The sequence below is a fragment of the Paenibacillus lautus genome, assembly GCF_050482385.1.
In the GTDB taxonomy this organism is placed as follows: domain Bacteria; phylum Bacillota; class Bacilli; order Paenibacillales; family Paenibacillaceae; genus Paenibacillus_AQ; species Paenibacillus_AQ lautus_B.
Genome location: NZ_JBCNHV010000011.1, coordinates 1 through 56,380 on the forward strand (window position 1 = coordinate 1; position 56,380 = coordinate 56,380).

Genomic DNA, 56,380 nt, shown 5'->3' on the forward strand with positions numbered 1-56,380 from the left:
AGTAGGACGTCGCCAAGCGAACAACCATAAAGACCGTTATCGAGTGATCGATAGCGGTCTTTTCCTATATGCAAAAACATGTATTTATGAAATCGGGACTATCTCGTACCAGGTTGGGTGATACTAAACGACAGCTCTTCATTGAACCTATAGGAAATGCCTTAAAGGATTGGCATATTGGCAGAAGAGGCTTAAACGTGGGTGATTCTCCATTTAATAGAAGAAACCCGGTCCGTTTGTCCATTCCTAAGGGACAGGATAACGCGCTGGATGGATACTTGTAAACTTCCGGCAAAGGGCGAATTTCAATCCTTGACAGCCTATGGGCCCTTTGCTAAGATGGCAATAATATATTTCTGAAAATACTTGAAAATGCCGTCCGGTCCAGCTCTGACAGTAGTTGTAGTCCGCAGGAAGACGACAAAAAGGAGGAATAACCCAGGTGTGGGAAGATAAGTTTAGCAAGGAAGGCTTCACTTTTGACGATGTATTGTTGGTTCCTAGAAAATCCGAGGTACTTCCAAAAGAAGTGGATGTTAGCACCAAATTGAGCGAGCATGTGAAATTAAACATCCCGCTCATCAGTGCTGGGATGGACACCGTAACGGAAGCTCCTTTGGCAATTGCCATTGCTAGAGAAGGCGGAATCGGCATTATTCATAAAAATATGACCGTTGAGCAACAGGCAGAAGAGGTAGATCGGGTTAAACGTTCGGAAAGTGGTGTTATTACGAATCCTTTCTCACTCCATGCTAATCATCTTGTATCCGATGCAGAGGAACTCATGGGTAAGTTCCGGATTTCCGGCGTACCGATCGTAGATGAGAACAATAAGCTGATCGGGATTTTGACGAATCGTGATCTTCGTTTTGTTCATGACTACAATACGGTAATCAGTGAAGTGATGACCAGCGAGAATCTGGTGACAGCTCCGGTCGGAACGACTCTTCAAGATGCAGAAATGATTCTACAGAAGCATAAGATTGAGAAGCTGCCTTTGGTAGACGATGATAATGTTCTTAAAGGACTTATCACCATTAAAGACATTGAGAAAGCAATTCAGTTCCCAAGAGCAGCGAAGGACGCTCAGGGTCGCCTGCTTGTAGGTGCAGCGATCGGAATCTCCAAGGATACCTTCGAAAGAGCAGAGGCGCTTGTGAAAGCTGGCGTAGACGTCATTACCGTTGACTCTGCCCACGGTCATCACATCAATATCATTGATTCCGTTCGCAAACTGCGCGAAGTATATCCGGACCTGACGATTATCGCTGGTAACGTGGCTACAGGCGAGGGCACAAGAGAGCTTATCGAAGCTGGGGCATCCGTCGTTAAAGTCGGAATTGGGCCAGGATCGATCTGTACGACCCGTGTCATTGCTGGGATTGGCGTACCGCAAATCACAGCAATTTATGACTGTGCAACGGTTGCTAAGGAGTACGGGGTTCCGATTATCGCAGATGGCGGTATCAAATACTCAGGTGAAATTACGAAGGCGATCGCAGCCGGTGCAAATGCCGTTATGCTGGGCAGCATGTTTGCTGGTACGGAGGAGAGCCCAGGCGAAGCTGAGATCTATCAAGGACGCCGTTTCAAGGCTTACCGCGGTATGGGTTCCCTTGCTGCTATGAAACAAGGTAGTAAAGATCGTTATTTCCAAGATGACGACAAGAAATTGGTTCCGGAAGGTATCGAGGGTCGTGTTGCTTACAAAGGGCCTTTGGCAGATACCATCCATCAGCTGATCGGTGGATTGCGCTCCGGCATGGGCTATTGTGGTACGCAAAACCTGGAGGAACTACGGACGGACACCCAGTTTATCCGTATCTCTGGCGCAGGACTTCGCGAGAGCCATCCCCATGATATCCAAATTACCAAAGAAGCACCTAACTATTCCTTGTAATTCATTCGAAAAAACAAGGATAAACAATATATGTTATTTATTTCCTGGACAGGCTGGATGAAATTCATCTAGCTTGTCTTTTTTTGATACCCCCCCTATGATAGAATAGAACAAGTTAATGACTTATTGAGAATTAGAGGGGAGTAGTTCCATTGATAGACATGTCTGTAAAGAAGAATAAGCGACAACGCATTCAAAGAACGTTGGCATCCTTGATGCTGTTTAATATACTTTGTTTCTCTGCTGCACCTGCGGTTTCACTTGCGGCACCTAATGTGCTGGCAACAGCGGATACAACGAAAGCCACAGAGGACAAAGCGACAACCGAGAAGGCGACAACAAATAATGCGAAGCCGGATAAAGTGCCATCGATTGATCAGCTTGGACTGGAAGTAAGCTCTGCCGTACTGATAGAGCCATCAACAGGACAGGTCCTACTATCCGTTAATGCTGATGAGGCATTACCACCGGCGAGCATGACGAAGATGATGACGGAATATATCGTGGCAGAGAAAGTAAAGCAAGGCGAATTAGCTTGGGATGACAAGGTCACTGTAAAAGAAAACGCAGCAAAAACGGTAGGCTCACGGATATTCTTGGCTGAGGGTGACCAACATACAGTGGAAGAGCTCTACATAGCCATGGCTGTTGGGTCAGCGAACGATGCTACGGTAGCATTGGCTGAACATGTGGCTGGTTCCGAAGAAGAGTTTGTTACCATGATGAACGATACGGCGAAAAAGATGGGCTTAAAAACGGCTTTTTTCATCAATTCTACAGGCCTCAGCCGTGCGGATATGCCTGAGAAATATCGTCCTGAAGAGGATAAGGAAACGGTTATGTCGGCAATGGATACAGCTTTGCTTGCCAAATTCATCGTCGAGGATCATCCGGATTTTTCGAGATTCACAGCCATTCAATCCCACAAGTTTCGGCCGCGCGACACGAATCCGATTATCAACTACAACTGGATGCTTGAAGCCAATAAAGATATTACCAACTTCAAGAAATATGCTTATGAAGGATTGGATGGTTTAAAAACAGGTCATACCAATGCGGCTAAGTATTGCTTCGCGGGCACCGCTGAGCGTGATGGCATGCGGCTGATTAGTGTGGTCATGGGTACGAAATCCGAAGGAGCCCGTTTTGTAGAGTCCAAAAAAGTCCTTGATTACGGCTTTGACAACTTCGAAGTGAAGGAAGTTCAAGCTGCCGGTGCGACTGTGCAAGGCTTTGAAAACGTCGAAGTAAAGAAGGGTAAAGGCAAGGAAGCTGCACTCGTAACCGATAAAGCAGTCACTTTTGTTGTACCCAAAGGCTCAACAGGCAAGAACATTACCTTTGAAGCCAAGCAGGACTCCTCCAGCTTGACTGCCCCTGTTGCTAAGGATACGAAGGTTGGTACGGTGACCTACACATATAAAATAGAAGGTATGAAGGACGCCCAGTCCGAAACGGTAAATCTAATCACCGCGGAGGAAGTTGAGAAGGCAGGCTGGTTCAGTTTGTTCCTGCGGGCGATTGGAGACTTTTTCGCTGATTTATTTGATTCCATCAAAAATCTTTTCTAACCGCCGATAAATTCCGAGTAAATGGGTTGTGTATTTGATTTTGATGCGGTAAAATATCAAGTTAGATTCATTGCAAGCATGCACCTATACAGGTACAGACTAGATCGCCAGGGAATGCTGTAAGGGCGATGAGATACAACATATAATCGGGAGGCTAGGGGACATGGAAACAGGAACATCAACTGTAAAAAGAGGTATGGCGGAAATGCAAAAAGGCGGCGTCATTATGGACGTCATGAATGCGGAACAAGCGAAGATCGCTGAAGCTGCCGGTGCAACGGCAGTTATGGCACTGGAGCGCGTACCTTCCGATATTCGCGCTGCTGGAGGAGTAGCACGGATGGCTGACCCAACCATCGTTGAGGAAGTCATGAAAGTTGTATCCATTCCAGTTATGGCCAAAGCTCGTATCGGTCATTATGTCGAAGCAAAAGTGCTTGAATCTCTTGGTGTGGATTACCTTGATGAGAGTGAAGTTCTGACACCGGCAGATGAAGTGTTCCATATCGATAAATGGGATTTCACGGTACCATTCGTATGCGGCGCGAAGGACCTTGGCGAAGCGCTTCGTCGTATTGGTGAAGGTGCATCCATGCTCCGTACGAAAGGCGAGCCGGGAACAGGTAATATCGTGGAAGCCGTTCGCCATATGCGCCTCATCAACAGTCAAATCCGTAAAGTTCGTAACATGTCGAAGGACGAGCTGTATGCGGAAGCGAAGAACCTCGGTGTTTCCTATGACCTCCTGAAGGGCATTCATGAGACAGGCAAGCTGCCTGTCGTTAACTTCGCAGCTGGCGGCGTGGCAACACCTGCAGATGCCGCATTGATGATGCATTTGGGCGCTGACGGCGTCTTTGTTGGATCCGGTATTTTCAAATCGGACAGCCCTGAGAAGTTCGCTCGTGCGATTGTTGAAGCGACTACGCATTATGATGATTATAAATTGATTGCTGAAGTATCCAAGAACCTGGGTACTCCGATGAAAGGCATCGAGATATCCAAGCTTAGTCCAGCTGAGCGCATGCAGGATCGCGGCTGGTAAGAGAGAAGGGGTAACATGAAGGTCGGAGTACTGGCACTTCAGGGTGCCGTTGCAGAGCATATACGGAGCATTACGCTTGCTGGTGCCGAGGGGGTGCCGATTAAGAAGGTCGAGCAGTTGGACGCCATTGACGGCTTGATCATTCCTGGCGGCGAGAGCACCACCATCGGCAAGCTGATGCGCAAGTATGATTTTATGAATCCGATTCGTCAGTTCTCAGCCCAGGGCAAACCGATATTCGGAACATGCGCCGGACTGATCGTGCTGGCTGAGCGAATTCAAGGCGATGAAGAGGCTCATCTGAAGCTGATGGACATCACGGTGGCGCGGAACGCATTTGGACGTCAGCGTGAAAGCTTCGAGACCGATTTGCCTGTAAAAGGGATCGAAGAACCGGTACGGGCTGTCTTCATCCGTGCGCCGCTCATTCTGGAGGTGGGTGCGGGCGTTGAGGTCCTATCCACTTATAAAGATGAGATCGTCACAGCCAGACAGGGGCATCTGCTTGCAGCTTCCTATCATCCGGAGCTGACGGACGATTACCGACTTCATCAATATTTTGTGGAGATGGTTCGATCGCAGTCTACGGCAGCACAGACGTAATAGTTACAGTAGAAGACATCTTGACTCTTTGGAATGTGGGAGTCAAGTTGTCTTTTTCGCTGAAATACAATAAGATGTATCGTATGTAATAACGTAAAATGCAGCCTTGTCCCAAGGCTTTTTATCAACATATAGGGCAGCTGCTTCGATATACTTGATGGATGTTTTACTTTAGGAGGGTTTCCCGTGTTAGACGTAAAAATATTGCGCAGCGAGTACAGTCGTGTAGAAGAAGCGCTGAAGAATCGAGGCAAATCGCTCGATCTGATTGCGGATTTTCCTAAGCTTGACGCCCGGCGCCGGGAATTGCTGCAGGAAAGCGAAAGTTTGAAGAATCGCCGCAACACCGTGTCGGCTGAAGTAGCCAAACTGAAGAAAAATCGTGAGAATGCAGATGATCTGATTCTGGAAATGCGACAAGTGTCAGACCAGATTAAAGCGATGGATGAGGAAGTTCGTGAGCTGGAAGCCAGCATATCCGAGCTTACTTTGGCGATTCCGAATATCCCTCATGAGAGTGTGCCGGTTGGCGCTTCGGAGGAGGAGAACGTGGAAATCCGTCGCTGGTCGGAGCCAAAAGCTTTCGATTTCGAGCCTAAGGCCCACTGGGAGCTTGCTCAGAATTTGAGTATTTTGGATTTTGAAGCAGGCGCGAAGGTAACGGGTTCACGGTTTACGTTCTACAAAGGTTTGGGTGCTCGTCTTGAGCGTGCCCTGATCAGTTTCATGATGGATCTGCACAGCGACAAACACGGCTATGAGGAAATGCTGCCTCCATATATCGTCAACCGGGACAGCTTGTACGGAACAGGACAGCTGCCTAAATTCGAAGAGGATTTATTCAAAATTAGCGATACCGACTATTATCTGATCCCAACCGCTGAGGTTCCTGTGACGAACTACCATCGCGAGGAAATCTTAAATAGTGAGGATCTGCCTAAATATTACGTGGCATACAGCTCCTGTTTCCGTTCGGAAGCCGGCGCGGCAGGGCGTGACACACGGGGGCTTATTCGTCAGCATCAGTTCAACAAGGTTGAGATGGTGAAGATTGTACATCCGGAAACATCTTTTGATGAGCTTGAGAAGATGACGGCGGATGCGGAGCGTGTGCTTCAGCTGCTGAATCTCCCTTATCGCGTCATGACTCTCTGTACCGGGGATATGGGCTTTGGATCCATGAAGACATACGATCTGGAAGTTTGGCTTCCAGAGAGCGGCGTATATCGTGAAATCTCCTCATGTTCGAATATTGGGGACTTCCAGGCTCGCCGTGCCAACATTCGATTCCGTCCGGAACCGAAGAGCAAGCCGGAATTTGTCCATACCTTGAATGGTTCCGGGCTCGCAGTAGGGCGTACGGTTGCGGCCATTCTGGAGAATTATCAACAGGCCGACGGATCCGTAGTTATTCCCGAAGTACTTCGCCCGTACATGGGGAACGTTAGTATCATCGAACAGAAAAAATAAGTTGATAAAATAGGTTGTCTTGTGGTATAATGATTTTTGCACGTGATTCATTTTGCATGAATCATTACCACGTGGAGAGGTACCGAAGCGGTCATAACGGGGCGGTCTTGAAAACCGTTAGGGTGCAAGCCCACATGGGTTCGAATCCCATCCTCTCCGCCATACATAATCAAACTCAAGCCGTTTCCTTTAAGGAATCGGTTTTTTTATTGCCTTTTTTACTAGAGGAATGCATGGAGTGTTCGGTTCTTCAGTAGGTTTCTGCTTTATGGAGGCGGCTGTATAAAACATCCCCTGTTATCGCAATTTATAGAGAAGGGGAGGTGTGAACATGAACTCAGAACTAAATGTAGATCAGTCGACGCTGGTCAATGCCTGGCAGGAAAGGCTGTCCACCATATTAAAGCCGGGAGATCGTGCAGAAGTGGCAGCAGACGAAGGGGATCCGAACGCCATCCGCATTCACATTGATGCAGCAGGTCGCCAGGATTATTCGTTTGATTTTCAATGCACGTATGTGGATTCGCGGGAAGTGAAGGTCGATCTGGTCGATGTAGAGCGTGAGGGTGCGACGACGGATGAGCGTAATGAGAACATTCAGGGCATGGTGGGCGATTATACGCGCCATATTCATGAGTGTGCCCAAACGCTGCAGCAAATCACGCATCACTAGTTCCATGAATGAGTGAGACAGTTTCCATACTGTCCTTCATGATATGGACATCAAAGGTAGGATAGGCGTAGGACATCGTTGTGATCATGAAATGGAGGGCTATCAGATGAGCAAACCCAAGGCGATTCCGGTACCGGAAGCACAGGAGCAGCCGAAGCAGCGCAAGGACCATGACCGTGGCGGCCAGGAGCCGCTGTCAGGCTCGCACAGAGCGAAGATCCGTAAACAGGATGGACATTTCAATCCGGAGGGCTAGAAGCCTGTATGAGCCAAATACGGAGAGGCTAGAAAGCAAGAATCGAGGGAACTTCCTGTATTTCGACAGGAAGTTCTTTTTTTCGATTTGAAACCTTTTGCGTCCAACTTCCGTATTAGTGTTCAAGTGTAATATTTTGGGGCCCCACCTTATTCGCATGTTAAGAAGTTTAAATTTAAGATGGATGGAAAAAGAAAGGAAATAAAATTTCAGTAAATATTCCAGAAAGTGTTTCTCATTTTGGTTAAATGGTTTATGATTAGAAGGTCTGTTATTTTTTTGACTGTTAGAGGGGAGAGAAATTTTAATGAACAAGAAGTTTGCAGCTATCATGCTGACACTGCTGCTCACAGTGACAGTTGTACTTTCCGGCTGCGCCAAAAAAGAAGAGCCTAAGGCAGCGATGACTAATGCTGCTACGAACGCGATGAAGATGACATCCTACGAAATGAAGAGTAAATTTGTCATTGAAGACCTTCAAGTTAACATACCTGCAGTTGAAGGCGATCCAAGCGTAACACAGGCGATGACGATGTTGAAGAATGCTGAGGTTACGCTGGACGGTATCTACCAAGCGGATCCAATGCAAACCGAGATGAACATGGGTATCAATTTGAAGGGTGACATGGCAATGTCCTTCAACATTGATATGGTGATGACGAAAGAGAAAATCTACGTTAAGATTCCAAGCATTCCAATGCTGCCATTCCCAGAGGACGTTGTTGGTAAGTTCCTCGTTATGGATATGAAAGAGCTTGCTGAGCAATCCGGTGAAACATTTAATCCGGAAAGCCTGGATACCGAGAAATCCCAAAAATTCGTAAACGAAATCCTTGAAGCTTTGCTGAGTGAATATGACCAAGCGAAATACTTCAAAGAGATCAATGTTAAAGATGCTGGCCTTCCAGAAGGCGTGGATGCCAAACAAGTGGTTCAATTCTTTGTAACCAATGATAACCTGAATGAAGCATTGGATATTATGGTAAACAAGGTTGCACCTAAGGTTGTTGACATTGCAGCTAAAGACGAGTACCGCGAAATGCTCGGTCTGACCCAAGAAGATATCGACGCTGCTAAAGCTGAAGTTTCCAACGTTAACCAAGACGAATTCAAAGCGGGCTTGGAAGAGATGCAGAAGTATCTGAAGATCAACACATTCAACATCAACACGGCTATCGATAAAAAGGATTTCCCTGCATATCAGGATATTGTGTTGAACGTTGATTTCAATGATCCAGAAACGAAAGAGAACGTGAAGTTGGCTGTGAAGGGTAGCACCCAATACAACAACATCAACGCTAAACAAGAGTTCAAAATCGGTATTCCAAAAGATGCTGATGTCATCACGATGGAGCAATTTGAGGAATCCATGAGCCAAATGGGCACTTATTAATATCATTCATCGAAGACAACATAACCCGGCCATCATGGCCGGGTTTTTACGTTTCTATACATATTACTCTACAAGGATTATATTTTCCCGCGCAAACGTCGGAAGAACTGAGTGAGTAGTGATGCGCATTCTTCCTGCAGCACGCCCTCAACCACGTTAGTCCGGTGATTAAAACGCGGTTCTTGAAGCAAATTCATCAGTGTGCCGGCACAGCCGGCTTTGGGATCGCGAGTGCCATAGATCATCTGTGGGACCCGGGATTGGACGATAGCACCCGCACACATGGGACAGGGCTCCAGCGTCACGTACAATCGGCAGTCGAGCAGCCGCCATGCTCCAAGATGTTTGCTTGCCTCACGGATAGCCACCATCTCGGCATGGGCGGTCCCATCATAAGTCGTTTCACGCAAATTGTATCCACGGCCAATAATCTCATCACCCCGCACGATGACAGCGCCGATAGGAACTTCGCCGAGTTCTTCGGCTTTCTGTGCTTCCGCGATGGCTTCTCTCATCCAGCGTTCATGATTATCGTTATCCACAGCCAGTGGGTCTATTGAATTTGATATCAAACTAAAGTCTCCTTTCACAGCCCGTTAAAACCCTGTATTTATACCCAATGTTCAACGAACATTTATTCGTTTGTTAACATGTTGTGGACAGAATTGTGGATAACTAAAATATTATACACAAAGTTATACACATTATCCCCAGATAAGTTGTGTATTTGTGCGCAATCTGTGGATACGTTGTTTGTTTTACCGGGAATGGCCTCTTTTATTGTAAGGATTCCCTATTTCAATAGCAATGCGATTGTAGAAAAAAACCATATAGTTGTAAAGCCGCTTGTCTTTTCAAACGTTCGTGATCAAGGTATCATGAGGGTATTAGATTCGCAAGTCGTCTATGTGACAGCAGAAAGGTGAAGATGCCACTTGTCGATTAAGACGAAATTATCGATGATCATGTCCGTATCGGTATTATTTATTCTTCTGCTCAACATTACGCTGAACTATTATACGACCCAGGAAAATTTGCAGCAGGATAGTGAAACCAAAATGGTGATGGCCGCTACTCAGATCGCCATCACGGTCCAGCAAACCGACTTTAGTTCTGCATATGTGGATAATATATTCGGTGATATGCTGAAGGTAGCCGCGATCAATGCGGCAAAGGCTTTGGATCCGGATATTAACAATATAACCAATCAGCAATTGGTGGAATTGAGTAAAGAGATCGGCGTCACCCACATTTCACTATTGGTCCGGACGAATGATGATGTCGTTGTTGCCCGATCCTCTACTCCAGATGAAATCGGCCTTTCAACAAAGAACTGGGGGTACTGGCATACGGCTTTTCTGGAATTGTTCCAGTATGGTAAAGTCGTCTCCGTTACCGAGGGTCAGCGCGCCGATCATTTTTGGTCGGGACCGTTTGAGTTTTCCACGTCCAATCCGGAATTTATTGATAAATGGGGATACTATTACGATAGCAAGCGCAACTATATCATTGATCCCTACATAAGGAATTCGAATATCAAGGACTTTGTGAAGATTACAAGTCCGGATACGGTTGTGAAGGAGACCTTGAAGTCGAATCCGCGAATATTGGAAGTAACAGGCATCAACCCTGAAACGTTTGGCAATGAATATATGAGAGAAGATGGAACGGATGATGTTCACCGCAAGCTTCGCAATCGACCGATTACATTCGGCACCTATGACTATGGGAGCCTGGACCAAGATGCGGAAGCTGTGAAGAGGGCCGTTTCTACCGGCGATAATGTGGTGTTTGTCAGTACTATCCATAACAAGAAGGTGCTAAAAAGCTTCATCCCCATCGTAACCGAAAATAAACCGACCAGTGTCATCAGTGTCGTCATGGATTATGAAGCCATCTCTTCCGTGATGAGGGAGCAGATGATCAGTCTTGTGGCCATCTCATTGGTTTTATTGGAAATCGTGATATTCGGCAGTTATATTGTTGCAGGGTATTTTACCAAGCCGATTCAGGCCATCCTGGGGACGGTAAACGATGTGTCGGATGGTTATTTCGATCGAAGGCTGGAGGTAAGCAGCCGGGACGAGTTGGGGCAGCTTGCGGGTCGAATCAATGCGATGACACGTAATCTGGGCAACTATACGAGCCAATTGAAGCAGATGGTCGATGAGAATCAGTCCGTTAAGGAATATCTGGAGTCGGTCATTAATCAGACAGCCGATGCCATTCATACAACCGATACCTATGAACGGGTTATTAGTGTGAATAAAGCGTTCGAGCAATTGTATGGTTGGAAAGCGCACGAAGTGGTTGGACGGAAACCTGCACTTGTGCCTCCGGCCAAAGAAGAAGAAGAAAAGGAACGCATCCGTCGTCTGCGGGCCGGAGAACGGCTTCCTCCGGTAGAGACGATCCGTCTTCACAAAGATGGAAGCACGATCGAGGTCAGTATCAGCACCTCGCTGGTGCGCGACGAGAACGGTGAGGTTACCTCCATGATCAGTGTGTCTCGGGATGTGACGGAACGCAATCGGATCGAGGAGCTGCTCCGTCGTTCGGAGAAACTCAATACCGTTGGCCAACTGGCTGCTGGCGTTGCTCATGAGATCCGGAATCCGCTTACGACCCTCCGTGGATTTCTGCAGCTTCAGCAGCAGACTCACAAGGTTAATCCGGACCATATTGATCTGATGCTGTCGGAACTGGATCGAATTAACCTCATTGTCAGTGAATTTCTGATATTAGCGAAGCCGCAGGCGATCCATTTCCAAGAGAGGGATGTACGACTCATCATGGGAGATGTCATTTCATTCCTCGACAGCCAAGCCCATTTGTACGGCATCGAGTTCAAATTGAAATTTACTGATGAACTTACCTTCGTACACTGTGAGGAGAATCAGCTCAAGCAGGTGTTTATCAATCTGCTCAAGAATGCGATTGAAGCGATGCCCGATGGCGGCAGTATCTGGATTGAGCTTTCAAGGCCGAAGGGCGAATGGGTACAAATCGATATTCGGGATGAAGGGCAGGGCATTCCGGAAGATCTGATGCCGCATCTTGGCGAACCGTTTATTACGAATAAGGAGACGGGGACAGGGCTAGGATTGATGGTAAGCCAGCGTATTATTCAGGGTCACCGGGGTATGATGGAAATCGAGAGTGAAGTGGGTGTGGGCACGAAGGTGAGTATAGTTCTGCCTGTGGTTCAGCCGAATGCAATTGAGAATTAAGCAAGAAGTAGTTACAGATAAGGGGATGGCATCTTGAGAATCAATAAATTTATCAGTGAAACGGGATATTGTTCCCGGCGTGAAGCGGATAAGCTGGTGGATAGCGGGAAGGTCACCATTAATGGGGTGGTTGCTGTCCTGGGAAGCCAGGCAGAGGAAGGCGACGATGTCCGGATCCAGGGAAAGCCGCTTCAGGATAAGAAAAAGCATGTCTATATTGCTCTTAATAAGCCGGTCGGGATTACAAGCACCACCGAGCCGCATATTAAGGGCAATATTGTAGACTTTGTAGGCCACAACGAGCGTATTTTTCCTATCGGACGATTGGATAAGGACTCTGAGGGTCTGATTTTGCTGACGAATGATGGAGATATCGTCAATAAGATCCTTCGCTCTGAGGGAAAACATGAGAAAGAATACATTGTGACGGTGGATCGCCCGGTAACGGAATCCTTCCTTAGAGGGATGTCCAGCGGCGTAAAGATTTTGGGTGAGATGACGCTACCTTGTGAGGTCACTCGAATGTCCGAGCGCGTATTCCGAATCATTCTGACCGAGGGGAAAAATCGTCAAATCCGCAGAATGTGCAGCGCTTTTGGTTATGAGGTCCGAAAGCTGCAGCGAATCCGGATTATGAATATCCGTCTTGGCAGTCAACGCATCGGTTCATGGCGTGATCTTAACGAGAAGGAGAAGGAAGATCTTGGTCAGCTGCTGAACTATAGGCTCGAGTAGCAGGCAGAAATACTTCTATAATCTTAAACAAAAACAACCGATGGGATCTGTAAGACCAGATGCATCGGTTGTTTATTGTGTGTTATAGTCTGTAGGGACCCGTTCCCTTTTGGGTTATTCATTCACGCTTGTAAAGGTGGCGCTATCCTGGTATTTACGTATAATGGATACCTCGACTCTGCGGTTCTTCGCTCGCCCAGCAGCGGTGTTGTTATCAGCAATCGGATGGTATTCGCCATAACCGATCGGCATGAACCGTTTAGGATCCAGCTCCGAGTTGGCAAGCAGAATCTTCATGAACTGCAAGGCTCGATCCGAGCTTAAATCCCAGTTCGACGGATATCGGCTGTTAGAGATTGGCACATTATCCGTATGGCCGGATACAATGATTTCATAGTCCGGGAACTTGTGAAGCATTTGCGAGATGGCCTTGGCCAGTTTACGGGCTTCCGGCTTCACAACGGCTTCGCCGGAAGGGAACAAGGCGTTATCCCGTATCGTAATGACAAGCTGGGAGTGGTTCAACTTGGTGCTGAGCTCCGAGGTTAAACCGTTATTTTTAATATAATTATCGAGCTGCTTCTTCAGCTTCTCCAGATCCTGTTGTTCCTGACGCATCAGCTCTGCACGCCGTTGGTCAGGTGTTGTTGCGGGAACGGAAGGGGATGTCGCTTTATGATCCTTAATATTGGGTGGATCATCGCTGGATTCCGTTTTGCTGTAATCCAGCACACCGGTTCCGCCGGAGAGAGCAACACTGAAGGCTTCGCTCATTTCTTGAAATTTGCGTGCATCCGTCGCACTCATGGCGTACAGCACCAGGAACAAGGCCAGAAGCAAGGTCAGTAGGTCTGCGTAAGGAAGAAGCCAGGATTCGTCGGCATGCTCCTCATGCGGCTCGTGCCTAGTCTTTTTGCTCACTAGCACCAGCCTCCCTCTCGCTGAGCTCAGCCCGTTCGGACGGTGTCAGGAACACGGAGAGCTTCTGATTGATTGCAATGGTGGATACACCGGATTGAATGGACAGCAGGCCTTCTACCATCATCAGGCGGATTTCAACCTCACGTTTGGATAGACGCTTGAGTTTATTCGCAATCGGGTGACAGAGGACATAACCGGTGAAAATACCGAGCAGGGTTGCAATAAACGCAGCCCCGATGGCATGGGCGAGTTCGCCCATATCTTCCATATGGGATAATGCAGCGATCAAACCGATAACGGCTCCAAGTACCCCGAGGGAAGGTGCATACATACCGGCTTGGGAGAAGATCAATGCGCCGGAACGATGGCGTTCTTCGGTGGCATTAATATCTTCCATTAATACATCACGTACGAATTCCTGATCGTTGCCGTCGATGATCATGCGCATCCCATTACGCAGGAAGGTGTCATCGATCTCATCGACTTTGGTTTCCAGAGCCAGCAGACCTTCACGGCGTGTGATCGAAGCCCATTCCATAAACAGCTTGATCATATCCGTTTTGTCCATCAGATTCTGTTTCACAAAGGTCATCTTGACCAGCTTCGGAATCTTTTTCAGCTCGACTAGCGGAAACCCGATGAATAAAGTTGCTGCCGTACCGCCAAGAATGATTAGATAGGCTGCCGGATTATACAAAGCGAGAAGGGAGGCACCTTTCAGAACCATGCCCACCAGTACCGCGACGATACCGATTATTAAGCCTATAATTGTTGAAATTTCCATACCACACCTCATCCGTGAGAAATAAAATAACGAATCCATTCGTCAGAACGGTTCTCATGGAGAACCGGGCCCCTTTTGTGGGGCGTTATCCTATTTATCGTCAGGTCGGGCTTTTTTTTTTAGTTGTAATTTCCGGTATAATGGAAGGAAGGGAAACGAAGCTAAGTACGGCAAGGAAAGGAGTGATGGAGATGGGCGTTAAACACGGAAGAGATTACGGCGAAATTCTGGCAGAATTGACCGAGGCGGTCGGACGAATTTCCGATAGCTATGTCTTCTTTGAAATGGAAGCTGAGGATTGGGGCAATCTGGGTGAAGCCGAGAGAAATGAGGTTCATGAAGCGCTGGCTGAGGATTTGTTCTATGCGCTAGGCACAGAGCCGGTGATTAACGTTGGCAGCGGCGTGGTCATGCATGATCAAACGAACCATCGAATACATATTTTGATCGGTGAAGAAGAGTTGGCCTTTGTGGCTCTTGTGTAATCACTCCAGTTATCAACAGATACAGGGCAGAATAGAATAGATGACAGAAAGACCATATTATGTGTAAGTCGGCTTTTAGATAGGTTTTTTTCGGGGAGGAAGATATAAGATGCTTTATACGCAGCAAGAAGTAGAGGCTCATCTGGAAAAGCTTGAGGGTTGGGAATTTGAACAAGGGAGATGGATTGTACGGAAGTATACCTTCTCCTCCTTCATGAAGGGAATCGCTTTTGTTGATGAAGTGGCAGCTATTTCAGAAGCTTTCGGACATCACCCCTACATCACCATAGATTATAAAGTCGTTACACTTCGTCTCACCTCTTGGGACGACGGTGGCATTACGGCTGTGGATATTAAGGAAGCGCAGCAGTTTAACGAAGCCTATGAGAAGAGTCGTTCGAAGGATGGCAAGGCGGCACAGTAGAAGGGGGGATGGTTGTGTTCCCCCGGAGGTCCCGAATATGTAAAAACACGCTTGCACCAGGAAGAACTCCAGGTGCAAGCGTGTTTTGCGTATAAGCTGATTTATTTTTTCTCAGCAAGGTATAGCGCGATGTTTGCGATTTCTTCAGGCTTAAGTTGATCTTTAAAGGAAGGCATTCCCTTACGTCCTTTGGTTACAACGTTGAAGATTGCGTCCGCATCCATGTGTCCGCCTACTTGATTCAAAGCCGGCCCAGCGCCGCCTTGAAGTTGGTCGCCGTGACAGCTAATACAGCTTGCTTTCATTGTGGCTTCCGCTGCGGCAGCATCGAGAGTCACTTCCGGCATGGTCGGCTTCTCTTCCTGAGCCACCTGTTCCTTACCTGGGAGCGTAAACATCAGCGCGATAGCCAACGCACATGCGACGAAGAACAATCCGCTCATGATCCATTTTTGCATCGTCATATCGTCCCTTCTATGTATACTGCACTTTTGCACTTGTCTCCATTATAAACCAACATCCATAGACAGCATAGCCAGTTGTGACAAAAAAAGCAACTATACGGCGTGGCTTCATAAAAAGTACACAAAATTGTGCTTTTTCATATAGACAAAGATTACTATTCCTCATTTGCCGGGGGCTCATACACCATACAGTGGAAAAGGGCATTTCCCGTGGGTGTAAGTCGCTCATACGTATCGGTGATATGAAAGCCTGCCTTTTGATACGTGCGGATCGCGCGCTCATTCCAGGTCAACACTTCAAGGTCGATTTCGTCGGCAGGCCGTCTCCGCCTGGCTTCCCGAACAATCGCCCCCATAAACCGTTTACCCATTCCGCGCCCGCACCAATCAGGCCGCATGCCAAGTCCGATTCGTGTTACCTCGTGCATCGGAAACAGCTGGGCAAATCCCCACAGGGCCTCCTGTTCATCCAGAATTGAGATGTACTGCCTCTGGCGAATGTCCGGATCGCCAAACTCGACCTCAAGCCCTTTTATCTGCTCCCAGGGAAGAAAGCCATAGATATTATAGGGAGGAGGATAGGTCCAGGCGCATATTTCCTTTGCGTGCTCTTCACGCATGACTACGGTGTGAAATGAAATCGGGGTTGCATCCATTGGTGAAGTCCTCCTATCGTATGCATTAATGATAACCCTATTACGAACATCCAAGTCGCATCAAAAAGCCCGTCAAAGAGAGGTAAAGGCTCCTTTAACGGGCAAGCAGTATGTATAGGGATGATTGCCTCTAAAGCTTAGGATGATTCACCAGCCGCTTCTTCATACGTATCATCGCTCATGATACGCTTTGCACCCACGTATCGCTGATCATAGTACTCCTCTGCAAGGCGGTTGATAACCACCCCGCGGTTGGACGAGGCATGGGCGAATTTGTCATCGCCGACATAAATGCCGACGTGGGAGATGCCCTGGCCCGATGTATTGAAGAACACCAAATCGCCAGCGCGCAGATCCTTACGGGACACGCTTGTCCCCATGTCGAATTGAGAGCCGGATTGATGCGGGAGCTTCAATCCGAGTTTGGCATATACATACATGGTGAAGCCGGAACAGTCAAATCCGCTCGTGGTCGTACCGCCGTAGCTGTATCTTGTACCTAGCACCTTATCGATTTCCTGATCCAGCGCACGATCAGCAAACACGCTGCCAACGCCCAAAGTGAACAACAGTGTGATACTTAGGGCTGCTGTTGATAATGTTTTCTTCAGCATGGAAAGCTCCTTTTCGCTGCCGCGAGGCATAGCAATCTATGTATTAAAGCACTTACATTAATGACAAAGTTGTTACTGCGTCCATTCTATCAGACAGCAAGCGGGATTGGCAATTATTTCTTGATGGATTTTGCTATTTTTCAATTGCATTAGCTGTCGAAGCGTCAAATAAAACCAATATTTTTCCAAAACGGTGTTTAATGAAGGGAGAGAAGGGTATATAAAGAATAAGAGGGGATCCGGATGGAATAACCAAACGAAGTCATTTCACTATCTTCATTTCATTTTTTTTTTGAAAAGTGGAAACTTTTTCGTTGTCTTGAACGTTATAAAGGTATACACACAATCAACAAAAGAAAAAAGCCGCTGGATGAGATCGGCACAATCTCATAAACCCAGGGCTTCTTATAAGAGTAAATCAATAAAGTTCCAACATTAATTGTAGTTCACAGCTACAGATTTGTACGTATTCTGACTCATAATTCTTTTAGCGCCTACATATCGGTTGGCGTAGTAGCTCTGGCTTAGCGGACTGATCATGACACCACGTGAAGATGAGGAATGAGCAAATTTGCCGCTCCCAACATAAATACCCACATGAGATATACCTCTGCCCGATGTGTTGAAGAACACGAGATCGCCAGCTTTCAGGTTGCTCTTGGATACTGCCGTTCCTACTTTGTATTGAGCTGCAGACGTACGCGGCAGGCTAAGGCCAAGCTTCTTGTAAACATAGCTGGTGAATCCGGAGCAGTCAAAACCATTCGTTGTGGTTCCACCCGTTTTATAAGAGACACCAATGGCTGGTTTGATTGCTGTATTTAATTTGGAATCGGCGAAAGCGCTTCCGGTCCCTAATGTGAGTGCGAGTGCGAGGCCGAGAGAAACAGCCGTTAACTTCTTTTTCAAAACAAAAAGCTCCTTCCATTGCCTGCGAGGTTAGCTTAAGGGTTCGGTTGAAAGGTCCCCTATGATCCCTCTCTTGCGAGATCAATTCACCCAAAACGGATCCCCCGCTTCCCATATCGTTATGGGAATTCGGCTCCTTAAAATGTTGATGAACCCATTCTTTGACGTCTGACGTTCCAACATAGTTAACGAATTTACATCGTTCCAACAAAAAAGTTACAGCAAAGATGACAAAGTTGTTACTAACATATTCGTTATTTTAGCAGAGTATTAACAATTTGGCAAACGAGGAAAGACCATTTTTAAACAAAAAAACCTGTCCCCATCTTGGGGAAACAGGTTTTTTTGTAATTTCGCGCTCAGAAATTTGTAAAATAGAGGATAAGTGAACGCTTATTCTTTGTAAAATCAAGCTCGGGATAGAAACGTGTCACTTCGGATTACAGCTTATTCGCGAGCGTGATTCACCATTTCAGGGTAACGAATTGTAATGATTAGGGATGCTGTGGGGAGGAATCTCTCCACAAATGATATTGGGCAGAAATTACCCAAATTTGGAATAGTCCATTCAGGAAATAAGAGGCCTGCTGAATAATTAAGCCGATCAATCCGGCCCAGAAGAGCGAAGCCGAGCTCAGGAGCAACAGAATGACACAGGCTGATCCGCCGATGGTGATGGACAACAGCACTGCCGTGCCCAAGCGGCGGAAGAGTGCCAGAATAGAGCGGATCATACCGAACCCCCCGGTGCGTCCGAATTGCATATAGAGCAATAACAGGCGGATCAGATAGGCGTACAAGAACCACCCAACTGCATAGGGCAGTGCATGAAGCAGCAGAACAGGCTCTTGAATCCCATTCAGCAGAATCGGAAGGATTTTGGGCAGAATCCAGTAACCGGGCGCAAAGGTGAGAATGAGCTCAATCAGATAGAATAGCGTTACAGGTTTCCACAGTTTCCGCATGCCAATGAAGAAGAATAAACCGCGCTCGCCCTTAGCTTCCTGATGAAGGTTGTAGAAGATGCCGGCCCGAATGAGCGGGGTGAGGATCATCCGGATCAACAGCAAACCGGCCAGAAGCCATCCGTAGGTGTGGACCGTGCTGCTAAGGGATAGGCTCATCTCGCCCTCGTAGAAGAATAAAAGACGGCTGAGCTCATTAGGGGCAGAATCCGGATATCGCATCAGAAGGGGAACGACTGCCGATTTTACGAGTCGGTACAGGCAATATCCCCACAGCAAACGGTATAAGAAGAGCAGAATCGAGACGTATAGCTGGTCTTTAACACTGATCCACCCTTGGCCTGCGTAACTTTTCATGTGCTCCCCCCTCACCATGACAGGCTGCCGAACAGCGTCTCCACAAGCTTGGTAATACTGAGATTCCAGCGTGTAACCACCTTCGGATCCATTCCTGCCTTCATATAGTTATTGATGTGTTTATTCTCCAGGACGATGGAGTATTTCGGATCAACCATGGCCCAGGCGAGCGGAGTACTGTACTCCAGGGTGTAAGTAACCTTACCGTCCTTGCCGCTCCAGGTTCGCTCCACCGTTTTGCCGTCCTCAAAGGCGAACACGATTGGCACATCGGTTATATCCCCGTCCTTGCTCGTTATTTTGACCGTAGATTCATACCGAGGATGGTCTGCCGTGCCTTTATTTTTGGTTTTGATCACGTCGATGGCAACGTCCGCCATCTGGCTTCCATATACATATTGGTCAAAATACGGCTGCCAGGACGTTTTGCTTACTTGCTCTACAACTTTTTGGAAGTCGGACGTGGTCGGGTGCTTGAAGCGGTATTTCTGGGCGTACGTATGAAGAATCTTCCCCATCATCTGCGGACCGACCTGCCGCTCGATGCCTTGCAGCACCAGCTTGCCCCTCGTGTAAACATTCAGTGCGTAGTTTTCGTGCGAGCTGTATTTCCAGGATTCCATCTTCAGCGGTGCAGGGGAAGTAATGGATGCTCCCTGAGCCGCCGTATTGGAGGTAATACCGTATTCTTTTTCCATCACTCGTTCTTCTGCATAGGTTGCAAAGGCCTCGTCCAGCCACGCCTCCTCAAATTCGTTACTTGCGATCATTCCGTAAAAATATTGATGGGCAATTTCATGAATGACGGTCCGCTCCAGCTCATATCCCGGCGAATCGTTTTTGGCCCCGAAGGCCGTGACCAGCGTCGGGTATTCCATGCCGCCTGCACCGTTGCCCGATTCCGGCGGAACGACGATGGACAACGTGGAATACGGATAGGTTCCGTACCATTTTCCAAACGAAGCGAGGGCCGACTGAGCGGCATCGAAGTAACGCTCCTTTAAGTCTTTATGGGCTGGATCGAGATACAGCTTGATGCGGACGCCCGGTACGCCTGGTGCGGAGAATGCTTCTTCTGCCGTGACAAAGTTCGGCGATGCCGACCAGGCAAAATCATGCACATCATCCGCATAGAACTGATAAATTTTTTCCCCGTTAATTTTTTGGGCAGGCTTGGTAGGGAATCCGGTCGCGGCAACAATGTAATTTTCGGGCACTCGGATGCGAACGCTGTAAATGCCGAAGTTAGAATAGAATTCGGAATTGCCATGGTATTGATGAAGATTCCAGCCTTCCTCTGTTCTTCCGCGAAGACCAACCGGTTCATAGACCGAAATTTTAGGAAACCATTGCCCAGCCATAATAAAATTCTCGGTGGTTCCCATGCGAGCAAATATTTTGGGAAGCTCGACCTCGAACTCCAAGTAAATGGTCACACTCTCCCCGCTCTTGATGGGTTTAGGCAATCGGAGCTTGACAAGGCTGTGATCCTTGATGTTACCGTCATCGGGTTGAACAAATTGAAGGCGATGGGTCAGGGCCAGGCCTTCGGTTGTTTTCACGCTGGTAATCGTCATGGAGCCGTATCCGTCGTCTGGCATGGGATCGGAACGAAGCCGGCCACCCGATTCCTTCATAAAAGTCGTATCATTGGAAGCAAATGCATTGGGATACAGATGAAAGTACAGCTCGTTTACGCTTTTTTTGCCTGGATGAGTCCAAGTGAGTGTCTGTTTGCCCTTAAGCTTGTTCTCCTCAGGCTCGTACCGAACATCCATATGATATTCCACTAGTCGGTCGCTTAAGGCTGGAGCGGGAATATTAGGCTGCACCTTAGGCGGTGAGAGAGGGGCCTTCTCCACAGCAGAGACGGAGGGCTTGCCCGCATTTGGGACAAGAGCAGACGCTGAGGACCCTGGATTCAGAAATATCGGCATCGTTCCTGCAAGCAAACCTATGGCAAGCAGGGATGATAGAAAGACTTTGGCACGTGGTGGGACCATATCGAACAACCTCCCGTTGACAAGCATCTAGTGCATGTATATGTTTGCTTTTAGGGGATTATTAGTTAAAATAAAATTATTGGGACAAAGGTTATCAATTTAGCAGCTGATACGTAAGAATCGGCTCTGATATAGGAGGTCGGCAGCAGTGGAAAATGAAGAGCAGAAGCAGGGTGCGAAGAAACCGATTGCTTTGAATATTATTAATAGTAAGAGTAAGCATAAAGGGTTTGGGTCAGGATCCATTGATCTGAACAGTCTGTCGCCCGTCATTATCGACGATGGCGAGGCCCGAGTGGATATTGGAGCCATGCATGCGAAGAGTAAGGTGGAGAAGGGTATCCGTTTCAGCATGAACCGGGATGAAGTGCCAAATGGCCGCCAGGTATGGATCGTGTGGGTGGCTGTAGATCGTACCGTGGAAGGACAGCATTATGCAGGCATGACCGCCTGTGAAATGTGGATCGACCAGGAGGCCCGCCGCGGCTGGAAGATCCTCGCCGATCATGTGAATAAAATGGATGCGGCGATGAAGCGCAAGATCATTCTGGATGGCCTTGGCGACGTCGAGAAGAAAGCACTGCGTGAGCTGCTGATTTCACGTAACGAGGAATGGTGGGATGCATCACCAGAGGAATTCAAGGAAGCCCTTCGAACCGAGGCATGATACAATAAATTAGATGCGAAAGTGGAAAGACCGGTTGGGATTCATGAACGAATCCCGCCGGTCTTTTTGTCATTGCGTATGGTTAGAATGGAAGGGTGTAGGTCCGTTTTTCTTTTTGACCGAGAAACGGATTATTGTATTGGAACGTCAGCTTGCCGCCGGCATATCCGATATACGTTAAACCGTCACCAATGAAGCCCACCTCGTTCGGCGGCATTTCCTCAATGACCTTGATGGTTTCCTCGTCTAGAAGTTCAGGATAGATAAGCTTCGCTGTCTTGCTTGTCGGATGAACGATATATAGGGTCGCCTTCGTGTAGGGTCGGACGAGCAGGAAGTCCTGTTCGATCGCTTCTACGATAAAATTATCCTCTACTCCCGTGAGTGCGGCCAGGTCATAAGATTTGACCGTTTTGCCTGTCGGATGAACCAGCGCAAGCGTACTGCCGTTCATCATGGCAATATTGCCTTTGTAACTGAGTTGGTCCGGTTTGTAGTTTATTCCGGCAAAATTGGAATGATTGGTTTTGGATAGCTTCAGGATTTTGTTGTCCTGAATGAGCACCCGATATCTTCCCTCATGAATATGAGGTTCGCCGTAATAATTGGACAAGTCGACGACATAGGTATTGCTGTTGATACGATGTGCGCTTAAGCTGACTTGATCGATCTCCTCAACGGGAATCATGCCAACTTGGGCTGGCATGGATCCAGCTTTACCCATGGACAGCATCCCATTCTCGCGATTTACCCAGAACAGCATATTGGCCTGGGAAGCATAGGCGTATTTTGACCAAGCATCGAAGGTCGTTCTAAGTCCGGATTTGCTGTCATACTTCAGAGGAATGCCGAAGGCTTTGGTAATCAGACTGGCTGGAACATACGTCACGCCTTTCTTCACAACCGGAGCGGCCTCGAGCTTTAGAGTGGTCCCCTTGGCATTGACTGCGCGCGACTGCCCGATGGTAATGCGAACAGACTGTATCGGGCTGTTAATGTACAGCTCGTTTTTTCCCGGGGTCGTCAAATGCAGCTGCAGCTGTTCAGAAACTTCCTTCAGTGGAACGAACACGACGCCTTTATTCGTATAAGGTTTATGTTTCACATCCAGCGTACTCCATGTTACCTTGCTCTGTGATGTGGAGGCCGCTGCCGCGTGGGCAGGAATTGTTGTGAGCGATGAGGACGTAAGCAATAAAGACATGGCTATGGATGCGGTACCTGCTAATTTGATGATTTGCACGGATTTCATATCATTTCCTCCTTCTGGTTTTCACTCCCGCCTATATAAACGGCTAAATAATGGAAAATGTTTCACCCCATCGCAAAATTATGTAAAAGATGATATACGCGATGGCGAAGGATTAGAGCTGGCGCGCCAAAGGTCCAACTAAAAAACCGGAGCTGCCCTGAAGGGGCGAAGCTCCGGTGATATCAATATCCTGATTTCAGTTCCTGATCCTTGCCAAGCAGAATGGTGAGACCCAACAAGGTAACGATAATGGTTGCGCCCATGTCCGAAATGATGGCGATCCACAGGGTCAGCCATCCCGGTATCGTAAGCAGCAAAGCAATGGCCTTCAGCGACAAGGAGAGTCCGATATTCCACTTAATAATCTGATTGACCCTTCTTGCGGTTTGGATGGCCCCCGGCAGCTTGCCAAGGTGATCCTGCATTAATACGACGTCGGCCGTTTCGATGGCACTGTCAGTCCCTTTCCCCATCGCGATGCCCAGATCGGCAGCGGCCAATGCAGGGGCATCGTTAATACCATCACCAACCATGCCGGTTTTTTTGCGGGAAGAGAGCTCCTTAATCTTGGCAACCTTCTGTTCCGGCAGGAGGCTTGCGAATACCCGAGATACACCGGATTGCTTCGCAATCGCCTGTGCGGACTGCTCGTGGTCGCCTGTCAGCATGACCGTATCGGTGATACCGGCCTCATGGAGCTTGCGGACAACGGCTTCGGTCTCCGGTCTGATCTCGTCGGCAAGGCCGAACTGACCTAATACGCGATCCTCGCTCACAGCGGCAACGATCGTATAGCCTTGGGCCTTCATACGCCGAATATCTTCCTCTACGGCGCTGATATGATCTTGCGGGCCGTTCACATGCTTCAACACTTCCTCGCTTCCGACCCAGAACAGTTTCCCACCAATTTCAGCCCGAATGCCTTCACCTGGCAATACCGTTATCTGTTGAGGTTCATTAAACATGCACTGCGGATTCTTGATCTCCAGATGCTTCATGACGGCTTTAGCCAACGGATGAAGAGATGATTGCTCCAGTGCGCCTACAACGGCATAAAATTTTGTTTCATCGTATACCGTCTCCGCATAGACGGCAGGCTCACCTTTGGTCAAGGTTCCCGTCTTGTCAAAAGCGATGGCTTCCAGCCGGCCAAGCTGCTCCAGATGGACCCCGCCTTTGATTAGAATCCCGTTGCGTGCCGCGCGGGTCATCCCGCTGACCAGTGCAATCGGAGAAGAAAGCACGAGCGAGCAAGGGCACCCGACAATGAGGATGGACAGCCCCTGATAGATCCAGGTCATCCAGGGCTGGTTCAGCAGCAGCGGAGGAATTAGCGTAACCGCCAGCGCGATGATCATAATCGCCGGAGTATAGTATTTAGCAAACTTATCGATGAAGAGCTCTGTCGGCGTCTTGCTGTCCTGTGCCTCTTGTACAAGATGCATGATCTTGGCCAGGGAGGAATCCTCATAGGTCTTCGATATGGCGATATAGAGAACACCATCGGTACTTACACTGCCGCCAAATACAGCATCGCCCTCCCGTTTCGTAACAGGTACCGATTCCCCGGTAATGGCGGCTTCGTTCACCGCCCCGGTTCCTTGGGTTATGGCCCCATCTGAAGGAATCTTCTCCCCGGGTCTTACGCGAACAACGTCTCCGGGAGTGAGGCTTTCAATCGGTACGCGCTGGGTTTGACCATCTTTCCATAGATCGGCTTCCTTCGGTGCTGCAGCCAGCAGCGCTTCCATCGATTGTCGGGCCCGATTCATGCCGTAGCCTTCCAGCAGCTCGTTAAGACCAAACAGAATGGCAACCAGCGTGGCTTCCCGCCACTCCCCAATGATGACGGCGCCCACGAGCGCAACGGTCATCAGAGTATCCATATTGAATTTGAAGCGGGTCAAATTGCGCAGTCCACGCAAAAATGTCGTATATCCGCTCAAAATCATAGCCCCTGCATATAATGCGATCACAACCGGTTCGGGGATTTTTCCTTCTAATAAAAAGGTTAAGAGATAGAAAACAGCGGAGATCGACAGCAGCCACTTCATGTTCCCTTCGCCGCCATGAGTGTGTTCATGCGCATGACCATGGCTATGTTCGTGATCATGTCCTTGTGCCGATTCGTGAGCATGCGACGAATGGGCATGCTGCGCTTCAGCGCCGGCGGCCGATAAGGCTGTCTGCGGAGCATGAACGATACGCGCACCGTCACTTTTCAGAATGGTTTCTACCCGGCTTAGATTCACTTGGGGAGAGAGGGTCAGTTTCCCACTGTTGTAACTCAGTCGGGCATTGTTTCCATGATCCAGCTTCTGGATCTCTTCCTGCATTTCGCGTGTACAGTTAGGGCAGGAGAGGCCCTGTACCCGGTATTCAATAAGTTCTCCGCTTGCCTCCGGAGATGATTTGGAACGTTGATGGTTGTCTGTGCTCATCTACATCTTCTCCTTCTGGTGCTCCAGCGTCATGTGAAGCAGTGTCCGGATATGGTCATCTTTGAGCGAGTAGTATACATTCTTTCCGGCTTTCCGCGATTTGGCGATATCTTTGTTCTTCAGCGTACGCAGATGATGGGAGGCTGTTGCCGTTGAACTTCCGAGTACTTCGGCTACATCGCAGACACATAGCTCGCCGCCACGGTCCAGCATGTAGGCTACCTTAACCCGCGTCGGATCGGCCAAAGCCTTGAAGATTTCCGCCATGCCGATCATATCATCATCGGAGATCGTTTCTTTTAACAAAGCAACCCTTTCGGTTGAAGGGCATTCCGTTTCACACAGCTCAAGGGAGACTTCTTCGTTCATCGTCCGGGCATTCATAGGAACAACCTCCTTGGATTAGGAGCAATAAGTGCTCTTTATTCTATATATTCAAACGTTGATTTGATTGTTAGTCATAATATACCCGATTTACACACAATATTCAAACGGATATTTGATTGTTCACAAGCATTTCACAGTCCAAGAATAAATCGACAAGTCCTATAGTATTAACCAATTCCAACGGTTAGGTGCAGCGTCGCTCCTCAGAAAATCCTTCCATTTCATATCACGTCAACTTATACTATTAGCAAAAAGATGTAAATTCGCATAGGAAGCATACCTGGATCCAGGACACCTCATGCGCTGCATAACATCTTTGCACGGGCCAAACGTTTCGATTCGAATGTGTACATTATCTAATACCTATCCTTCGATTAGCGGATGTGTATGAACAGGGGAGGCCAGAGTATGACTTGTCCAATATGTCGATATGAAACGGGAGATGGGAAGTATTGTAAGAAATGCGGGGCAAGGCTGATTGTCGAGGATTCACCCGTATTTGCCGCCATGAAAGAGCAAGCAGCAACGTCGGAGCTGTATAGTGTCACTAGACGAAGTGCCAGCAGTAAAGGGGAGATACCTCATGCACGCCAGATCGAATCGGCTCTGCCGGTGTATACCCCGCCGGATATTCCGTTCCGAGCGGCAGGCCGGCAGCAAGCCGAAGAAGAAGAGGAACCTAATCCTTATTGGACCAGCTTAAAATTGTACGGGCAGCTCTACGGGGATTATTTTCTGAAGGGGTTAAGACATCCCTTTGGCGCAGCAGCCGGAACGGAGAGCGGTCAGTTCTTCAATGCGATCGTGTCCATAGTGCTCTATGTTGTTCTTTTTCCACTCGCGCTGTATGCAGCGCTTCATCATGAACTGCAAGGGCTGCCCGAGGGGGCATTTGCAGATCTTGTCTTTAAGCCTATCATTTGGACTGCGATTTTCTTATTCTTGCTGAACGTCTTTACCTTCGCTGGGATTAAGCTGTCCTTCAACCCGGCTGCCAAGCTAAAAGAAGTGATGGCCAGATTCGGCGCTTTGCTGCCCATATTCCTCGTATTGTATGTGGTCAGTTTTCTGTTCCTGTTCCTGAATGGCGATATATCCAAGGTTATCATCCTTCTCTCGTTCATCAGCACTGTGATGACCGTACCGCTATTCGTCATGACCAGCTACAAGAGAAGGATGGGTGGTGGCCTGGATCCGCTGTATGCGATTCTACTGGTCTATGTTGCACTGATGCTCGTGATCGTGATTCTGGGTAGTTCCATGATCGAATATATAACCGTTTTATAATGAAGCCATCTACATAACCTATCGTGGAAAAGAGAAAAACAGCTAGCCTTCTTGCGGGAAAGTCCCGTAATAGGAGCTTGCTGTTTTTTTGATGTGACGGTTCGATCCTCCGAGCTACTCAACCCACCATCGTTTGAAATCCTTCCACCAGGAACGTTCTCCCTGTTTCTCGGCCGCATCTGCAGGGTCCGCCTTCTTCGCGGGCTCTCCGTTTCCGTGTTCGTCACAGTATTCGGTAGGCTCCGTACCCTTAACGAAGACCTCCAGAATTTTGCCAGGACAGTCGGCACCTGCAAGCTTCCCGGTCTTGGGATCCACATAAGCACTGATGACTTCATCCGGGATCGGAAAAATCTTGGGCGGTACATTCTCCAGCGCTTTCTCCGTATATTGCGCGAAAATCGGCGCTGCCCGCCGCCCGTCGACTTTACTGATTTCCCGCCCTTTATCATATCCAACCCAAACCGCTGTCGACAGCTCCGGTGTATAGCCCACGAGCCAAGCGTCGGAGTCGGTGGTGCCTGTCTTCCCGGCAACCGGTCGTTTCATTAGGGTAGAGACACGGTTGCCCGTGCCACCTGTCTCGAATACCCCCTCCATCATGCGAGTCATCACGTAAGCTGCAGCAGGTTCAACCACTTGTTCACCCGACGCTTCCGGCGCTGTATACAAGCTGCGGCCGGCGGCATCGGTGATGTTCAGCACGGCGACAGGTGAGACCCGTTTGCCGTTGTTAGCCATAACAGCGTAAGCGGAGGCCATCTCCAGCGGGCTGACGGGTGAGGTTCCCAGGGCCAGCGAGGGGACAGGCGCAAGCGGACTTGTGATGCCCATCTTTTTCGCCATGTCAGCTACTTTTTCCGGCCCAATCTTCATGATGGTATTCACAGCATAGATATTATCCGAAGCGGCGATGGCTTCCCGCATGGGAATTTCCCCTAAATATTTATCGCCGAAGTTGCTGGGCTGATACGTTTTGCGGTTGTTATCGTAATGAAACAGGGTGGGCTGGCTGTTGAACACGCTGGTGCTCGTCATTTCCTTGGAAGCTATGGCTGTTAAGTACATAATCGGCTTAAATGACGACCCGGGCTGCCTTGTTTTGGCCAACGCGTGGTTGTACTGATTCTCCCGGTAGTTCTTACCGCCGACCATGGCTTTGATGTGCCCGTTACGCGGGTCGACGGACACGAGCGCCGTTTCCAGCTCGCTCTTGTTGTCCATACCCTCGGATACAGCCTCTTCGGCTGCCTTTTGGGCCCGCGGGTCCAGGGTCGTATAGATGTTGAGGCCGCCCTGTTCGAGCTGCTGCTCCGTAATGTTCAGTTGGTTGGTGACGAGGCTCCGGACATAGTCCCGGAAATAGGAGGCAATCACTTTATTCTCCTGACGGTCCTGAGGGAGCAGGGCGAGCTTGGCCGAGGCAGCTTTGTCGGCCTCGGTCTTGGAAATGAATCCAGTATCCGCCATGGCATTCAGGACAATCTGCTGTCTTTTGAGCGCGTTGTCCATATAATTGTAGGGCGAGTAATACGTCGGACCCTTTGGAATGCCGGCCAGCATCGCGCTTTCGGCCAAAGTCAGTTTTTTTGCCGGTTTGCCGAAGTAGAGCAGGGACGCCGATTCGATACCGTAAGCTCCGTGGCCGTAATAAATTTCGTTGAGGTACATTTCAAGTATTTGATCTTTCGTATATTTCATCTCAAGCTGGGCGGTGAATTTGGCCTCCTTGAGTTTACGTGTCCATGTTTTTTCATGAGATAGGTATAAGTTTCGTGCAAGCTGCTGGGTTAATGTGCTGGCGCCCTGTTTGCGATCCATATGCTGCAGGTTGACCAATACGGCTCGGGCCATCCCCTTCATATCAAACCCCGGATGATCATAGAATTTCCGGTCCTCCACCGCCAAGGTAGCCTGGATCAGATGAGGAGATATATCGGCCAATCTCACTTGCTCGGATGTATGCCCCGTGGTCGAGAAGGTGGCGATTAAACCTCCTTGGCTGTCAAGCAGACGGGAGTAGCGGGATGTTTCCGCGACGGGCAGTGGCGTTATAAATAAATAGGCGAGCAGAATGCCGCCGGCGATGATAGAAATGCCAAGGAGTACGAACAGAAATGTAGCAAGCCGGACGAAACGACGTTTGCGCTTGGGTGATTTTTTTTGTCCCGGCATCAATGGTTCTCCTTCCAGTCCTTTTTGTAGAGTCGAGGCTTTTGCGCTGCCAAAAACGGAGATATGCTCAAATTCCCCTTGGTTGCCTTCTTTTTCTATATAGTATGGGGCTGCTGAGGGCAGGATATTCATCAAAAGCGATGATGTTTTTGCTTCCATTCGTCTGTGCCGGAAGTTTTGGTTGCAATTTGGGCTTGATTTAATATAATCTAATTTGTTTGGTACAATAGGAAAAGTGTGAAACTGTAAGCTAAAGGCATCTGCCCCGAATAAAGTTTTGCGGCTTGGATCTGGACGGCTGAACATTATTCTAGCGGAAAGAAGGTAGTGACGACGATGGAATTATGGTATACAGAGAAGCAAACCCCGACTTTTGGCATCACGGCTAAAATCCGGGAGACTTTTGTACATGAGAAGACGGAGTTTCAACAACTGGATATGATCGATACTGAGGAATTCGGGCGCATGCTCGTTCTGGACGGTATGGTTATGACTACAATTAAGGATGAATTCGTCTATCATGAGATGGTCGCTCACCCCGCGCTGAACACGCATCCAAATCCGAAGAAGGTTCTTGTTGTCGGCGGAGGAGACGGTGGCGTCATTCGCGAAGTAATCAAGCATCCGGGCGTAGAGAAAGCAGTACTCGTTGAAATTGATGGAAAAGTTATTGAATATTCGAAGCAGTATCTGCCTGAGATCGCTGGCAAGCTGGATGATTCGAAGGTCGAGGTACTGGTTAACGATGGATATATGCACATCATTGAGAATAAGAACGAATACGACGTCATTATGGTAGACTCCACCGAGCCTGTGGGCCCGGCCGCTCCATTGTTTGAGCGCGGATTCTATCAAGGGATCTACGAAGCGCTGAAGGAAGACGGTATTTTCGTGGCGCAAACGGACAACCCGTGGTTTAAAGCGGACTTGATTCAGCAGGTTAACAAAGACGTGAAGGAGATCTTCCCGATCGTCCGTGTGTATGGAGCGAACATTCCAACCTACCCAAGCGGTCTGTGGACCTTCACCATGGGCAGCAAAACGTATGATCCGCTTGAAGTGGACGAATCCACGATTGACGAGATGGATACGAAATACTATTCGCCTCGCCTGCACAAAGCCGCATTCGTGCTGCCTAAATTTGTTGAAGACCTGGTGAAATAAGGAGGAGCGATAAACTGATGAAACTGGATCAAGGTTACTCCGGCAACGTGTTTATTTTGAGTTCCGAGGATTATGAGGGGTCCAAGGCTGTCATTTACGGTATGCCGATGGATTTCACGGTTAGCTACCGTCCCGGCTCCCGTTTTGGCCCAGCTCGTATTCGCCAGGCTTCCGTAGGCTTGGAGGAGTACAGCCCGTACTTAGATAAAAGCATTGAAGACATGACGTATTTCGATGCAGGCGACCTGATGCTGCCTTTCGGCAATGCGGGCCGCAGTCTCGAAGTGATTGGCGATTATGTAGGCAAACTGCTGGATGACGGGAAATTCCCGATCGGACTTGGCGGCGAGCACCTCGTATCCTGGCCGATCATTCAGAAGGTGTATGAGAAGTACCCGGATCTTATTCTGATCCATATCGATGCCCATGCTGACCTGCGCGAGCATTATGAGGGAGAGCCGTTGTCCCACTCCACACCGGTCCGCAAGGCGGCGGGTATTATGGGCGGCAAGAATATTTATCAATTCGGTATTCGTTCCGGCTCCCGCGAGGAGTTCCAATATGGACGGGAGAACATTAACTTTTATCCGTTCGAAGTGGCGGCCCCTCTTAAGGAAGCCTTGCCTTCCATGGGCAACCGTCCGGTCTACGTGACCATCGACATCGATGTGCTTGACCCATCTGCCGCACCGGGCACCGGTACTGCAGAAGCAGGCGGCATCACATCGAAGGAACTGCTGGAAGCCGTGCATCTCATTGCGGGCTCCGACGTGAACGTGGTCGGCTGCGATCTCGTGGAAGTGGCACCGATCTATGATCCGACCGAGCAGACCCAGATCGTGGCTGCGAAGCTGATTCGTGAGATGTTGTTGGGATTCGTGAAGTAGTCCACCCACCCAAACCCTCCCTGCCAGGGAGGGCCCCAAGGGCGCTGCCCTCTGGACACCCGGAACTTTGGTGCTCGGAGTTGGTATGAGGATCTGAGCGGGGCTGGTGCTTGTGCCCGGCCACCGCTCGGTCCTCCCCTGCTGGGATGTCCTCGTGGCCTTTATAGCGTCCATATTTCAGCCGAGGCTTCGCTCCTCGGCTGAAGAAAAAGCAAGCCTCCCCAACCTAAGCCTGCGGCTATCGGGGTTGGCTTGCTTTTTCGCGTGGGCGCGGCCCCCTCGAATGGCTCCCCTCCGGGTGCTCGAGGGCCTGCACTGCGTGCATGAGTGCCGAGGCTTCGCCCCTCGGCTGAAGAAAAAGCAACCTCCCCTGTCTAAGCCTGCGGCTACCGGGGTTGGCTTGCTTTTTCGCGTGGGAGTGGCCCCCTCGAATGGCTCCCCTCCGGGGTGCTCGAGGGCCTGCACTGCGTGCATGAGCAGCCGAGGCTCCGCTCCTCGGCTGAAGAAAAAGCAAGCCTCCCCTGTCTAAGCCTGCGGCTATCGGGGTTGGCTTGCTTTTTCGCTTGGGCGCGGCCCCCTCGAATAGCTCCCCTCCGGGGTGCTCGAGGGCCTGCACTGCGTGCATGAGTAGCCGAGGCTTCGCTCCTCGGCTGAAGAAAAAGCAAGCCTCCCCAACCTAAGCCTTCGGCTATCGGGGTTGGCTTGCTTTTCCAGCATTGAGCAATTGAGAAGAAATTATGTGTGGTCATATGTTATAAACTTAAGGGAGTTTAAATCCGGATTTTGATGACGCCAATAAGGAGGTTAACATCAATGACAGATTCGTCCAGTAAGAAGAGAATTGACTCTGCTTCGAGAATGATTAAGGCATCGCCCCAAACCATTTATCAGGCATTCACTGACCCCAAGGCTTGGGTATCGTGGCTTCCGCCAGAGGGGATGTCAGGTCAGATCGACACCTTTGATGCCCGTGAAGGCGGGACTTATCGAATGGTACTCACCTATAATGGAACGGGCCAAGTCAACCTCGGTAAATCATCGGAAGGTACGGATATCGTCCAAGGTAAATTCCTGGCGTTGGTGCCAAACAAGAAAATCGTGCAGTGCTTTGAATTCGAGTCGGAAGACCCCGCTTACGGGGGCCTGATGACCATGACATGGACGTTGACAGCACTTGCGGAAGGCACGGATGTGACGATTGTTTGCGAGGACGTTCCTGAGGGCATACGGCAGGAAGATCACGAAGAGGGCTTGAATTCTACGCTTGAGAATCTCGCGGTCTTTACTGAATGATAGCGGACAGGCTGCGCGCCTCACAACGTCCCTTTAACAGTAAAAAAGCAAGCAACCCTGCTTAAGCCTAGCGGCTAATAGGGTTGCTTGCTTTCGTGTTATTTCAGGGTGATATCGAATGCCGAGCTTGGGGCACCGGCAAATACGACAGCTCCATTAGCTGGGAGCTTCACTTCATTACTGCCGCTGACGATGCTGTAGTTCACAACGGCACCTTTTTCGTCATACACGGCGAATGCGCCTTGAGCCGGGAGGGTTACTGTCATGGTTTTGCCTGCAACTTGTTTAGGGACGGTGTACCATTTGGCATAGCCATCCGCTTGCAGGGTGACGGTTGATTTTTTACCTTTATAAAGCGGCTTAACGTCCTTACCACTCACAAACAGGGCACCTGCCCCTTCGAGATACTCTACGCCTTTTTCCTTATAGAAGCGGAATTCGGACGTATCCCGGCCGCCCATAGCCGGAATCTGATGCTGGCTTACTGCGGTATCCGGGTCGATGATCTTCTTTTCGATCATATAGCCTTCCAGACCGCTCTTGCTGTTAATCTCTATTGTTGGTTTCGTGATGAAGTACATCAGCGATGTGTATTTCTCGTTCAACGGATAGAACGTCTCGCCTTCCCGCTTCGCCCATGCGGCAGCGGTCTCTTTGGACAGCGGGTTCGCTTCCATTTTTTCGGCCGAATATTGCGACAAGGCCGTCTGTCCCAATCCAGGAATCGAAATATATTGTCTTACCCATAGGTAGATACGGTCATTCTTTTCCTTAACGAAGCTGACCTTGATGCTGCCATCCGCGCTGACAAACGTTCCGTCCGCGGTGTATACATATTTCTCGGCAGGATAGTCCGGCACCATCGGTACGGTAATGGACAGTTCGCCGTCCTTGATGTCGACTTTCATCTGTTGATTCGTCACGCCGTAATAACCGGCAAATTTCGCGATGTCGCTTGGCATATCGGCCTTCACCGGCTTGCCGAACGATTTTTCCGGCTTGAATTCCTTGATGGTGCCTTTTTCCTTAAGTGCATTCAGCAAAATTTCGTTCGCCAGCATTTGGTTGGTCATGCCCGAACCGCCGGAAGATAATACGGCAGCTGCCATGTTCTGCTCCGGAAGCACAACAAGGGAAGCGTGGTATAGAATGGTGTCGCCGCCTTTAGTCACGGCTTTCATGTCATATTGGGTAAACGGGAACAGTCTCACGCTGTCCCAGCCAAGTCCATAATCTACCGAGTTATCGGCATCTTCTGGCCACAGGCCTTTTTTATATTCTTCCTGCTCCATGGCTTTAACGGATTTGTTGGAAAGAATGCCTTCCGCTTCTCCGGTGAAGATCTGCGCGAACTGCACCAAGTCTTCAGCCGTAGAATAGATGCCGCCAGTGCCGATTACATTGACCGTCTCATTCGGAAGCTGTCCTTGGTGAGTAGGATAATACAGACCCGCCATTTGGCTTAACTCCAATGTATCCTGGGATGTCTTCGTGTGGTCCATATCTAACGGCTCGGTAAAATATTGATGAATGAATGCGGTAAAATCCTTGCCGCTGACTTTCTCTACCAGTATCTCAGCTAGAGTGAATCCATCATTACAGTAAACGGAGAACGCGCCCGGATCCGCTTTAAGATTTTGGGTGGACAATTGCTTGAGGAGCGTGTCATGTGCATGAGTGTCATTATCTTCGAACAAAAATGCATTGTTCAGGCTTGAGCCTTGCAGTCCGGAGGAATGGTTAAGCAGCATGCGCGGCGTAATTTTTTTGTAACGTTCGTCTTTCATCGTGAATTCGGGTATGTACTGAACTAGAGGCGTATCCAGGTTGACTTTCCCCTCATCCACCAATTTCATGACCGCAGCGGCGGTGAACACTTTACTCGTGGAGCCGATGCCATACATCGTATCCTTGGTCAGCGGTTTCTTTCCTTCGATATCATTGACGCCCGCTTGCCCGGACACGGTAATCACTCCGTTGTCGATAAGGGCATATTGAACGCTTGTCGTTCCATACGTCCCGGTAAGCAGCTTGGCTTTCTCTGCGGCGGTTTTCTCAAGGCTTCCTCCAACGGCAGCTTGGCTGTTATCTGCTGCCATTACCCCAGCCGGAAGGATCATCGTAACGGCGAGTAGGGTAACCAGCATCCGTGATAGTCTTTTCTTCAATGAATAAATACCTCCTTATTATGAATGTACTTAGTTAGTACGATTTACCAGCCCAAATGGTTCAATCTTTTTTCGGGAAATTTACAAAGTGCGGGGAGGAACAAAAAAACAGGCATCCCATCCATAGCTGTAAAGCCATGTGGGGATACCTGTTTTTTAACTGAGCACGATAAGCAGCGCCGAGGTGGTTCCGACGAAACAGCCTGCCAAACAATCCGAAGGATAGTGAAAGCCCAGATAGATGCGTGACAGGCTGACCGTAAGGGCCAGCAGGATCAAGAGCAATGACAGCCAAGGCGTTATGAACAGAAACGGCGTGATAATGGAAAAGATGGCCGTCGAGTGTCCGGAGGGGAACGAATGGTCCTTCATCGGTTTTTTTTCGAACCGTACCTTTTCAAGTGCCAGATAGGGCCGGATGCGCCGCATCTTCCTTTTGATGAGGGCCGTAATCAGGAAGCTGAGGGAAAGTGCAATAAAACTCTGCCACCCCATCGTATTCCATGGCTCAGGTGCAAAAAACGCTATCGAAAGTGTCAGCACAATGGTAAAGATAGCACCCCCCATATGGGTGACCAGCGCGAGCATCGAATCCACCGTTTTGTTGCTGATCTTGCGGTTTAACCAGCGGAAGATAAGGTGGTCATGTTGCTGAAGCCAATCCATCGAACGAGTAATCATTGTGAACAGAACACCTCACATTATAATTTTGTAAGCAGTCAGCCCAAAGTTAAATAGGCTGCAATATATGCTTGTAAGGGCCGAGATTCATAGTAGACAAGAGGCTTACATACGACAGTATACAGGAGAATTGTTAAGCGTGGGTATGAATGACATGTATTTTTTCATAAATTGAACTTTCTTTGTCGCAAGTGGATTTAATGATAACCGTTTAAGTGTGTTTGGAGCACGCTCCGCAAGGTTATGGTTTCCAAGAGATGATGACTTCATGTCCCCATGTTCTCGAAGCCCGGAATCCGATATAATGAAAGCATCTAACCATGCCTAAGGAGGAGAAGCATGAAATTTCGCGTTTCTGCCGTGCAATATCATCTGCACACCATTCAATCCTTTGACGATTTTGCCCGTCAGTCGGAGCATTATATCCGGACGGCGGAGGAATTTGAAGCCGATTTTGTGCTGTTTCCGGAATTTTTCACGACCCAGCTGATGTCCATCGGGGATGATCAGGGCAGGGCATTGACGATCAACGATCTTCCGGATTTTACAGACCGTTACCGCGAGCTGTTTCAAGGCTTTGCGAAGCAATATAACATGCATATCATTGGCGGCACGCACGTCGTTCGCCGTGAAGGGAAGCTGTACAATGTAGCGCATCTGTTCTATCCGGACGGCCGCATTGCAGAGCAAGCCAAGATCCATATCACGCCTTCGGAGATTAGCGGATGGAATATGGGAGCGGGTGAAGGACTCGAAGTGTTCGAGACGGAAAAAGGCACCATTGCGATGCTGACCTGCTATGACATCGAATTCCCTGAGATTGTGCGCATGGCCAAGGCTAAAGGGGCCGACGTCATTTTCTGTCCGTCTTGTACGGATGATCGTCACGGGTTCCACCGCGTGCGTTACACCAGCCATGCCCGCGCCATTGAGAATCAAATCTATGTGGTGCTGACCGGTACCGTTGGCTCGCTGCCAACCGTGGATCTGATGCGTGCCAATTTCGGACAGGCGGCCATCATTACCCCGAACGATATCCCGTTTCCTCCGCAGGGCCTGCTGGCCGAGGGAGAGCTAAACAACGATATGATCATTACCGCCGATCTTGATCTGGATTTATTGTATCAAGTGCGCGAGAAGGGATCCGTCACGACATGGCGCGATCGCCGCACGGATTTGTATCCGGATTGGGAGTAAGTCCGTATATCATCCCTTGAGGAAAATAGGACAAAGGCGGTGCTGAGGAAATGGCCCGGTTTCATCAACAGTTTTATGTATTTGACGACGCCCGGCCGGTGCCGGTTGTCATTCGAAGCTACACGGAAGCGGATTTTGACGAGCTGATCGTCATTCAATCCGAGACGTTCCCGCCCCCATATCCGCCGGAGCAGTGGTGGGACAAGGAGCAGCTGAATCAGCATGTCGCCTTGTTCCCTGAAGGTGCTCTGTGCGTTGAAGTGGGCGGGACGCTCGCCGGGTCGATCACCTCGCTCATTGTGGATTACGATCCACGGGAGCCTGCGCACTCCTGGGCGGAGACCACGGATAACGGGTATATCCGGACCCATAAACCGGACGGGAATACGCTATACATTGTCGACATTTGCGTCAGGCCGCGCTTCCGTAAGCTTGGACTCGGCAAATGGCTGATTCAGTCGCTGTACCATGTAACGGTGAAGCAGGGATTGGACCGACTCCTTGGCGGCGGACGGATGCCCGGCTATCATCGGCATGCCCATGAAATGTCGGCTGCGGAGTATCTGGAAGCTGTGGTCCGGGGAGATCTCAAGGATCCAGTGATTACTTTCCTGCTGCGTTGCGGCCGGACGCCCGTCGGGGTGGCAGCGGAGTATTTGAAGGATGAGGAATCCTGCAATTATGGGGCTCTGATGGAATGGAAGAATCCGTTCAGTGGATGAAGAAGTTTCGCTTGAACAATAATGAATGGACTTCATATATAAGGATGGATTTTTTGATTACATATATAAGGAGGCTTTTATTTGATGGAATATATCCGTATTACAAGCATCGACGATCCCTTGTTCCGCAAAATGCACAATCTGATGAAGGACGTGTTCCCTCCAGAAGAGGTGCTGGAATTCAGTCTATGGAAAGAACCGCTGGAGGATCCGGGTATTCGGGTGTTTGTTGCCCTGCATGAGGACGAAGTGGTGGGTACGACGGAATACCGCTATTACGAGGACTGGAATGTAGCGATGACCGATTTTACCATTATCGGGCGCGAAGGGCTTGGCATCGGCCGATTCCTGGCACAGCATCGCTTGAAGGATCTGAATGAACTGGCGGCAACGAACGGTAAAGCGTTGTTCGGCATGTTTGCCGAGATCTACGATCCATATCGGGTACAGGACTATGCATTCGGTGGGGTAAAGCCGATGGATCCGTTTGTTCGCCGCGAGGTGCTGTCCCATCTTGGCTACAAACGCACGGATATCCCCTACGTGCATCCTTCCTGGAATAATGATGGCGAAGCGGTGAGCGGGCTCGACTTCTGCTTCATGCCGGGCGATGATACTGTCAATGAATTGCCTGCAGAGCTGATCGTGAACTTCCTGAAACGTTACTATTCGGTGCTGCCTGAGAAGCCACAGGCCTGGAACGACATGGTGGCCAAGCTGGAAACGCAGGAGAAGGTATCCCTGCTCCCGCTGTAACTTATATGATAGTTCATGCCTGATTCGTTACGAATCAGGCATATTCTTGTCGGGTTACGCCCGCAGTGTGTGATATTTTGGTATTCTGATCGTAGAATGACCCTTATATTTAAACATGGAATGTGCAGAGCCATGATCCATCAGCTTATTTTGGCAAGGAAATCACAGGAGCAAGTTATAGTGAGTGGCACAAGCAATGGGCCGAGAAATACGGGGATTGAGGATGCGGTCGGTCTTCAGTATAAGCACGTGGATAGACTTTTTCTTCACATTTGCTAAAATCCTCATTTGAATTGCAAGGCTATACTGGATATAGTAATACAATAGGTAAGGAAAAGAGGAACGTACATGAACGACCGAAAACAAGTGAGCATCCGTCTTCAAAGCCTTCACGAAGGGGAGAATACGATACAGGAGCTTCCGGCGGAGGCGTTTATTAAAGGGAATGTCCTGTATGTTCGCTATACAGAACCAGCGCTTGGACCGCATCAAGGGGAGACCCGGGCGATGCTTAAGCTGACGGAGGACGAGCTGAAATTGATCCGTCACGGCGAGGTGGAGTCCGAGCAGTCGTTTCGGTTAGGCCAACGAATGCCGGGGTATTACCGCTCCCCGTTCACTTCATTTAATCTTTCTACGCACACGCAGCGTCTGGAGCTAGCGCTTGAAGGCGTGTCCGGACGAGCGGCATGGGCGTATGATTTATATGTGTCGGGCGAGTTATCGGGACACTTTTCTATTAGTTTGACTATTCAGGAGGCACATGAATCATGACAATGAATCCATTAGATCACATTAACGGGCTGGTTGCAGAAGCGGTGGCTGACGCTGCCGTTGCTGCAGGACTGGTCTCCCGTGAGGAATTGCCGGGTATAACGCTGGAAGTTCCCAAGGATAAGTCGCATGGCGACTTGGCTACGAACGTAGCGATGCAGTTGACACGAATCGCCAAGAAGAACCCGCGGCAAATTGCGGAGGCTATCTTGGAACATTTGGACATGGCGAAAGCTTCCATTGAAAAAGCTGAAATAGCCGGACCAGGATTCATTAACTTTACTTTGGACAAGGGGTACCTCTATCCGATCGTTGCATTGGTAGAAGAACAGGGTGACAACTACGGACGGATTGCTACGGGCGAGGGGCAAAAGGTTCAGATGGAGTTTGTCAGCGCCAATCCCACCGGAAGTCTGCACCTGGGACATGCCCGCGGAGCAGCGGTAGGCGATGCCCTCTGCAATGTGCTTGATTTTGCAGGCTACGAGGTTACGCGCGAATACTATATCAATGATGCTGGCAACCAAGTGGTGAACCTGATTAAATCCCTCGAAGCCCGTTATTTGCAGGAGCTCGGTCAGGATGCCGAAATGCCGGAAGATGGATACCATGGCGAAGATATCAAAGGGTTTGCCAGAGAGCTTGTAGCTGAGAAGGGCGAATCTTTGCTGTCCATGGATCCAGGCGAGAGAACGGCATTCCTTCGTCAGTTCGGACTTGAGAAGGAACTGGATAAAATCAAACGCGATTTGAATCGATTCCGCGTTCATTTTGACGAATGGTTTAGTGAGACATCCCTGTACGAGAATGGACTCGTGGAGAAATCCCTGGAAGAGCTGAAATCGAAAGGCGAAGCTTATGAGAAGGATGGGGCTACCTGGCTTCGTACAACCGACTATGGGGACGACAAAGACCGCGTCCTCGTGAAGAATGACGGAACCTATACTTACCTGACGCCGGATATTGCATACCACCGCAATAAATACGAGCGCGGCTATGACAAGATTCTTAATATTTGGGGAGCCGATCACCATGGTTATATTCCACGGATGAAGGCTGCTATGGAGGCACTCGGCAATGATCCGGACAAACTGATTGTATTGATCGCCCAGATGGTCAGTCTGTTCCAGGATGGCGAGAAAGTGAAGATGTCCAAGCGTACCGGTAAAGCGGTCACGATGGAAGATCTGATGGATGAAGTCGGCGTGGACGCAATCCGCTATTTCTTCACCATGCGCAGCATGGACTCGCACCTGGATTTCGATATGGATCTGGCGGTATCTACGTCCAATGAGAATCCGGTCTTCTATGTGCAGTATGCCCACGCACGCATTTGCAGCGTATTCCGCCAAGCCGAGGAGCAAGGCGTTAACCTCCTGCCACTTTCCGAAGTGAACCTGAGCGTTCTTACAACTGAGCATGAGTACGACATTTTACGCAAAATAGGAGAGCTCCCGCAGGAAGTGTCGCTTGCTGCTGAGAACTATGCTCCGCACCGACTCATTCGGTATGTATATGAGCTGGCTTCCCTGTTCCACAGCTATTATCGAGCCGAGCGCGTGATTACGGAGGATGCGGATCAAACGCAGGCTCGCCTGGCTTTGCTTGGAGCTGTTCGTACGGTCATCGCTAACGTGCTTCGCCTGATGGGTGTATCGGCGCCGGAACGGATGTAATGGATTTTGCTTTAATATGACAACAGCCGTCTTTTCGAGGAAAGGCGGCTGTTTTTAATTTATAAACGGACGTTCTTATATTGTTGTTGAAGAATCAGTTTATAATTTCATGCCCTCGCGCAAGAATTTCAAGGCATTTACCTCTCCATCGGAGACGCTGTGTCCTTTTTTGAGCTTAAGGGGAGAGGAGGTACGTCGCAGCAGGGCCTTAAGGGTAGCTGTTTTTTTCAGGTCAGGCTTTTGCGCAAGCAGCAGGGCAATCGCTCCGCTGACGTGTGAAGTCGCCATGGAGGTCCCACTCATTTCGTGGTATTTTCCCTGCAGCCAGGCGGACACGATTTTGTCTCCGGGCGCATAAATATCTACAAATTGCCCGCGATTGCTGAAAGCAGGAATTTTTCGGTTGCGATCGGTAGCTCCAACAGATATGGTTTGGGGATAGCGGGCGGGATAGTCGGTTGTACGGCGTTTGCCGTCATTGCCAGAGGATGCAACTATAATGACGCCTGCTTGGTTGGCCTTGCCTACGATATCCAGCAGTGCGCGGCTTCGGGTCTGCATACCGAAACTCATATTGATGATATCGATCTCGGCTCGTACGCACCAGTCGATGGCCAGAATGATATCCGACACAAAGGCGGATCCGTTATGATCAAAGGCTTTGACTGGATACACTACAGATCTTGGAGCAACGCCAATCATTCCTTGCGTGCTGTTCGCAGCAGCGATGGTACCCGAAATATGTGTTCCGTGCCCATTGTCATCATATGGCGGTATGTTTCGGTGGACGAGGTTAACCCCTCGAGTAAGCGAATACTTCAGATCGGGGTGAGTAAAATCCACCCCCGTGTCGATAACGGCAATCTTCACGCGATGTCCTGTCGAGATAGACCAGGCTTGAGGGGCTTTAATTTGCTTGATACCCCATGGGATTCCGGTTAGCGTTCCAATTGTCCCTTGTGTGGCTTGGATATGAACATGGTCATCCTCTTCAACCATCAGTTCATTCCGAAACTCCGCTTCAAACTTCGCGGTTTGGGGAGCTGGAGCGATGATGGTTTGGGTAAGCGGCGAACAGCTGACTGAACTCGGAAAACGCCTTTTCCCGACAAGCCGATTCCATTCGCGGATACATTCTTGGTACAGCTGAAGGTCATGAAACGTAAGGAGCCGCCGGTTCATTTCCCGGACGTTCCGCATAGGGTTCGTCTCTGTAAGTAGTGATTGCATGATCCGGGTGTAATCCATATGTGGCAATCTCCCTTCTCGATGAACCGTTGCTTCAGTATTGTATGAACCGGGGAGAGTGCCCGAATGGGATGTTGCCCTTTTTCCGGGAAATAGGCCCTGTTTACCGTGTCAAAGCAGCAGGGCTAACATAAGATACATGAAGAGAACATCAAGGTTCTCTTATCTAATCCCGTAAGGAGTCGATCCTTGGGGCGGGTACAGTCAGAAGACGGGGACAATTGTCTCCGTCTTTTTCCTTTTTGGTATCTGATGGGTAATGGTGCATAAAAACTTGATTTTTATTTCCAAATAGGTTTTACTTAGTTTTGATAATGGATATGTTGAGGGTATAACGTGAAGATTGTGTGAGAGGAAGTGTGCGTTAGTGAGTAATCCGCTCAATTTAAAGATCGATCCGGAGAAGATTCAGGAAATCCCAATGGTTGACCTGGCTTTTATGGTTCTGAAGGCGGCGAATACGCCGTATTATTACCGTGACCTTATGAATGAGGTGGCCAAGCTTCGTGGCTTTACGGAAAAGGAAATTAACGAAACGATTGCCCAGTTATATACCGAGATCAATATAGACGGACGTTTCGCATGTGTAGGAACGAATCTGTGGGGACTAAAACGCTGGTATCCGCTGGAGAAGTCCGAAGATCCGATTGCGAACGCCAAGCGTCCGCGGATCATCAACGATGAAGATGATGATGACGATGACTTCACCGATGAAGAGGAGACTTACAGCGGTGACGATGCCGAGGAGGATTTCGACAGCATCGATGACGAAGATGATGATCACGACGATCTCTTCCCGGATGATGACGATGCCGAGGACGATGTTGACGAAGAGGTTGTTCTGGATGATGACGAATTGGATGACGAGGATTCGGAATCCGAAGAGGAAGATGATCTGGAAGAGGAAGCCTTTGAGGAAGACGATAAGGATTAATCCGTCAGGAAGCAGGGTTTTTAGGACCTATCTGCACTGATTAAGACCGTGTTTTGCAGTGTCAGCCAATTGGGCAATTTTGAGGTTGCTTCTTCTCTTGACAAGCAGACAAGGCACAGAGTAAACTATTGCTTGGGCTTATGATTGTGGATTAAATATGTTTAATATAAAAGTGCCCCGTTATTTTTTCGGGGTCACTTTTTTTGTTTTTAAGGCTGTAGAAAGTGTAAATGACGCTAGCTTCTGGACCTAATAATGCTAGAGAAACTACCTTATCAAAAGCGGTCTGTCTTCTGGAAGTTTGTCGATAGACATTTTTTCTTTGGGCTGTGGGAGCATCCTTCCTGTGTGGACTGGACTTTCATGGTTTCTTGCAGTGAATATTCCAAGTTGTTTAAGATGAGGTATGGGAACCGTGGTCTGGATACCTCATAACGTATGCCGGGTTAAGCGGCTCGATATGAGGGTCATTTAAGCGTCAATATATGCGGTTTGTAATAGGTCGGAGGTCAGCTCGCTCACCATTTTTGGAAGCGAGCGATGCTTTTTGTTGGTCCCTCTGATGAATCAGGGGAAAACGGGTTAGGATAAACATCATATGTCGCCTGAAGTTATGGAGATTATATAGGAGGGTTTTTAACAGTGACAAAGTATATTTTTGTAACAGGCGGGGTCGTGTCATCTCTTGGTAAGGGAATTACCGCCGCTTCGCTCGGTAGATTGCTTAAGAACAGAGGGCTCAAGGTAACGATTCAGAAATTCGATCCGTACATTAATATAGATCCGGGCACCATGAGTCCCTACCAGCATGGCGAAGTATTCGTTACGGACGACGGTGCGGAAACCGACCTGGACCTGGGACACTATGAGCGCTTCATCGATATTAACCTGTCGAAGAACAGCAATGTGACAACAGGGAAAGTATACTCTTCTGTTATCAGCAAGGAACGTCGGGGAGAATATTTGGGTGGTACCGTACAGGTGATCCCTCATATTACGAACGAAATCAAGGAGCGCGTGTTCCGTGCAGGCCGTGAAGCGGGTTCGGATGTGGTTATTACCGAAATCGGCGGTACGGTTGGCGATATCGAAAGCCTTCCTTTCCTTGAGGCGATCCGTCAGATTAAGAGCGACGTTGGCCGTGAGAACGTGATGTATATTCATGTAACCCTCATTCCATATATTAAGGCAGCCGGTGAAGTGAAAACGAAGCCGACCCAGCACAGCGTAAAAGAACTCCGCAGTATCGGCATTCAGCCGAATGTTATCGTGTGCCGTACGGAGCATGAGCTTTCAACCGAGATGAAAGCAAAAATCGCGCTCTTCTGCGACATCGACCCTAACGCGGTTGTAGAATGTCGCGATGCCTCCTCGCTGTATGAGGTACCGCTGAATCTGCGTGAAGAAGGCCTTGATGAAATTGTTGTCAATCATTTGAAATTGACCACCCCTGCACCGGATATGAGCGAGTGGGAGGATCTGGTCGAGCGTGTATCCAAGCTGGAGAAGACCGTTGAGATTGCGATTGTCGGTAAGTATGTCGCACTGCACGATGCCTACCTCAGTGTTGTTGAATCCCTGTCTCATGCAGGCTTTGATGCTAATGCCGACGTGAAGATCCGCTGGGTGAATGCCGAAGAAATTACGGCAGACAACGTGGAAGAGGCGTTGAGTGGCATTGGCGGCATTCTTGTACCGGGTGGATTTGGAGATCGGGGTATCGAAGGCAAGATCAGCGCGATCCGCTATGCTCGCGAACGCAATATTCCGTTCTTCGGTATTTGTCTTGGGATGCAAGTGTCCGTTATTGAATATGCCCGTTCGATTGTCGGCCTGAACGGCGCGAACAGCTCGGAAATTGATCCGGCTACCGAATATCCAGTCATCGACCTACTGCCGGAGCAGAAGGATATCGAGGATCTTGGCGGAACGATGCGCCTGGGTCTGTATCCATGTAAGCTGGTTCCAGGATCGCTTGCAGAGTCCTGCTACCAGGACGAGCTGGTTTATGAAAGACATCGCCACCGGTATGAGTTCAACAACCAATACCGCGAAGATATTGAAAAAGCTGGCCTGCGTATATCCGGTACTTCTCCGGATGGACGTCTGGTTGAAATTGTAGAACTGCCAGGACACCCTTGGTTCCTTGCTGTGCAATTCCATCCGGAATTCACTTCCCGTCCGAACCGTCCGCAGCCGCTGTTCCGTGAATTTGTAAAAGCCTCGATCCAGCATCAGGCATAATGGGAAGAGCCTCTTTTGAAGAGGCTCTTTTTTGCGTATAAAGCCGTTGTCATAATTGGGGACAGGGTAAGCTGAACGTTCAGATCGGATGTTCGGAGCTGTCGCTTTCGGATACAACCAATTCATACATCTTTTTTTTCTTACTTTATTTTAGGACAGGAAGGAATTCGACATCTACAGGCGAATACAAATAATGGTCGGTTTATGGGAAAGTTAGGAACTTTCGAGTTTGCATATACTCATTGTACGATTTAAGTATCGGGGAGGTTGAAGGGATGAGCAAAGAAAGCAAACACAAAGTGCTGATTGTGGATGACCAGAATGGTATCCGCATCTTGCTTGTAGAAGTGTTCAGCAGTGAAGGATATGAGACGTTTCAAGCGGCGAATGGCAAGGCTGCACTTGAGATTGTGAAGATGCATGCCCCGGATTTGGTGCTGCTGGATATGAAAATTCCTGGAATGGACGGGCTTGAGATTTTGAAGCATATTAAACAGATGAATCCGGACATTAAGGTGATCATGATGACTGCCTATGGAGAGCTTGACATGATCAAGGAAGCAACCGATCTTGGTGCGTTGATGCATTTTACCAAACCCTTTGATATTGATGAGATGCGGCAAGCCGTCAATATGCAGCTGAAAGGGACCGCCAATAATATCGGTTGAATGATGAATTCTGCTCAAAGGGCGGAATTCTTTTTTTTGCCAGAATGTGAGGTCCTTCGCAGCATTTTAGGAAATGCTTGTTTAGTATTTATGACGCGATGTGGTATAATAAGTCCGTGTGTTATATCGGCTAAAAACCATAGACAAACTAAGCATCTATAGGAGGATGAAACCATGCCATTAGTATCAATGACAGACATGCTGAACAAAGCACTCGAAGGTAAATATGCTGTTGGTCAATACAACATCAATAACCTGGAGTGGACATATGCGATTCTTGAAGCGGCTGAGCAAGAGAAATCACCGGTAATTCTTGGTGTTTCCGAAGGCGCAGCTCGTTATATGGGTGGATTCAGCACCGTCGTACACATGGTAAAAGGTTTGATGGAGGACCTGAAAGTTACAGTTCCTGTTGCCATTCACCTTGACCACGGTTCAAGTGTTGAGAAATGTAAAGAAGCAATCGATGCAGGATTCACTTCGGTTATGATCGATGATTCCCACAGCCCGATTGAGACGAATATTGCAACAACGAAACAAGTCGTTGAGTATGCTCATGCCAAAGGCGTTTCCGTTGAAGCTGAAGTCGGCATGGTCGGCGGACAAGAAGATGACGTCATCGGTGATGTAATGTACGCGAAGCTTGACGATTGCGTTCGCATCGTGAACGAAACAGGCATCGACACATTGGCACCTGCGCTTGGTTCTGTTCATGGTCCTTACAAAGGCGAACCAAACCTTGGTTTCAAAGAGATGGAAGAGATTCGCAATGCTGTGAAACTTCCGTTGGTGCTTCATGGTGGTACAGGCATCCCAACGCATGACATCAAGAAAGCTATCTCCTTGGGTACTTCCAAAATCAACGTGAACACCGAGAACCAAATCTCGTTCTCTAAAGTTGTTCGTGAAGTGCTTGCTGCTAAACCAGAAGCTTACGATCCACGCACATTCCTGAAACCAGGCCGTGAGGCAATCAAGGAAACCGTGGTTGGCAAAATCCGTGAGTTTGGTTCCAACAATCAAGCTTAATAAAGTCGCTTGTAGTCCTAGTGGCCACAACATGATGATTGGAATCACCTAAGATATTTAGGCTGTCTTATGCTGTATACAATGAAATGGAAAGCACACCGCATAGCCGGTGTTTTTCCATTTCATTTATTAAGTATCAAAAGTACAAGCGGGTTGTGAGCTTCACAACCGGATAATCGAGAACAAAAAAGAACGCTAAATGCGGTCTGTCATCCTTTAGGAACGTCGATAAGACGTTTTTCTTGTATGACGGCCATCAGAACCATTTCCGGCTGCGAAGTGATGTAGGGGGACCCGAAAGCTTATGGAAAAATTGATGATCAGCGGTGGACGCCCACTGCGAGGTACTGTAACAATCAGTGGTGCCAAAAACAGTGCTATTGCGTTAATTCCCGCCGCAATCCTGGCGGAATCGGAAGTCGTACTTGATAATTTGCCGCTTCTCAGCGATGTGGCTGTTTATGCTGAGATTTTGGAAGAATTGGGCGGGCAAGTTTCATGGGAAGGCAATCAGATGAGAATTGACCCTTCTGATATCAAATCTATTCCGATGCCTAACGGACCCGTCAAGAAACTGCGCGCGTCCTACTATATGATGGGCGCCATGCTTGGAAGATTTAAAGAAGCCGTGATCGGCCTGCCGGGCGGCTGTAATTTTGAACCTCGTCCCATCGATCAGCACATCAAGGGTTTTGAAGCGCTTGGCGCAACCGTCACCAATGAACACGGTTCGATTCATCTGCATGCCAAAGAGCTGCGGGGCGCCAAGATCTATCTGGATGTGAGCAGTGTTGGTGCAACGATTAATATTATGCTGGCGGCTGCTAAGGCCAAAGGCTCCACAATTATTGAAAATGCGGCGAAAGAGCCTGAAATTATAGATGTTGCAACACTTTTGAATTCCATGGGGGCTGTCATTAAGGGAGCCGGAACGGAAACGATCCGGATTGAAGGCGTAACTGAGATGCATGGCTGCCGACATTCCATTATTCCAGACCGGATTCAGGCCGGTACATATATGATTGCTGCCGCAGCTACACGCGGCGAAGTTCTGATTGACAACGTCATCCCGAAACATCTTGAAGCTCTTACGGCCAAGCTGATCGAGATGGGTGTTGGTATTGAGGAGCTGGACGAAAGCATTCGCGTGATCGGTAAGGACCGATACCAGCATGTGGACGTCAAGGCGCTTATATATCCTGGATTTGCAACGGATTTGCAATCACCGATGACCAGCCTGCTTACCCAAGCCGAAGGCGTCAGTGTCCTTAGTGATTTTGTATATAGCAACCGATTTAAACATGTTCCGGAGTTAGTTCGCATGGGTGCCAAAATCCGCGTGGAGGGACGCTCTGCTATTATAGAAGGTGGTCCGCTGAACGCAGCCAAAGTCAAAGCGACCGACCTGCGCGCAGGCGCGGCACTTGTTATTGCTGGACTAACCGTACCCGAAGGGGTAACGGAGGTAAGTGGCGTAGAATTCATTGATCGCGGCTATGACCATCTGGTATCCAATCTGCGTATGCTGGGTGCCGACGTATGGCGTGAGACTGAGGAAGAATGATTTTTTTACCAAAATGAGGGAAATATGTGATTGAAACTGCATATCTCCCTCTGATTTGGGTAATGCTCCTAGTAAAGCTCTCATAGAATAATAGACTACATGCAGCAGGGACTTGCTGTGACAGAAACAAATAATTGAATAGGTGGTTATTGAATGGATTTACAAATAGCCGATTTGGAAGGCATGAAGCTGACGGATCTGTATAAGCTGGCCAAAAAGTATCAGATACCTTATTATGGCCAATTGAAGAAAAAAGAATTAATATTTGCCATTCTCCGGGCGCAGGCCGAACAGAGCGGCTTGATGTTCATGGAGGGTGTACTCGAAATTTTGCCGGAAGGTTACGGTTTTCTTAGACCGATCAACTATTTGCCGAGCACGGAGGACATCTACATTTCGGCCTCCCAGATTCGTAAATTTGATTTAAGGACCGGAGATTTGGTTTCGGGCAAATGCCGGACACCTAAAGAGAACGAACGTTACTTCGGGCTGCTGCAGGTCAACGCCGTGAATGGTGAGAATCCTGCCGTCGCAGCGGAACGATTGCACTTCCCAGCCTTGACTCCTCTATATCCGCAAGAAAAGCTTGTTCTTGAAACATCCCCTAATCAGTTGTCAACCCGAATTATGGATCTGCTTGCACCTGTAGGTTTAGGACAACGCGGTTTGATCGTAGCACCGCCAAAAGCAGGGAAAACGCTCCTCTTAAAAGAAATCGCCAACAGCATCTCAACCAACAATCCAGAGATTGAACTGTTTGTTTTACTCATCGATGAACGGCCTGAAGAAGTAACGGATATGCAGCGTTCCGTTAAGGGCGAGGTGGTTGCTTCTACTTTTGACGAGCTTCCGGAGAACCATATTAAAGTGGCGGAACTGGTATTGTCCCGTGCCTTGCGGTTGGTGGAGCATAAGAAAGACGTTGTTATTTTGCTGGATAGCATCACTCGTCTTGCCCGTGCGTACAACCTGGTCATTCCTCCGTCCGGCAGAACGCTGAGCGGTGGTATTGATCCTGCGGCATTCCATCGTCCGAAACGTTTCTTCGGTTCGGCGCGTAACGTGGAGGAAGGCGGAAGTTTGACGATTCTGGCTACAGCCTTGGTTGAAACCGGGTCCCGGATGGATGATATCATTTATGAGGAATTTAAAGGAACAGGCAATATGGAGCTGCATCTGGACCGCCGCTTCGCGGAACGTCGTATTTTCCCGGCAATCGACATTCGTCGCTCCGGTACTCGGCGTGAAGAGGTGCTGCTGAACAAGGATGAATTGGATACCATTTGGGCGATCCGTAAAAATATGAACGACTCTGCTGACTTTGTGGAAGGATTCCTCAAAAAAATGCGTGACAGCAAGAATAACGCGGAGTTCTTGGCATCATTTGATGTGAATGCCAATAACGGGAGCGGAACCGGGACTCAGAGCCAGACAGCCAGACGCCCATCGCGCGCATCTGCTGCGACGGCCCCTCAGACGTAAAGCCCTGAACAACCGGAGAATAGGAGATCAACATGTATTTGGTTTATGCAGATGAACAAGGGAACGTTTACGACCATTCTGAGCTGTACGGGCTTGCCCGCAGTGGGGATATGATCGTTGAAATATTGGATGATGAATTGATACCTCTGCCAGATGGGGCTACGCTGGTCGGCCTTCCGAGTACCCGAGCCATCGGGATGGATCCTGAGACCGGTGAAATGATGCCTCTTGAAGATGGGTATACAGCTGTCGGAGCGCTTTTGCCGCAAGGTTATACCCGGTTGTGCTTGCCAGGCTATGTGAAGTCAGACAAGGAATATAAGCTGCCGCTCTTCGGTTATTCGGCTGTCGTGTGGAAGAATGGCGCATTCTACACAACTGCCCGCTTGTCCGATGACCCTGAGAAGTGGAATCCGATGAATTGCGATTTGAATGATCTTGAGCTCGGGGTTAAGTCTCTGAAGGAGAAATATCCGGAGAACCGGCTCTATGAGCATCTGTCTAACTGTGCATTGGGATACGAATGCCTCACGGCATCGAACACGTTCCTGAATCGCTGGGAGGGTGCGGTTCCCGTATCCTATTCCTGTAATGCAGGCTGTTTCGGGTGTATCTCGGAACAGCCGGATGACAGTGGCTTTGTCGCCCCTCAGACCCGGATGAATTTCCGCCCGAGGGTAGATGAGCTGGTACAGGTCATGCTGGAGCATCTGAAGACACCGGAGTCGATCATCAGCTTTGGCCAAGGTTGTGAGGGAGAACCCTCCACGCAGGCGAAGATCATTATAGAAGCCATGAGAGAAGTTCGGGCACAGACGGATATGGGATACATCAATATTAATACCAATGCGGGACTGACTGATTTTATCCGTGGTATCGTGGATGCGGGTCTTGATCTGATGAGGGTCAGCACGATCAGTGCATTGGATGATCATTATAACGCATACTACAAGCCAAGGGGCTATACGCTGGCCAATGTGGAAAAATCTCTTCGTTATGCAACCGATCAAGGTGTATATACCTCCATCAACTATCTGATCTTCCCAGGCGTAACTGATCGCGAGGAAGAGCTGGAAGCCATGATTGAGTTTGCCCGCCGCACGGGTCTTAAATTGATTCAGCTCCGCAATCTCAACATTGACCCTGAGAGCTATCTCGAGCTTATTCCGCCTGCACAAGGCGAGATTCTGGGGATGAAGCAGGCTATTGAAATTATGCAAGAGGAGCTGCCAGATGTGGTGATTGGCTCCTACACGCATGTGCCGCCTGTAGGACAGGCAAGACCGAAGAAGAGACCATCTATTATTTAACAGAACCGTACTGAATATCGGATGTGTTAAAAACAGGTTGAAATTCCAATTGTGGACTTGTCTGATGATTTGTGTATGAGCTATTGCGCATTCATTTTGCTCGTGATATACTCCATTTATGTGTCCATATAACTCTGGGTCCGCATGAGGCTCAGGGCGGAAAGAGGTGAAAGCTACAATGAAACAAGATATTCAACCGAAATATCACGTTACTACAGTTACTTGTGCTTGCGGTAATACGTTTGAAACAGGTTCTGTAAAACCAGATCTTCGTGTAGAGATTTGCTCGAACTGTCATCCGTTCTTCACAGGTAAACAGAAATTCCTGGATGCTGGCGGTCGTGTTGATAGATTCAAGAAGAAATACGGTATCTAATAAACAAACCCTTCGCCCTTGTGGCCGAAGGGTTTTTGTCTGTTTACAGGGCTGGTAGAGTATGCAACTTCTTCCGTCGGTTGCTTTTTTGATAGCCATGCGATATACTAAAGTTCGCCGTGCTAGACGGGGAGGTAGCGGTGCCCTGTAACTCGCAATCCGCTGTAGCGAGGTTGAATTCCTGTTAGAGGTATTGTCGATGTGAGGCTGGTCCCTGCGCTCAACGTTGACGGTTGGGTCCTCCGCAATGAGCACTTGTGAACCTGGTCAGGTCCGGAAGGAAGCAGCCATAAGCAAGATCGCTTTTGTGCCGGAGGGGTGCCTAGCCCGAGTTGTTGCTCAGGATTGCCGCTCGGATCGCAATTATCAATAACAGGTGCACGGTATACATATCTGCACATAACACCTTTGCCATATTGGCAAGGGTGTTTTTTGTCGAAACGGCTATATATTCAAGCTGACCCCTCATGTGCACTTTGGATAAAGTTTTCCAAGTAAACGTTTTGCTAAGGCAGGGGAAAGTAGTATAGAATGTAGTATAATATAACCGTTAAACTCACGCCTTTTCGGCTGGGATTGACTATGAATGCAACAGTAAAGCACGCGAGGATCGGGTTTAGTACAAACTTAAGGTTTTCTCGATCTCGTGAAGTGGAAGTTGAAAGAGGGTAAAGCACAGTGGAACATATCGCGTTATATCGTGCTTGGCGACCACAGTCGTTCGGCGACATGGTGGGCCAGCAGCATATTATCCAGACCCTGCAGAATGCCATTCGCGAGCAGCGGGTTTCCCATGCCTACCTGTTCAGCGGTCCACGGGGTACGGGCAAGACCAGTGCCGCTAAAATTTTGGCCAAAGCCGTGAACTGCGAGCATGGTCCGGCTGAGGAACCCTGCAATGAATGCGAGGCCTGCCGGCGTATAACGTCCGGAGCCGTCATGGATGTTCAGGAGATCGATGCTGCATCCAACCGCGGTGTCGAAGAAATCCGTGATTTGCGGGAGAAAGTCAAATACGCACCGACCGAGGTGCGGCGTAAGGTTTATATTATCGATGAAGTACACATGCTGACGACGGAAGCGTTCAATGCCTTATTGAAAACGCTGGAGGAACCGCCGGCACACGTGATGTTTATACTAGCGACAACAGAGCCGCACAGGCTTCCGGCAACAATCATCTCACGCTGTCAACGGTTTGACTTCCGGAGGGTTTCCTTGGATGAACAAACCGGGCGTCTGGAGCAGATTTGCGGAGAAGAAGGCATTACGGCAGAGCCTGAAGCGCTGCAGTATATCGCACGTCTATCGGATGGCGGTATGCGGGATGCACTGAGCATTCTGGATCAGATTGCTTCCTTCACGGGAGGCACGGTATCTTACCAGCAGGTCATGGACATGACGGGCGGTATTGCCTCGGAGCAGTTTGGCCGTCTGGCCAGTGCCGTGAAACAGGGGGATGCCGGACTTGTGCTGCAGATCGTGGAGCAATTCATGCAGGAGGGAAAAAGTGCAGATAAATGCATGGAGAATCTCCTGTACTATTTCCGCGATTTGCTAATGATCAAGATGGTTCCTAGCGCTGACAAGCTGACCGATCGGGTTTTGAATCCGGCAGAGTTTCAGGAGATGGCGAATGCCTTTAGCCGAGACGAACTATTTCAAATGATTGATACGCTGAACCGGTATCAGAGTGAGATGAAATACGCCTCGCAGCCGCAGACTCTGTTTGAGGTAGCATTGCTCAAGCTTTCCGGTATAACTCAATCAGCAGGTGGGGACAGAGCTCAGAATACGGCCGATGCGGGGGAGCTCGCTCAGCTGAAGCAGCATGTAGCCTCACTTGAGAAAAAGCTGGAGCGACTGATACAAAACGGTGTTCCTGCATCTGGTCAACGTGAACCGGCCAAGTCTACCCGTACACCGGCACCGAAAGCAGCTTCATCAGCCAAGATCCCGCAGCATATGGATCAGTATATATCTTGCCGAACCGGGGAGGATTATACCTCTGTTCATCGGCAGTGGGCCCAAATTCTGCAGAATGTAAAAGAGGAGAAGGTAACGGTTCACGCTTGGCTGATGGATGGAGAACCTGTGTCCGTATGGGAAGATAAGGTTCTTGTCGCTTTTAAAAACAACATCCACCGCGAAACCACGGAGAAACCTGCCAACAAACAGGTGATTGAAGGGGTTCTTGAGTCTACGCTTGGCAAGCCGTATCATCTGGTTACCATGATGCTTCGTGACTGGAGTGACGCGGTAGAAGGAGTGGGCAAGCCTCAGGCAGAAGAGCTTAAGCTTGAGCATGAAGAAGCGGAGGCCGGTGGGGAGAAACCATGGATTGATGAGGCGATCCAGTTGTTTGGAGAAGACCTCGTTGTCATAAAAGACTAGCACGTCCCTACGTGCACCCTATTATAAGGAGAGATGAATCATGAATAATATGAACCAAATGATGAAGCAAGTGAAAAAGATGCAGGAGCAAATGCTGAAGGCTCAGGAAGAGCTCGCTACGAAAACTGTAGAAGGAACTTCCGGCGGTGGCGTGGTTACCGTGGAAGCGAATGGGCATAAACAAATTTTGTCCATCAACATCAAGCCTGAGGCGGTTGACCCGGATGATGTGGAAATGCTGCAAGATCTGGTACTGACTGCGGTTAACGATGCACTTGCCAAGGCTGAAGAAATCGCAAATGCTGATATGGGCAAATTTACAGGCGGCATGAAAATTCCGGGCTTGTTCTAATCTAACCTAGAAGGAGTAGTTACATTTGTACTATCCTGAACCGATCGCGAAGCTCATCGACGCCTTTACGCGACTGCCGGGTGTGGGGCCGAAGACGGCCGCCCGCCTGGCTTTTCATGTTCTGAACATGAAGGAAGATGACGTTATTGATTTTGCCAAAGCGCTAGTCAGTGTCAAAAGGAATCTGCATTACTGCTCCGTCTGCTGCAACATCACCGATACGGATCCATGCCGGGTATGTCAGGACAAGACCCGGGATGCTTCGACCATCTGCGTTGTACAGGATGCCAAGGATCTTGTGGCGATGGAGCGTACGAAGGAATTCGATGGCTACTATCATGTCCTCCATGGAGCCATATCTCCGATGGAAGGGATCGGACCGGATGAAATCCGTCTGAAGGAGCTGCTGACGCGTCTTAGCGATGAGAGAGTGAAAGAGCTGATTCTGGCCACGAATGCCAATATCGAAGGAGAGGCAACGGCGATGTACATATCGCGCCTGGTCCGTCCTTTTGACATTAAGGTGACCCGAATTGCCCATGGACTGCCTGTTGGCGGTGACTTGGAGTATGCTGATGAAGTGACATTATCCAAGGCGCTTGAGGGCCGAAGAGAGCTGAACTGATATTTTGTGATTCCTGCAACATCTGTTTTGAAAGCATATATACGAGAACGAGCATCGGAAGAGATTCTGATGGCTCGTTTTTTTATTTATTACATCGTGCAAAAGTAGAGGGTGGAAGAGTTCTTTTGGTTCTAAGTTTGTCCCTCTCTCGATATGAATGTTACAGACGGTCTTATTAAGGGCAGTATCATTCATATTCATAGGGAGTGAACGTGATGAAGATATGGTGGAAGCAGTCGAAGAAGCAAGAGGAGGAAACATATATCACGGCAGAGGATCAGGAACGGATGTGGAATGTATTCCTGGATGTCCAGAGGTCCCAAATGGAGTGGGAGCGGGCGCACTTGATGTTTCAAGAGGCTACGGGGCAGGATCAGATTGATTATGCGATTTATATGCTGGAGGCAGCGGAGCGCAAATACCAGATGAATCTCAAACAGGCCAAGCAGCTCAATCTGGATGGAGCGAGGATGCAATATATCGAGCAAAAAAGGGAGAACGGCTAAACGAGAGATGAGAGAATTCGTAATGACATAAAAGGAGGGTAACTATGAAATTAATTGTTCTGGGCACGCTTTGCATATCGCTCTTACTGCTTATCTATGTTGTGTTTAGAAAAAAGCTCGGGCTAGGATGGTTAACCGTATTCGGTGCCCATCTTGCTCTCTCAGCAGTGGCTATCTATGTTGTGAATTTCTCGGGATTGGCGGCCGAAACGTATATCCCTCTGAATCCGATGACCATAGGAACCGTCATGGTTCTGGGCTTGCCGGGCGTGGCCCTTCTTGTTGGATTAAAAATAACGATATTAGGTAGTTGACGCCAGCTTATATTCTATGATACATTAATGTTCGCCCGTTTGATTCTGGGTGATAGAGATTCATCGGTCAGGTAGACAATTGATTGAAAAAATAATCAAAAAAACTTCTTGACCAACAGCAAGCTAGTATGATATATTATAAAAGTCGCCGCTGAGATGCGGATGACAAACAAAAAATGATTGATCTTTGAAAACTGAACAACGAGTGAGTAAGGATTTCACTAGTGAAATCCATTGTGAAATCATCATGTACAAGCCTTGGTTTGTTGGATGATGGAGCATAAAGAGAATTGAACAAATTCTCGTCAGTTAAGAAATGAGCAAGTCAAACACTTTATTGGAGAGTTTGATC

Annotated in this window: 51 protein-coding genes, 1 tRNA gene, 1 other RNA gene and 1 riboswitch; of the genes, 37 read left to right on the forward strand and 16 right to left on the reverse strand. The window is 48.9% G+C overall.

The window, feature by feature from the left end:
- The first annotated feature begins 442 nt into the window (after positions 1–442).
- The 9 genes from guaB to ABEW73_RS15120 all read left to right on the forward strand — a co-directional run bounded on the left by guaB (position 443) and on the right by ABEW73_RS15120 (position 8,911).
- Positions 443–1,900, forward strand: a complete 1,458-nt coding sequence (gene guaB, locus ABEW73_RS15080) for an IMP dehydrogenase (protein ID WP_076326357.1) — start codon at positions 443–445, stop codon at positions 1,898–1,900.
- Positions 1,901–2,052: 152 nt separating this feature from the next.
- Positions 2,053–3,471 carry a D-alanyl-D-alanine carboxypeptidase family protein gene (locus ABEW73_RS15085; protein WP_430170096.1) on the forward strand — a complete coding sequence of 473 codons (1,419 nt, stop codon included), beginning with the start codon at positions 2,053–2,055 and terminating at the stop codon, positions 3,469–3,471.
- Between the two features lie 163 nt (positions 3,472–3,634).
- Entirely contained in the window at positions 3,635–4,516 is an 882-nt protein-coding gene (gene pdxS, locus ABEW73_RS15090; protein WP_071221106.1) for a pyridoxal 5'-phosphate synthase lyase subunit PdxS, read from the forward strand.
- Positions 4,517–4,531: 15 nt separating this feature from the next.
- Positions 4,532–5,119, forward strand: coding sequence for a pyridoxal 5'-phosphate synthase glutaminase subunit PdxT (gene pdxT, locus ABEW73_RS15095; protein WP_430170098.1), 588 nt, complete (start codon positions 4,532–4,534; stop codon positions 5,117–5,119).
- Between the two features lie 186 nt (positions 5,120–5,305).
- Positions 5,306–6,589: a serine--tRNA ligase gene (gene serS, locus ABEW73_RS15100; protein ID WP_430170100.1), complete on the forward strand. Its 1,284-nt coding sequence runs from the start codon at positions 5,306–5,308 to the stop codon at positions 6,587–6,589.
- A 73-nt stretch (positions 6,590–6,662) separates the two neighbouring features.
- Positions 6,663–6,751: transfer RNA gene (locus ABEW73_RS15105), tRNA-Ser, on the forward strand.
- A gap of 169 nt (positions 6,752–6,920) precedes the next feature.
- Positions 6,921–7,262: a hypothetical protein gene (locus ABEW73_RS15110; RefSeq protein WP_076326361.1), complete on the forward strand. Its 342-nt coding sequence runs from the start codon at positions 6,921–6,923 to the stop codon at positions 7,260–7,262.
- Positions 7,263–7,368: 106 nt separating this feature from the next.
- Positions 7,369–7,518 carry a small acid-soluble spore protein P gene (locus ABEW73_RS15115; protein ID WP_098741251.1) on the forward strand — a complete coding sequence of 50 codons (150 nt, stop codon included), beginning with the start codon at positions 7,369–7,371 and terminating at the stop codon, positions 7,516–7,518.
- Positions 7,519–7,825: 307 nt separating this feature from the next.
- On the forward strand, positions 7,826–8,911 hold the full coding sequence (locus ABEW73_RS15120) for a hypothetical protein (RefSeq protein ID WP_430170102.1): 1,086 nt from the start codon (positions 7,826–7,828) through the stop codon (positions 8,909–8,911).
- 77 nt (positions 8,912–8,988) lie between these two features.
- Here the strand turns inward: ABEW73_RS15120 and tadA are convergent, their stop codons facing one another.
- A complete protein-coding gene (gene tadA, locus ABEW73_RS15125; RefSeq protein ID WP_430170104.1) occupies positions 8,989–9,483 on the reverse strand; it encodes a tRNA adenosine(34) deaminase TadA in 495 nt (164 codons plus the stop codon).
- A gap of 363 nt (positions 9,484–9,846) precedes the next feature.
- On the opposite strand from tadA, the gene ABEW73_RS15130 reads away from it, so the two are divergent.
- Together ABEW73_RS15130 and rluF are read left to right on the forward strand one after the other, a co-directional pair.
- Complete coding sequence (locus ABEW73_RS15130) at positions 9,847–12,141, forward strand: ATP-binding protein (protein WP_430170105.1); 2,295 nt, start codon at positions 9,847–9,849, stop codon at positions 12,139–12,141.
- A 33-nt stretch (positions 12,142–12,174) separates the two neighbouring features.
- On the forward strand, positions 12,175–12,876 hold the full coding sequence (gene rluF / locus ABEW73_RS15135; protein WP_430170107.1) for a 23S rRNA pseudouridine(2604) synthase RluF: 702 nt from the start codon (positions 12,175–12,177) through the stop codon (positions 12,874–12,876).
- 114 nt (positions 12,877–12,990) lie between these two features.
- On the opposite strand, the gene motB is transcribed toward rluF, so the two are convergent.
- Together motB and motA are read right to left on the reverse strand one after the other, a co-directional pair.
- Complete coding sequence (gene motB / locus ABEW73_RS15140) at positions 12,991–13,797, reverse strand: flagellar motor protein MotB (protein ID WP_430170109.1); 807 nt, start codon at positions 13,795–13,797, stop codon at positions 12,991–12,993.
- The gene (gene motA, locus ABEW73_RS15145; RefSeq protein ID WP_430170111.1) at positions 13,781–14,581 is read right to left on the reverse strand and encodes a flagellar motor stator protein MotA; all 801 of its coding nucleotides are present in this window, start codon (positions 14,579–14,581) and stop codon (positions 13,781–13,783) included. Before motA ends, motB begins: the two co-directional genes overlap by 17 nt.
- Before the next feature lie 191 nt (positions 14,582–14,772).
- Here motA and ABEW73_RS15150 point away from each other — a divergent pair, with 191 nt between their 5' ends.
- Together ABEW73_RS15150 and ABEW73_RS15155 are read left to right on the forward strand one after the other, a co-directional pair.
- On the forward strand, positions 14,773–15,066 hold the full coding sequence (locus tag ABEW73_RS15150) for a hypothetical protein (protein WP_194540327.1): 294 nt from the start codon (positions 14,773–14,775) through the stop codon (positions 15,064–15,066).
- Between the two features lie 109 nt (positions 15,067–15,175).
- On the forward strand, positions 15,176–15,490 hold the full coding sequence (locus ABEW73_RS15155; protein ID WP_098741259.1) for a 4a-hydroxytetrahydrobiopterin dehydratase: 315 nt from the start codon (positions 15,176–15,178) through the stop codon (positions 15,488–15,490).
- A gap of 101 nt (positions 15,491–15,591) precedes the next feature.
- On the opposite strand, the gene ABEW73_RS15160 is transcribed toward ABEW73_RS15155, so the two are convergent.
- The 6 genes from ABEW73_RS15160 to ABEW73_RS15185 all read right to left on the reverse strand — a co-directional run bounded on the left by ABEW73_RS15160 (position 15,592) and on the right by ABEW73_RS15185 (position 21,458).
- Entirely contained in the window at positions 15,592–15,948 is a 357-nt protein-coding gene (locus ABEW73_RS15160; RefSeq protein ID WP_076326397.1) for a c-type cytochrome, read from the reverse strand.
- A gap of 161 nt (positions 15,949–16,109) precedes the next feature.
- Positions 16,110–16,610, reverse strand: a complete 501-nt coding sequence (locus tag ABEW73_RS15165; RefSeq protein ID WP_430170113.1) for a GNAT family N-acetyltransferase — start codon at positions 16,608–16,610, stop codon at positions 16,110–16,112.
- Between the two features lie 137 nt (positions 16,611–16,747).
- Entirely contained in the window at positions 16,748–17,221 is a 474-nt protein-coding gene (locus ABEW73_RS15170; RefSeq protein ID WP_430170147.1) for a C40 family peptidase, read from the reverse strand.
- Between the two features lie 438 nt (positions 17,222–17,659).
- On the reverse strand, positions 17,660–18,133 hold the full coding sequence (locus ABEW73_RS15175; protein ID WP_076326372.1) for a C40 family peptidase: 474 nt from the start codon (positions 18,131–18,133) through the stop codon (positions 17,660–17,662).
- Between the two features lie 4 nt (positions 18,134–18,137).
- Positions 18,138–18,278: riboswitch (cyclic di-AMP (ydaO/yuaA leader) on the reverse strand.
- A 349-nt stretch (positions 18,279–18,627) separates the two neighbouring features.
- Entirely contained in the window at positions 18,628–19,455 is an 828-nt protein-coding gene (locus ABEW73_RS15180) for a hypothetical protein (RefSeq protein ID WP_430170115.1), read from the reverse strand.
- An 11-nt stretch (positions 19,456–19,466) separates the two neighbouring features.
- Positions 19,467–21,458: a M1 family metallopeptidase gene (locus tag ABEW73_RS15185; protein ID WP_430170117.1), complete on the reverse strand. Its 1,992-nt coding sequence runs from the start codon at positions 21,456–21,458 to the stop codon at positions 19,467–19,469.
- Between the two features lie 148 nt (positions 21,459–21,606).
- On the opposite strand from ABEW73_RS15185, the gene ABEW73_RS15190 reads away from it, so the two are divergent.
- Positions 21,607–22,125, forward strand: a complete 519-nt coding sequence (locus ABEW73_RS15190) for a YwhD family protein (RefSeq protein WP_430170118.1) — start codon at positions 21,607–21,609, stop codon at positions 22,123–22,125.
- Positions 22,126–22,207: 82 nt separating this feature from the next.
- Here ABEW73_RS15190 and ABEW73_RS15195 read toward each other — a convergent pair whose 3' ends face one another.
- From ABEW73_RS15195 to ABEW73_RS15205, 3 genes are all read right to left on the reverse strand, one after another.
- Positions 22,208–23,377, reverse strand: a complete 1,170-nt coding sequence (locus tag ABEW73_RS15195; protein ID WP_430170119.1) for a copper amine oxidase N-terminal domain-containing protein — start codon at positions 23,375–23,377, stop codon at positions 22,208–22,210.
- Between the two features lie 182 nt (positions 23,378–23,559).
- A complete protein-coding gene (locus tag ABEW73_RS15200; protein WP_430170121.1) occupies positions 23,560–25,818 on the reverse strand; it encodes a heavy metal translocating P-type ATPase in 2,259 nt (752 codons plus the stop codon).
- The gene (locus ABEW73_RS15205) at positions 25,819–26,202 is read right to left on the reverse strand and encodes an ArsR/SmtB family transcription factor (RefSeq protein WP_076326378.1); all 384 of its coding nucleotides are present in this window, start codon (positions 26,200–26,202) and stop codon (positions 25,819–25,821) included.
- A 411-nt stretch (positions 26,203–26,613) separates the two neighbouring features.
- On the opposite strand from ABEW73_RS15205, the gene ABEW73_RS15210 reads away from it, so the two are divergent.
- Positions 26,614–27,492, forward strand: coding sequence for a hypothetical protein (locus tag ABEW73_RS15210; RefSeq protein ID WP_430170123.1), 879 nt, complete (start codon positions 26,614–26,616; stop codon positions 27,490–27,492).
- Between the two features lie 114 nt (positions 27,493–27,606).
- Here ABEW73_RS15210 and ABEW73_RS15215 read toward each other — a convergent pair whose 3' ends face one another.
- Positions 27,607–29,667, reverse strand: a complete 2,061-nt coding sequence (locus ABEW73_RS15215; protein WP_430170125.1) for a transglycosylase domain-containing protein — start codon at positions 29,665–29,667, stop codon at positions 27,607–27,609.
- Between the two features lie 336 nt (positions 29,668–30,003).
- Here ABEW73_RS15215 and speE point away from each other — a divergent pair, with 336 nt between their 5' ends.
- The 3 genes from speE (at position 30,004) to ABEW73_RS15230 (ending at position 33,011) form a co-directional block, all read left to right on the forward strand.
- Positions 30,004–30,831, forward strand: coding sequence for a polyamine aminopropyltransferase (gene speE, locus ABEW73_RS15220; RefSeq protein WP_430170127.1), 828 nt, complete (start codon positions 30,004–30,006; stop codon positions 30,829–30,831).
- A 17-nt stretch (positions 30,832–30,848) separates the two neighbouring features.
- On the forward strand, positions 30,849–31,718 hold the full coding sequence (speB, locus tag ABEW73_RS15225; RefSeq protein WP_100541604.1) for an agmatinase: 870 nt from the start codon (positions 30,849–30,851) through the stop codon (positions 31,716–31,718).
- Between the two features lie 813 nt (positions 31,719–32,531).
- Positions 32,532–33,011 (forward strand): SRPBCC family protein, encoded by a 480-nt coding sequence (locus ABEW73_RS15230; protein ID WP_430170129.1) that lies wholly within the window; start codon positions 32,532–32,534, stop codon positions 33,009–33,011.
- A gap of 98 nt (positions 33,012–33,109) precedes the next feature.
- Here the strand turns inward: ABEW73_RS15230 and ABEW73_RS15235 are convergent, their stop codons facing one another.
- A complete protein-coding gene (locus ABEW73_RS15235) occupies positions 33,110–35,179 on the reverse strand; it encodes a serine hydrolase domain-containing protein (RefSeq protein WP_430170131.1) in 2,070 nt (689 codons plus the stop codon).
- 156 nt (positions 35,180–35,335) lie between these two features.
- Positions 35,336–35,860 (reverse strand): phosphatase PAP2 family protein, encoded by a 525-nt coding sequence (locus ABEW73_RS15240; RefSeq protein WP_071221142.1) that lies wholly within the window; start codon positions 35,858–35,860, stop codon positions 35,336–35,338.
- 339 nt (positions 35,861–36,199) lie between these two features.
- Here ABEW73_RS15240 and ABEW73_RS15245 point away from each other — a divergent pair, with 339 nt between their 5' ends.
- From ABEW73_RS15245 to argS, 5 genes are all read left to right on the forward strand, one after another.
- Complete coding sequence (locus ABEW73_RS15245) at positions 36,200–37,057, forward strand: carbon-nitrogen hydrolase family protein (RefSeq protein WP_430170132.1); 858 nt, start codon at positions 36,200–36,202, stop codon at positions 37,055–37,057.
- Between the two features lie 50 nt (positions 37,058–37,107).
- Positions 37,108–37,779: a GNAT family N-acetyltransferase gene (locus ABEW73_RS15250; RefSeq protein ID WP_430170133.1), complete on the forward strand. Its 672-nt coding sequence runs from the start codon at positions 37,108–37,110 to the stop codon at positions 37,777–37,779.
- A gap of 84 nt (positions 37,780–37,863) precedes the next feature.
- Positions 37,864–38,535, forward strand: a complete 672-nt coding sequence (locus ABEW73_RS15255; RefSeq protein ID WP_430170134.1) for a GNAT family N-acetyltransferase — start codon at positions 37,864–37,866, stop codon at positions 38,533–38,535.
- Positions 38,536–38,883: 348 nt separating this feature from the next.
- Positions 38,884–39,309, forward strand: coding sequence for a DUF1934 domain-containing protein (locus ABEW73_RS15260; RefSeq protein ID WP_430170135.1), 426 nt, complete (start codon positions 38,884–38,886; stop codon positions 39,307–39,309).
- The gene (argS, locus tag ABEW73_RS15265) at positions 39,306–40,985 is read left to right on the forward strand and encodes an arginine--tRNA ligase (protein WP_430170136.1); all 1,680 of its coding nucleotides are present in this window, start codon (positions 39,306–39,308) and stop codon (positions 40,983–40,985) included. The genes ABEW73_RS15260 and argS overlap by 4 nt, the downstream gene beginning before the upstream one ends.
- A 99-nt stretch (positions 40,986–41,084) precedes the next feature.
- Here the strand turns inward: argS and ABEW73_RS15270 are convergent, their stop codons facing one another.
- The gene (locus tag ABEW73_RS15270) at positions 41,085–42,233 is read right to left on the reverse strand and encodes a S8 family peptidase (protein WP_430170138.1); all 1,149 of its coding nucleotides are present in this window, start codon (positions 42,231–42,233) and stop codon (positions 41,085–41,087) included.
- Positions 42,234–42,600: 367 nt separating this feature from the next.
- Between ABEW73_RS15270 and rpoE the strand changes: the two genes are divergently transcribed.
- From rpoE to ABEW73_RS15340, 14 genes are all read left to right on the forward strand, one after another.
- Positions 42,601–43,167: a DNA-directed RNA polymerase subunit delta gene (gene rpoE, locus ABEW73_RS15275; RefSeq protein WP_076326390.1), complete on the forward strand. Its 567-nt coding sequence runs from the start codon at positions 42,601–42,603 to the stop codon at positions 43,165–43,167.
- Positions 43,168–43,809: 642 nt separating this feature from the next.
- The gene (locus ABEW73_RS15280; protein ID WP_071221150.1) at positions 43,810–45,411 is read left to right on the forward strand and encodes a CTP synthase; all 1,602 of its coding nucleotides are present in this window, start codon (positions 43,810–43,812) and stop codon (positions 45,409–45,411) included.
- Between the two features lie 275 nt (positions 45,412–45,686).
- Complete coding sequence (locus tag ABEW73_RS15285) at positions 45,687–46,079, forward strand: response regulator (RefSeq protein ID WP_098741279.1); 393 nt, start codon at positions 45,687–45,689, stop codon at positions 46,077–46,079.
- A 174-nt stretch (positions 46,080–46,253) separates the two neighbouring features.
- Positions 46,254–47,108 (forward strand): class II fructose-1,6-bisphosphate aldolase, encoded by an 855-nt coding sequence (gene fba / locus ABEW73_RS15290; protein ID WP_076326392.1) that lies wholly within the window; start codon positions 46,254–46,256, stop codon positions 47,106–47,108.
- A 304-nt stretch (positions 47,109–47,412) separates the two neighbouring features.
- Positions 47,413–48,672, forward strand: a complete 1,260-nt coding sequence (locus tag ABEW73_RS15295; protein ID WP_430170140.1) for a UDP-N-acetylglucosamine 1-carboxyvinyltransferase — start codon at positions 47,413–47,415, stop codon at positions 48,670–48,672.
- A 153-nt stretch (positions 48,673–48,825) separates the two neighbouring features.
- Positions 48,826–50,154 (forward strand): transcription termination factor Rho, encoded by a 1,329-nt coding sequence (gene rho / locus ABEW73_RS15300; RefSeq protein ID WP_430170142.1) that lies wholly within the window; start codon positions 48,826–48,828, stop codon positions 50,152–50,154.
- Between the two features lie 32 nt (positions 50,155–50,186).
- Positions 50,187–51,464 carry a radical SAM protein gene (locus ABEW73_RS15305; RefSeq protein ID WP_430170143.1) on the forward strand — a complete coding sequence of 426 codons (1,278 nt, stop codon included), beginning with the start codon at positions 50,187–50,189 and terminating at the stop codon, positions 51,462–51,464.
- A 178-nt stretch (positions 51,465–51,642) separates the two neighbouring features.
- A complete protein-coding gene (rpmE, locus tag ABEW73_RS15310; protein ID WP_006207505.1) occupies positions 51,643–51,840 on the forward strand; it encodes a 50S ribosomal protein L31 in 198 nt (65 codons plus the stop codon).
- 117 nt (positions 51,841–51,957) lie between these two features.
- Positions 51,958–52,224: signal recognition particle sRNA large type (ffs, locus tag ABEW73_RS15315), an RNA gene on the forward strand.
- A 294-nt stretch (positions 52,225–52,518) separates the two neighbouring features.
- The gene (gene dnaX / locus ABEW73_RS15320; protein WP_430170144.1) at positions 52,519–54,231 is read left to right on the forward strand and encodes a DNA polymerase III subunit gamma/tau; all 1,713 of its coding nucleotides are present in this window, start codon (positions 52,519–52,521) and stop codon (positions 54,229–54,231) included.
- A gap of 40 nt (positions 54,232–54,271) precedes the next feature.
- Positions 54,272–54,583, forward strand: coding sequence for a YbaB/EbfC family nucleoid-associated protein (locus tag ABEW73_RS15325; RefSeq protein WP_009595540.1), 312 nt, complete (start codon positions 54,272–54,274; stop codon positions 54,581–54,583).
- A gap of 25 nt (positions 54,584–54,608) precedes the next feature.
- Complete coding sequence (gene recR, locus ABEW73_RS15330; protein WP_071222338.1) at positions 54,609–55,208, forward strand: recombination mediator RecR; 600 nt, start codon at positions 54,609–54,611, stop codon at positions 55,206–55,208.
- A 215-nt stretch (positions 55,209–55,423) separates the two neighbouring features.
- Entirely contained in the window at positions 55,424–55,714 is a 291-nt protein-coding gene (locus tag ABEW73_RS15335) for a hypothetical protein (RefSeq protein ID WP_430170146.1), read from the forward strand.
- Positions 55,715–55,758: 44 nt separating this feature from the next.
- Positions 55,759–56,028 (forward strand): pro-sigmaK processing inhibitor BofA family protein, encoded by a 270-nt coding sequence (locus ABEW73_RS15340; RefSeq protein WP_098741283.1) that lies wholly within the window; start codon positions 55,759–55,761, stop codon positions 56,026–56,028.
- Positions 56,029–56,380 lie beyond the last annotated feature (352 nt).

Bases quoted from the DNA above. Each gene is read 5' to 3' on its own strand.
- ABEW73_RS15305 (WP_430170143.1), top strand. From the start codon at position 50,187: ATGTATTTGGTTTATGCAGATGAACAAGGGAACGTTTACGACCATTCT.
- speE (WP_430170127.1), top strand. From the start codon at position 30,004: ATGGAATTATGGTATACAGAGAAGCAAACCCCGACTTTTGGCATCACG.
- pdxT (WP_430170098.1), top strand. From the start codon at position 4,532: ATGAAGGTCGGAGTACTGGCACTTCAGGGTGCCGTTGCAGAGCATATA.
- ABEW73_RS15270 (WP_430170138.1), bottom strand. From the start codon at position 42,233: ATGGATTACACCCGGATCATGCAATCACTACTTACAGAGACGAACCCT.
- motA (WP_430170111.1), bottom strand. From the start codon at position 14,581: ATGGAAATTTCAACAATTATAGGCTTAATAATCGGTATCGTCGCGGTA.
- ABEW73_RS15240 (WP_071221142.1), bottom strand. From the start codon at position 35,860: ATGATTACTCGTTCGATGGATTGGCTTCAGCAACATGACCACCTTATC.
- argS (WP_430170136.1), top strand. From the start codon at position 39,306: ATGACAATGAATCCATTAGATCACATTAACGGGCTGGTTGCAGAAGCG.
- ABEW73_RS15335 (WP_430170146.1), top strand. From the start codon at position 55,424: ATGAAGATATGGTGGAAGCAGTCGAAGAAGCAAGAGGAGGAAACATAT.
- ABEW73_RS15110 (WP_076326361.1), top strand. From the start codon at position 6,921: ATGAACTCAGAACTAAATGTAGATCAGTCGACGCTGGTCAATGCCTGG.
- ABEW73_RS15200 (WP_430170121.1), bottom strand. From the start codon at position 25,818: ATGAGCACAGACAACCATCAACGTTCCAAATCATCTCCGGAGGCAAGC.
- ABEW73_RS15250 (WP_430170133.1), top strand. From the start codon at position 37,108: ATGGCCCGGTTTCATCAACAGTTTTATGTATTTGACGACGCCCGGCCG.
- ABEW73_RS15295 (WP_430170140.1), top strand. From the start codon at position 47,413: ATGGAAAAATTGATGATCAGCGGTGGACGCCCACTGCGAGGTACTGTA.
- ABEW73_RS15150 (WP_194540327.1), top strand. From the start codon at position 14,773: ATGGGCGTTAAACACGGAAGAGATTACGGCGAAATTCTGGCAGAATTG.
- ABEW73_RS15180 (WP_430170115.1), bottom strand. From the start codon at position 19,455: ATGAAAAGTTACGCAGGCCAAGGGTGGATCAGTGTTAAAGACCAGCTA.
- ABEW73_RS15205 (WP_076326378.1), bottom strand. From the start codon at position 26,202: ATGAATGCCCGGACGATGAACGAAGAAGTCTCCCTTGAGCTGTGTGAA.
- ABEW73_RS15210 (WP_430170123.1), top strand. From the start codon at position 26,614: ATGACTTGTCCAATATGTCGATATGAAACGGGAGATGGGAAGTATTGT.
- ABEW73_RS15120 (WP_430170102.1), top strand. From the start codon at position 7,826: ATGAACAAGAAGTTTGCAGCTATCATGCTGACACTGCTGCTCACAGTG.
- rho (WP_430170142.1), top strand. From the start codon at position 48,826: ATGGATTTACAAATAGCCGATTTGGAAGGCATGAAGCTGACGGATCTG.
- ABEW73_RS15115 (WP_098741251.1), top strand. From the start codon at position 7,369: ATGAGCAAACCCAAGGCGATTCCGGTACCGGAAGCACAGGAGCAGCCG.
- rpmE (WP_006207505.1), top strand. From the start codon at position 51,643: ATGAAACAAGATATTCAACCGAAATATCACGTTACTACAGTTACTTGT.
- fba (WP_076326392.1), top strand. From the start codon at position 46,254: ATGCCATTAGTATCAATGACAGACATGCTGAACAAAGCACTCGAAGGT.
- ABEW73_RS15160 (WP_076326397.1), bottom strand. From the start codon at position 15,948: ATGCAAAAATGGATCATGAGCGGATTGTTCTTCGTCGCATGTGCGTTG.
- ABEW73_RS15325 (WP_009595540.1), top strand. From the start codon at position 54,272: ATGAATAATATGAACCAAATGATGAAGCAAGTGAAAAAGATGCAGGAG.
- ABEW73_RS15260 (WP_430170135.1), top strand. From the start codon at position 38,884: ATGAACGACCGAAAACAAGTGAGCATCCGTCTTCAAAGCCTTCACGAA.
- speB (WP_100541604.1), top strand. From the start codon at position 30,849: ATGAAACTGGATCAAGGTTACTCCGGCAACGTGTTTATTTTGAGTTCC.
- pdxS (WP_071221106.1), top strand. From the start codon at position 3,635: ATGGAAACAGGAACATCAACTGTAAAAAGAGGTATGGCGGAAATGCAA.
- ABEW73_RS15215 (WP_430170125.1), bottom strand. From the start codon at position 29,667: ATGCCGGGACAAAAAAAATCACCCAAGCGCAAACGTCGTTTCGTCCGG.
- ABEW73_RS15255 (WP_430170134.1), top strand. From the start codon at position 37,864: ATGGAATATATCCGTATTACAAGCATCGACGATCCCTTGTTCCGCAAA.
- ABEW73_RS15340 (WP_098741283.1), top strand. From the start codon at position 55,759: ATGAAATTAATTGTTCTGGGCACGCTTTGCATATCGCTCTTACTGCTT.
- ABEW73_RS15155 (WP_098741259.1), top strand. From the start codon at position 15,176: ATGCTTTATACGCAGCAAGAAGTAGAGGCTCATCTGGAAAAGCTTGAG.
- ABEW73_RS15245 (WP_430170132.1), top strand. From the start codon at position 36,200: ATGAAATTTCGCGTTTCTGCCGTGCAATATCATCTGCACACCATTCAA.
- ABEW73_RS15285 (WP_098741279.1), top strand. From the start codon at position 45,687: ATGAGCAAAGAAAGCAAACACAAAGTGCTGATTGTGGATGACCAGAAT.
- ABEW73_RS15195 (WP_430170119.1), bottom strand. From the start codon at position 23,377: ATGAAATCCGTGCAAATCATCAAATTAGCAGGTACCGCATCCATAGCC.
- ABEW73_RS15185 (WP_430170117.1), bottom strand. From the start codon at position 21,458: ATGGTCCCACCACGTGCCAAAGTCTTTCTATCATCCCTGCTTGCCATA.
- ABEW73_RS15230 (WP_430170129.1), top strand. From the start codon at position 32,532: ATGACAGATTCGTCCAGTAAGAAGAGAATTGACTCTGCTTCGAGAATG.
- ABEW73_RS15165 (WP_430170113.1), bottom strand. From the start codon at position 16,610: ATGGATGCAACCCCGATTTCATTTCACACCGTAGTCATGCGTGAAGAG.